Here is a 57,671-nt window from a genome sequence, read left to right as displayed (position 1 = left end):
CCTGAAACTGTTGCAACTGCAATCCGTATTGGTAATCCACAGAGCTGGAACCATGCAAAAGCTGTAGTACGTGACTCTAAAGGCTGGTTTGATGAACTTCAAGACAGCGAAATTTTAGAAGCTCAACGCTTACTTTCTATGTATGAAGGTGTATTTGTTGAGCCAGCGTCTGCTGCTTCTATCGGCGGTGCGATTCGTGATATTAAAGCGGGTAAAATTGCTGAAGGTTCTGTAATTGTATGTACAGTAACTGGTAATGGCTTGAAAGATCCTGACACTGCAATCAAACAATGTGCTGATGCAGTTATGTTGTCAATTGATGCAACAATGGACCAAGTAAAAGATTCGATTTTATCTAATATGTAAGATCTGATTTTTCAAAAACGGCTGTTTAACACAGCCGTTTTTTATGTCTTTTTTATAGCCATAAAAAAACGCTTCTTGATAGAAGCGTTTTTTAGAATATTGAAATTAAATACGTTTTGGTAAATTACTTAACCAACCCAATAAGTTAGTTGCATCATTATTACGTGCCTGTGTACTTGGTTCACCCAGTAATACAATGACTGCTGGACGTGAGTTTACAGTCGTGTGCATTACAACACAGCGACCTGCTTCATTAATATATCCAGTTTTAGACAAGTTAATATTCCAACCACCGTTACGAACTAGAGCATTTGTGTTGTTAGATTTCAACACGCGATAACCCAAATTAAAGTCATAAGTCGGTGTAGTTGAGAATTGACGAATCAAACCATATTGAGATGCGGTACTTACTAAAATACCTAAGTCACGCGCAGAAGATACATTACGTGGATCTAGACCAGTTGATTCATAGTAATGAGTCGAATTCATACCCAAAGCACGAGCTTTAGCATTCATTGCAGCTACGAATGCAGGGCGACCACCTGGATAAGTACGTGCTAAGGCAGCCGCTGCAGGGTTCTCAGATTTCATTAAAGCAAACAAAAGAACTTCTGCACGGTTCATCTTGTCGCCAACACGTAAGGTAGAGCTAGAATTTTTCCCACCAGCACCAGCAAAGTCAATTTGCTCGAGTGTAATTTCTTCAGACATGTTTAAACGGGCATCCGCCGTTACAACCGCTGTCATCACTTTTGTAATAGATGCAATTGGTACAGAAGCGTTGGTATTTTTACTGTAGAGCACTTCACCAGTTTGCGCGTCCATCACAAGTGCAGCTCGAGCACTTACACTCGGCTGGGCATTGTAACCAGACGTATCACGGATTGGAGCAACTCTAGGTGTAGAGCTAATAACTTTTGGCGCATTACTGCCACGCAAAGTTGTGGTTACCGATGTTGAACCTTGCGGAGTTGGTTCATCATCTTCATCATTTAAAAGTTGACTAGCATCCGCTGCTGACCAATTTAAGCTTGCAGTACCACTATTCCCTGAGGACGGGTTATTGACGAGTTCTGCAAAGCTTGTTGAACTCAAACTAAGCAAAATAGACATGCTTAGCACATGCATTAAAGACTTTTTAGAATTTTTCACGGCACAATACTCGACTCAGGGTGATACACATTTGCGCTTACTATAATTATGCCTTACATTTGAGGGATAAGGTATAACGCTTTTACCGACACAATTGTGCACAACTATTCGCTCACTATATAAGAATAGGATTGCTAATTTTGTCATTCCATTGCAAGCTAATTTTGCTTTATGTAACAAAAAACTTGTTTTTTGAAAGAAAGGAGGTCTTCTTGATTACAGTTTTAGTTGTGGATGACCATGAACTTGTACGTACAGGTATCTGCCGTATGTTAGAAGATCATGCCGATGTAGAGGTCATTGGACAAGCCGAATCGGGTGAAGAAGCAATTGCTATTGTTCGTCAGAAACATCCTCAAGTTGTTCTACTTGATGTCAACATGCCTGGCATCGGTGGCGTAGAAACAACCCGCCGTTTACTACAAACCGCACCAGATACAAAAGTGATTGCAGTCAGTGGCTTAGCAGAAGAACCTTACCCATCTCTGTTGCTTAAAGCAGGAGCTAAAGGTTACATTACTAAAGGTGCTCCAATTACAGAAATGGTTCGCGCAATTAATAAAGTGATGCAAGGTGGCAAATACTTCAGCGCCGATATTGCCGAGCAATTAGCGAGTTCATATTTATCCGATACACAACAATCGCCTTTTGACTCACTATCTGAACGAGAAATGCAAGTTGCAATGATGGTTGTAAATTGTATTAGCGCTCAAGAAATTGCAGACAAACTTTTTGTAAGTGTCAAAACAGTGAATACTTACCGCTACCGTATTTTTGAAAAGCTAGCCATTGATAGTGATGTTAAACTGACTCATCTCGCGATTCGCTACGGTCTGATCAAACCTTAATCAGACTTATATGCAATTCCCCTTAAACTCATCCTTGTCCAATACGATATTTCGTTTGGGCACGTGGTATGGTTTATATCGCCTTATTATTGCGGTTAGTCTGAATATTATTTTGGTTTTAACCGATGCTCAAATCGACAATAGTCTACAACAACCCGCTTTATATTCTTATACACTACTCGGCTATTCGCTCTTAAGCCTTCTTCAACTTTTATGCTTTAAGTTTATTGCCACTCAGGCAACAAGGCAGCTCATTTTATTTTTTGTAGTTGATATTATCTGTCTGAGTTTACTTACATTTTCTGTAGGTGAACCAAATCTTCAACTCAGCTTGCTCTATGTGATTGCCATATTTACTTCGGCAATTTTACTTAGCGCAAGAATGTCGTTGCTCATTACATTACTTGCAGTCATTGCGGTTATTTACCAACGCTTCGTTGGCAGTTTATTTGACTACAATAATTTAAATACGATTAGTAATAGTGCCTTATTAGCCTTTTTATTTTTTGTAGTACACGGAATCGGACAAATTGCGGTCCAGCGCTTTAAATTACTTGAAGCACTAACTTTCCACCAATCAATAGAACTCTATCAACTACAAAATATTAACCGCTATATCTTGGAACAAATTGAAGAAGGCTATTTAGTTCTAGATGAAAACTACAACATTGTTTTAAGTAATCCAGCTGCCTGCTCTCTTTTAGGAATTCCACCTCAATTTGCCAGTGAAAAATACCCCTTAGCAAAATGGCATGCTGACTTATTTGAAATTCTTAAGTTTGATCATTTAAAAGAAGGTGATCGATTTATTTTTGAATCTCGACTGTCAGCTTATTCTATTAATATTAAAGTGCAACACCTTTTGGTGCCACAGCAAGCATTGACGCTACTCATTTTACAAGATGCACAGCAGATTAATCAGCAAGCTCAACAACTCAAACTTGCCGCTTTAGGCCAACTATCAGCAAGTATTGCACATGAGATCCGTAACCCTCTTGCAGCCATTGTTCAAGCGAATGAATTACTCAAAGACAGTGATTCAGAACAGCAAAACACTTTGCGCAATATGATTGGCAAGCAAACGAAACGCATTGATAGTATTGTTCAAGACACGTTAGGACTTGCCCGCAGTGAAAGAACGTATCCAATCCAGATTGAATTAAACGGCTTCATAAAAACGTTATTAGATGAGGATTTATCTGATGTTAAACATGCGATCCAGCTTAAAATTTCTGATTTATCCTTAAAGCTATTGTTTGATGAAAAGCAGCTCAGACAAGTCCTAATTAACCTTGTTAGAAATGCTCTACGCCACAATGCACCCGATTCACCCTATGTTCTGATCAATATCCATTCACAAACAAATAAAATTTATATTGATGTGATCGATTACGGTGAAGGTGTTTCAAAACGTGATATATCTCAATTATTTAAACCATTTTTTAGTACCGAAATTAATGGAACTGGTTTAGGATTATATTTGTCTCATAGTTTTTGTGAGGCAAACCATGCAAAGCTCACTTATGTAGAGCAAAAACAAGGAGCATGCTTCAGAATAGAATGCTCAATAATATATTGATTTTTTTATTAGGTTTTTGGGGAAATGGCAGAACAGCAACCACTCGTTTTGCTTGTAGACGATGAAGAAGATTTGTGCCTGTTAATGCAAATGACTCTTGCACGAATGGGGATTAAGACACATCTTGCTTATCGGGTTGAACAGGCCAAACAACTCTTTACTCAGTTTCATTACGATGCATGCTTGACCGATTTAAATCTACCTGACGGTAGTGGTTTAGAATTGGTCCAACATGTTTCTCAAACTTACCCTCACACACCCATTGCTGTTTTAACCGCATACGGCAATATGGATATTGCAATTGCAGCATTAAAAGCTGGAGCTTTTGATTTTGTCAGTAAACCTATTAATCAAATTCATTTAGATCAGCTATTAAAAAAAGCGCTTAACCAGCCAAAACCAGAACATGAGTTCGGTGAAACAACTCTAGAGAATGACTTATTAATTGGGCGCTCACCACCTATACAAAACTTACGGACAGCTATTAAAAAAATAGCCCGCTCCCAAGCACCTGTGTTTGTTACTGGTGAGTCTGGTACTGGTAAAGAAGTTGTTGCTAATCTTATGCACCGCTTAAGTAACCGCAGTGAAGGGCCATTTATTGCAATTAACTGCGGAGCAATCCCAACTGAGCTCATGGAAAGTGAACTTTTCGGGCATAAAAAAGGCAGTTTTACTGGAGCAACCCAAGACAAACAAGGTCTTATTTTATCGGCACACGGCGGCAGTTTATTTTTAGATGAAATTGCCGAATTGCCTTTAAGTATGCAGGTTAAATTGCTTCGGGCAGTACAAGAGAAAAAGATTCGCCCTGTAGGTTCAGATCAGGAAATTGATGTAGATTTTCGGGTGATTAGCGCCAGCCACCAAGATTTAGATTTGTTAGTCCAACAAGGTAAATTCCGTCAGGACTTATTCTTCCGTATCCATGTTATGGATATCATGTTGCCACCACTGCGTGAACGTGGTGGAGATATTTTGCTCTTAGCCAATCATTTTATTCAAAAGGTTTGTACGGAATGGGGAATTTCAAGCAAACAATTAACAGCGAGCGCTGAAACTTACTTATTGCAGCAAGATTTTCCAGGTAATGTTCGTGAATTAAGAAATATGATTGAACGAGCTATTACTTTAAGTGATGATGAATATATTGATTTGAAACACTTGGCACCTCCTGTTAGATGCAATAGTGTTAGTCCGCAAATCGCAACTAAACAGGTAAATCAAACGCTAACTGCTCAAACTCATCCAAAATTTCCAATAGAAGGTTTAGAACGCTACTTAGAAAATATCGAAAAAGACATTTTACTAAATGCACTAAACATGACGCATTGGAATCGAACTTTGGCAGCTAAAAAGCTAGGAATGACATTTCGTTCTTTGCGCTATCGACTTAAAAAATTTGGTTTAGATACCGAAATGGGAGAGGAAGTATAAAAGTTACTTCCTCTTTAGGAGTAAATCTGCAACGCGGTCTAAATATACGTCTTCTTTCATTTCTGCTGGCAATGGATAAGCCTGATTAGGTTGAATACCCTGCCCTTCAATCATATTGCCATTTGGCGTGTAGTAATGTGAGACCGTCATCTGTAGAGCCGCACCACTTGGCAAAGGAAATAGCTTTTGCACTACGCCTTTCCCATAGCTTTTTTCACCCATAACCCAAGCACGCTGGTGTTCTTTCATGGCCGCAGTAAAAACTTCTGCCGCAGAAGCAGAACGGTGATTAATTAATATACCTAATTTTATATTCTGGAATTCATTACCAGGCAGTGCCTGAAACTGCTGGTTACCTTCCGAACGGCTTTTGGTTGAAACAATAATTCCGTTATTTAAAAACAAATCTGCTGACTCTACCGCTGCCGATAACAATCCACCCGGATTGTTTCGCAAATCGATTAAAACAGCCTTTAAACGTGGGGAACTATTTTCTTCAATTAATCTTTTAATTTCATTAGCAGTGTCTTGTTGGAACACTCTAATTTTGAGTACAAGCACCTGATTATGCAGCATTACAGGTTCTATATCGGTTTCTATTTTTTTATTACGGACTAAGTTAATGTTTCCGTTTAGCTCTTCCGCTTGTACTTGAAGTGTACTTCCGATAGAACCGTAAAGTAGCCCGAGTACCTGATCTTGGTTTAAATTTTTTAAATCTTGATTATCAATCTTTAGAATCGTCTGACCATTTCTCAAACCTAATTTATAGGAGTCTGAACCCGTTTTAAGATCACGAATCATCCACTTATGGGTATGTGCTTCAGTGCTTAATCCGAAATCAACTGACGCAAGGTCACCTTCAGTATATTGAATCAGTTGGCGATATTCTTCTGCCGATAAATAACGTGAATAACGATCTAGCCCACTCACCAACCCTTTTATAGCTTGTTGAAACAACGCATCGTCAGACTTCACATCGACATAGTTATCTCGAACAATTCCATAGATTTGCACAAACTGTTGAATAGACTCAATCGGCACCTCTGCATAGCTATGTTCTGGTTCTTCCGAATCAGAATGCAAAGGTGACAATTTTTCTTTTACAACTGGCGCTGCAAAAGCAAATTGGCTGCAACACAGCAACATACTTACAATAAGTTTTTTATATTTAATGTGTTGCAGCATCCAATCACCTTTAACTTATGCAGATAGTGTAATCAGATTACGCCCTTGCATTTCGGCAGGAACAGGAATCTGCATTAAATTGAGAATTGTCGGTGCTACATCTGCAAGCACACCACCTTCTGCAATTGTTGCTTGTGTTGGGCCAACATAGATAAACGGTACAAGCTCGGTTGTATGTTGAGTATGCACTTGCCCACTTTCGTAGTCTTGCATTTGTTCAACGTTACCATGGTCAGCAGTAATGAGCATATGGCCTTTTTTTGCCATAACTGCTTCATAGACGCGACCTAAACAAGTATCAACCGCTTCAACTGCTTTAACCGCAGCATCAAACACACCCGTATGACCAACCATATCACCATTTGCGTAGTTCACAACCAATAAGTCGTATTCACCTGAATTAATTGCTTTAACCAACTCATCAGTGACTTCATAAGCACTCATTTCTGGCTTAAGGTCATATGTCGCAACGTTTGGAGATGGAATTAAAATACGCTTTTCACCCGGATATTCATCTTCACGGCCACCACTAAAGAAGAATGTTACATGCGCATACTTTTCAGTTTCAGCAATACGTAACTGGGTTTTACCTAAAGAAGATAAATACTCACCCAATGAGTTTTTGAGGGCTTCTGGCATGTATGCAACTGGTGCATCAATGCTTGCCTGATAACGCGTTAACATCACAAACTTAGAAAGATTCGGTACAACTTTACGTTCAAAACCAGCAAAGTCTTTCTCTACAAATGCGCGAGTAATTTCACGAGCTCGGTCAGCACGGAAATTCATAAATACAACGCTATCACCATCTTGAACTTTAGCGATATCACCAATACGAGTCGCTTTTACAAACTCATCATTTTCATTGGCTGCATAAGCTAACTCCAACCCTTCAACTGCTGTTTGCGCAGTACGAAGTGCCTCGCCTTCAGTTAACAAGCGATAAGCTTGCTCAACGCGATCCCAACGGTTGTCACGGTCCATTGCAAAGTAGCGACCAATCATAGTTGCGATACGGCCTTGGCCCGGATATTGAGCAAATAATGCATCTAATTTTTCTAAAGATGGTTGAGCACTGCGTGGAGGTGTATCACGACCATCAAGGAAAGCGTGTAAATAAACTTTTGCACCCCGTTTTAATGCAAGCTCACACATCGCCACAATATGATCTTCATGTGAATGAACGCCACCTTCTGAAAGTAGCCCCATAATATGGACAGCACCGCCAGCAGCTTTGGCTTTTTCAACAGCGTCGATCAACACTTCGTGTTTGAAAAAGTCACCAGTACGGATATCTTTAGTAATACGGGTAAAGTCTTGATATAGCACACGGCCAGCGCCAAGATTCATATGGCCGACTTCAGAGTTCCCCATTTGTCCATCAGGCAATCCAACATCTTCACCTGAACCAGAAATTAGACTATTTGGATGCTTGGCTTTCATTGCCGCCAAATTTGGTGTTTTTGCTGCAAGAAAAGCATTATCTTCAATCGCTTCACGGTGTCCAACACCATCCATAATGACCAGAACGTGAGGGATCTTGCCAGCAGTTGCATCCGTCATAATCAATTTCTCTTTTGTCTACAATTTCGTCACAATATCTTACCGAATTTTCGGTCAAGACTCTATTTATTCCTATGGCTTTCACCAATATCCGCGATTGATGAAAACCATAAATATCAATTATTACTAGCGAGCGCGGTAAAGCAAATAACTTCCAGCGCCAAACATTAGCAAGATAGGCACGAGTACAAACCATGCTGGAGATGGGGAATAAACCAAGCTCGCATAGCCCAAGAAATCTTGCAAATAATAGAAACTTAAACCAATGAACAATGCGATCACCAAACGGAAACCCATCGATTGTTGGCGTAATGGTCCAAAAATAAAAGAACACGCCACGAGAACTAATGCAATGAGTGAAAATGGCGAAGCAACTTTTTGCCAGAAAGCCAATTGATACGTCTTTGGTACCTGACTATATTCATCCATATAACGCATAAAGCTAATCAGTTGGCTTGGTGATAAATCTTCAGGATCTAAAGTCACCATGTGCACATATTTAGGCTGTAATGCTAAAGCAAGCGATTGTTCTTCATGGTCAGTTTTGATGGCATTTCCTGCCGCCAAAATGTCCATTTGTTCAGCTTTTTTCAAAGCCCATTGACCATTTTTAATAAACTGTCCTTGCTGAGCATTAATTAATGATTGCAAGTAATAGTTCTGGTCAAAGTCAACCACTTGAATGTCTCTTAAATTGCCTTGAGAGTTAGCGTAGTCGATATAGATAAATCGCTGCCCTTCACGTGACCAATAGCCTTTAACTTCACCTAAAGCAGCTACTGAACGATGGCTTTTAACACTTTGTGCTTTTTCATTGGTATAAGGAATAACCCATTCACTTAAAGCAAACGACAAAATAATAAGCAGTAAAGCTGAGCGCATAACCCAACCAACAATACGCCATAAGCTAACACCGACTGAACGCATAACAATGAGTTCACTACTCGTTGCCAATGAGCCCAGTCCAATCACAGCACCAATCAAGGCAGAGATAGGTAAAATTTCATAGAGATAGCGAGGAGCTCCCCACAAAACATAGACGAGAGCTTGCCATGCGTTATAGTCTGGTTTGAGCTCACCCAACTCGCCAAGATATGTAAATAAGACCTGAAGAATGGACAAAACAACTGTGGTGCCAAACATCGCAAGCGCAGTGGTTTTCGTCACATATTTGGCGACTATTCGACGTGCTAACATTATAATTTCACTCGCTTGATCTGTTTCTTGATTTTTGGCCCCAACTTCTGCTTACGTGAGAATAAGGCGGCAGCAACACCATACACAACTAACACGGCAGGATAAGCCCAAATATCGAGTTCTTCTTTACTAATACGAGTCTTGATTGCAATCATTAATACGATCAGACTGGAAAAAATAAAAATCGCCGGAATAAGACGGTAATAACGGCCTTGTCGTGGGCTCACCTCAGACAATGCCACTGATAGCATTAACGCAATAACAATGGTGAATGGCCCAAATAAACGCCATCCCAACTCACTTCTAATAACTGGATCATTTGTTTTTGAAAAGAGTTTTGTTGTTGATAGCGCTTCTACATCGCCACTCTCAAACTTAACATCTTTGTCATTTTCTAAACGTAGACGATAAGACTGGAACTCTGCTTGTGTATATTTTGGTTGTCCCGGGAATATTTCATAGCGACGACCTTGTACCAGATCAACGACATTGGCGGTGTCATTTGCAACTTCTACACGAGTCGCTTCTTTTGCCAAAATCATAACATCTGGCTTATCTTCTTTAGCAGCGCGCTGATAAAAGAAAATATCCTTCAAATTCTTTCGGTCTTCTGACAATGACCCCGCATAGATCGTATATGGCCCAGAAGAAATAAACTCTCTTGGTCGAACCAAATCGAAACCTGTCCTTACGGCTTGTGTGGTTGTCAGTTTTTCAAACTCACGTAGTCCCCACGGCGTCATCCACAGCATAAGTACCGACTGAAACACCATATAAACCAGCGTCATTGGAATGAGTAATCGTGCTAATTGATGACGGCTTACACCACTACCATTCAATACAGCCATTTCATGGTCAACATATAAACGACCAAACACCAACATTAAACCAATGAAAAAACCCAATGGTAAAATGAGTGTTAGAAATTCAGGTAAACGATATCCAATGATGCTAAACAAGATACTGGCATCTAAACGCCCCTGCGCCGCCACACCAAAGTATTTGATCAGACGACCACCCATCATGATTAGGGTCAGTAAAGAAATGACCACCAATGAGGTAGAGACAACTTGCTTGACGAGATAACGCCGAATAATCAAAGTAATACTTCCAAAAGGCTAATCGGGACGTGTGCTAGTTTACCCGAATGTTAAAAATATAAAACCGCACATTGCAACGCTATGCTTGAAAGTGTTTCAATGTTTTAATCCATCATAACTTTCTATAGGCAATCACGGCAGCCATGAAATTTACAACTTATACAACTTTTCCCGAACAGACATCTAATGAATCTTTGTGGGTTTTAGTTGATTCAGAACAGCTACAAAGCAACATCAACACATATCAAATCAATAACCTAGAAAGCGTTCTTACTGCCACCCAATTCAAAGGCAACTTCAATGAAACTCTGCCTTTATTCGGTCAGGTTTCAAATCAACCTCATAGCCAATTACTTGGCTTAGGAAAAACAGCCGAACTTCAGGCGGTTAAGCTCGCTAAACTTGCCCAAACCATTATCAAATCGACACAAAATAAATTTAAGCATATCGCAATTGATATTGCTGCGTTACCTGTCGAATACCATTATTTATTCGCTTTAAGCTTAACTCAAGCAGCTTATGGTTATGATGAGTTTAAATCGAAAAAAAATGAATTTGTGTTACAACAGGTTGATTTAATTAGTTCAACTACGAGCCTTGATGAAAAACAACTGGCTTTAGTGCATGCCGTACAGTCTGGTCAGTCGTATGCACGTGACCTTGGAAATCGTCCGGGTAACATTTGCTTCCCTGAATATTTGGCAGAACAAGCATTAGCTTTAGCCGCAGAATTCCCTGATTTACTCAAAGTGACTGTCTTAAATGAACAGCAAATGGCTGATTTAGGCATGTATGCTTTTCTTGCAGTCAGCAAAGGATCTGAACGTCCGGGTCGTATCGTAACACTCGAATACCAAGCTGGAATTGACCAAGCGCCTGTTGTACTTGTAGGTAAAGGCGTTACTTTTGATACAGGCGGTATTTCTTTAAAACCAGGCCTAGGCATGGATGAAATGAAGTTCGATATGTGCGGTGCAGCCTCTGTACTAGGTACCATTCGTGCGCTATGTGAAGCGAAACTCCCTATTCATGTCGTTGGAGCAATTGCAGCTGCAGAAAACATGCCTTCAGGTAAAGCAACTCGCCCAGGTGATATTGTGACAACCATGAGCGGTCAAACTGTTGAAATTTTAAACACGGATGCGGAAGGTCGTTTGGTACTGTGCGACACATTGACCTATATCAAACGCTTCAATCCAGCAGTCGTGGTTGATATCGCAACATTAACAGGTGCATGTGTAGTCGCTTTAGGTAAAGTACTGAGTGGTTTGTTCTCACCAGATGATGCTTTAGCAGCTGAACTTCAACAAGCGGGTGAGCAATCATTTGACCGTGTATGGCGTATGCCAGTCATTGAGGATTATCAAGAATTACTTGATTCACCATTTGCTGACATTGCGAACATCGGCGGTCCATACGGCGGTGCAATTACGGCAGCTTGTTTCCTTGAGCGCTTTACACGTGAGTATCGTTGGGCTCATTTAGATGTAGCAGGAACAGCGTGGTTATCTGGTCCAGCTAAAGGTGCAACAGGTCGTCCAGTGCCATTACTCATGCAATTTTTAGCGAATCGTGTAAATACGAATGGCTAAAGTTAGTTTTTATCTGTTTGAAACTAGTGAAGAACGGCAAGTCGATAGTGCTTGCCGTTTATGTCGAAAGATTTTACAGAAGCATCCTAAAATCTGGTGGTATTGCCCAGATGTGCAGCTACAACAAACTCTTGATGAAAGATTATGGGATTTCGACCCTGTCAGTTTCATTGCACATGGAGTTGATCAAGCTGAGGCTGCTGTATGTATTTCGGCTAAACAACCGCTTGAACAAGGCCTGTTAGTATTTAATTTTAACAATCATGCACTTGAACAAGTTGATCATTTTAGCCACATTATAGAAATTGTTGAAAATAATGAAACAGCCAAGCAAATTGGTCGAGAAAAATTTAAAATGTATCGCCGTTTGGGTATAGAGCCGCGAACCTTTAAATTATAACGCGCTAAAATGTAAAACTGTTGAACAAAGGAGAAGCATGGTGGCATTAAATGTCGGGCAAGATTTTAAAAAAAGATGGTTAAATGCGCCTGAAGCTGTCCGTCATGCCTATCAACAGGATCTGGCACGTATTTGTGACTTATTAGAACCTCAAACCCCTATTCAGCTTTGGGTTTTAAATGACGAAAAAGCGCAGTTAGAATCACAGCAAAAAATTGAACAAGCTTACGCGGACCTTAAAGCAGAGCTTATTGAGCAAGCACGTATCCGTCGTCAACTCGCTTTAGAAAAAGCGCTTGCTGACAAACGTGCATCAGAAGCTGCTTATGCTGCGGCATTGCAAGCAGACGAAATTCGAAAGTTTAATGAACAGACTGAAACATTACAGGCATTACGTAGCCATTTAGAACAAGAAGTTGCAGAACAAACTGCACGTTATCAGAAAAATCCAGAAACACCAGCAGTCAATTATTCTGCTGGCGTAAAACTTAGTATTACCGATGATCAAATCTTATCTGAGCTTGAAAGTTTACGCATTCGTTTAGAACTTGAAGCTGAGAACTTAATTGAAGAGTCTGTAACGGCTTTCCGAGCCAAACTACATGCGGCAGCTCAAGAAGAAATTGAATACATTTTAAAGAATTCTAAGTTTTCTGATGAAAAAATAGAAAAGTAAAGTTTTAAAAACTTATTCTGTCATAAAATTGACACCTATATGTCACAAAATAGACATAAATATTATTCTTGTAGATCAATTGATTATGAGAATAGAAAGTAGTGATTTAAGATAATTAATGAGGGTAAGAAATGGACATTCCGCATCAGATTTCAAAGCAACTTGAGCAGCTTAATCAGGGTGAGCAATGGACATTTTCAGCACAAGAACTTTATATGAGTCATAACGACTTTAATTCGCTTTCAATCTTGCTGACACGAGCGTCGGAAAAAGGTGAGTTTTCAATTACAAGCACTCAGCATACTAAACCATGGGTTGGCACACATTCGGTTACACTCACCAAGCATTAATTTTTAAAAATAAAAAAACCGGAACATATGTCCGGTTTTTTTATTTTGATGATCTGGCTTTTATTTTAAAAAACCATTTTCAGCTAAAAAAGCCATACTAATATTTGACTCAGTTTTTTGTTCAGCTGCTTTATCACCTAGCAATAAACGTTCGATATAACGCGCCAACACGTCGACTTCAAGGTTGACCTTACTGCCTACTTGCCATGTTCCAATATTGGTACGTTCTGCGGTATGCGGAATCAAATTCAAGCTTAAAATATTTCCACGTAAGTGGTTAATCGTTAAGCTAATTCCGTCAACGGTTACAGAACCTTTTTCCGCCAAATATTTAGCAAGTTCTGTCGGTGCTGTAACTTCATAATAGATTGAACGAGCATCTTCACGCACTACGGTAATTTCACCTACGCCATCAACGTGACCACTTACAATGTGCCCGCCAAAGCGCGTTGTCGGTAACATTGCCTTTTCAACATTGACACGTTGCCCAACTTTCCAGTTACCCAATGTTGTTCGATTTAAACTTTCACGAGAAACATCTGCCGCGTACCAGTTATCGCCCCATTCAATCACTGTAAGACAAATACCATTGGTTGCAATCGAATCACCCAAATGTACATCAGACATATCCAGATCTGTCTGAATACGTAGACGTACATCACCACCTACACTTTGCAGGCTTTCAACTTTACCTAAACTTTCAATGATGCCTGTAAACATGGCTCAATCTCCAAATCTTTTTACACTGCTTAAATTGCAGCGCTTACCAAAGTGCGAGCTGTGTACTATTGCCTGAGGTATCTACACCACCTAGCTCGGCGAAGTGGTAAAGCTGGCCTAATAACTGACGTAATGGTGGTCCTGACTTAGCATGAGTATCAGTAATCACAATAAACTCAAGCACCCGTGCACGTTCAGACTGTCGTTGTTTACTCACTCGATAACGCGGAACATCTTGTGTTAACAAGGTCACTTTGCCTCGTTCCAGATTGGCCATAAGTAAATCTTTCGGCTCGATATTACCATCAGTTGAATAGCTGGTCAGAATATAGCGTGCATTGATCGTTGAAAGTAATTTCTCATACGCATCTTTTGCATGTTTAGAAGAGTTATATGGACTTGGGCGTTCTTTACGCCATGCTCTATCAATACCACTCTTATAACCTTTGGTATCCGGTGAAGGTAAATCCACCTGATCCCATAAAGTTAATGCATTTAAAACATGGTAATTACTACTATATGCGTGCTGGTTATATGGTGGATCGAGATAGGCAACATCAACCTCAAAACCACTCATTTGATTTGCTAGATGTTGTGAATCTACACACCACATTTCAGCAGCCGGACGTTTGCGATCACCAATCTCACAAAAACGGCTCGGTGTTAACCAAAGTAATGATTCAATTCGTTCTAACGCAGTTTGAGTACGTCCGCCCCACCCTTGGTGGAAGCTTTTAAATACACCACTCGTGTTACTGACAAAACTAGCTGAATAGAGCAATGGCGCAAGCAAAGCACTCATCTCTACATCATTAATTGCACCTTGTGCCTGCCATGTTGCAATCTGCTGACGAATTGCATCGATACGCATACCGTTACGGCGTTTAAAGAATAAACGGTCACGGGTTGGATCGTATACATCATCGTTACGTGGGCAAAGGTTATGCGTTACCCAACCTTTAACTTCAGGTAAGCGATTTAAATAATCGATTGCCTTTTGATAGCCACCTAATTCTTTAAAAGCAGGTGCATCTACACAGGCTAAAATCGCATGATTTAAAGCATGACTATAAGGTTCCCAGTCGTTTGCAATGACTCGGTAACCATTTTGACGTGCTAAACGAGATACAACGCCACTGCCGGCAAAGAAATCGGCAAAAATCGGTGGATTCTTTTTCTTGCTATTCAGTGTCCCTGTAATTTCAAGGGCTTCTAAAATTAGATGGAGCAATCGGCGCTTGTTACCCAAGTACGGCACAAGCTGATGGAAAAGATATTCGTCTGTCGTACGGGCTGCATGACGACGTTTGTGATAAACCGAAGGCTCTGAATTCATACTTTCTCTTGCGTAGGGATTAACCTTAAGCGTATATCTTGATCAATTTGTGTCACATCAAGAAGTGTAAAACGAAGTTGCTCTGCCATATATTCAAATTCTGCATTGAACATGGCCCTTGCACTTTTCCCCAATAAGGTCGAGGCAATATAACTGATCAATTCGTCCACCAAACCTTCTTGCAAAAAGGCAGTAGACAATGTTGCGCCAGCTTCAACCAACACATCATAAATTTGATGTTGCTTAGATAGGGTCTGTAACAGCATTTTTAAAGGCTGAATTTCTAATTGTATCACGCCTAAATCAGCAAGTTCTTGACGATACGGCCCCATTACCATCACAGTTTCAGGATTTTCTAAGATCTTAGCGTTAAGTGGTAAACGTCCTTGGCGATCTAAAACGACACGTTTTGGCTGAGCAACTGTCTCGATATCAAAATTATTGAGTGAACGCACGTTAAGCTGACAATCATCTGCAATCACAGTTTCAATACCTGTAATCACTGCTCCAGAAATGGCACGCCAATGTTGTACATCTTGGCGTGCAGCCGAACCGGTAATCCACTTCGACTCACCTGATGCCATTGCAGTACGTCCATCTAAACTTGAGGCTACCTTTAAACGTACATAAGGCATGCCTGTAGACATTGCCTTTAAAAAACCTTGATTAAGTTTTGATGCTAAATCTTCACAAATGCCAACTTCTACTTCAATTCCGGCATTTTCCAAAATCTGAACACCCTTACCCGCCACCAATGGATTTGGATCAGGACAAGCAACCACTACTTTTTTAACTTGGGCTATTACCAATGCTTCGGCACAAGGAGGGGTTCTGCCATAATGTGCACATGGTTCAAGCGTAACGTAAGCTGTTGCACCTTGTGCATGTTCACCCGCTTCGCGTAAGGCAAAAACCTCTGCGTGTGGCTGACCCGCTTTAGGATGAAAACCTTGGCCAATTAACTGATCATCTTTGACAATCACACAACCAACATTTGGATTAGGCTTGGTCGAATATAGTCCTCGTTTGGCAAGTTCAATGGCTTGCTGCATCCAGTATTGATCTTGTTTTAACTCAGACATAAAAATCTCAAATGATTAGTGCTCACGTTGTTGCATTTGCTCAATTTGGCGGCGAAACGCTTCAACATCCTGAAAGTCTTGATAAACCGAAGCAAAACGAACATAGGCAACGTGGTCAAGTGCAAATAAAGATTGCATGACAATCTCACCAATCGTTCTGGATTTCACATCACGCTCACCTAAACGGCGAATCTGCAACTGGATATCACTTAAAACTGTTTCGATCTGCTCTTGTGTGACCGGACGTTTTTGCAAAGCATGCATTAACGAACGACGTAATTTGGCCTCATCGAAAGGTTCATTTTTTCCATTCGATTTGATCACACGGGGCATTACCACTTCATAGCTTTCAAAAGTGGTAAAACGTTCACCGCAACTTACACACTCACGACGTCGACGAATCTGACAGCCTTCGGCGGCTAAACGTGAATCGATGACTTTACTATCTGCGGCGTTGCAAAATGGACAATGCATAGCGGATTTATAGGGTCGATTACTTTGACCTAGTGTAGCAAAATTTCTACACTTACAGAACCAGCATTCTATAAGACAAAAAAACAGTCCGAAGACTGTTTTTTTGATTGGAATATATTACGAATTATTCGATACGTTCGCCATGTTGGCTTAAATCCAGACCCATGCGTTCATCATCAGCATTAACACGAATACCAATCACAAGATCAATCACTTTAAGAATAACGAAAGTCGCGATACCGCTGTAAACCATGGTTGCCAATACGCCTTCAACTTGTACCCATAATTGGCCAGCGAATGTTGGAGCTAATGCAACGTTGGCTGCTTTAATAATTTCGTCACTGTAGAATACGCCAGTTAAAATCGCACCGACAATACCACCTACCGCATGCAAACCAAACGCATCCAAAGCATCATCGGCTTTAAGTAAGCGTTTAAGTGCTGTAATACCCCAGAAGCACACTACGCCACCAATAAGGCCCATCACTAAAGCACCGCCTACCCCAACAAAACCTGCTGCTGGTGTAATCACAACTAAGCCAGCTACCGCACCAGAAGCACCGCCTAATACAGATGCTTTACCACGGATCATACGTTCAACAACTAACCAAGAGAATGCAGCAGCGGCAGCGGCAACTTGAGTCACTAAAATTGCCATACTTGCACGAGCACCAGCGCCTAGAGCACTACCACCGTTAAAGCCGAACCAACCCACCCAAAGTAAGCTTGCGCCCACTACAGTTAAAGTCAGGTTATGCGGAGCCATAGATTCGCGGCCAAGGCCAATACGTTTTCCAAGCATGTAAGCAGCAACTAGACCTGCAACACCTGAGTTGATATGTACAACTGTACCACCAGCAAAATCTAATGCGCCTGCTTTAAATAACCAGCCATCTGCAGCCCACACCCAGTGGGTAATTGGTGCGTAAACAACGAGCACCCAAACTGCAATAAACACCATGAAAGCTGAATATTTCATACGGTCTGCAATAGAACCGCTAAGGATCGCCACTGTAATAATGGCAAAAGTCATTTGGAAAATAACAAAGAGACTTTCAGGAATTGTCCCACTTAATGCATCAAACGCTACCCCGTTTAGCATTGCTTTAGACAAATCACCAAAAAATGCACCTGTGCCAGAGAACGCGATTGAGTAACCAGCAATCACCCACAGCAAACTTACCAAGATTGCAGCTGAAAGGCTGAACATCATCGTACTGAGTACATTTTTTTTACGTACCATACCGCCGTAGAATAATGCCAATCCCGGAATGGTCATTAATAGAACCAATGCGGTTGAAACTAAAATCCAAGAGGTATCACCTGTATCAAGCGTAGGTGCCGGTGCTGGAGCTGCTGGAGTTTCAGCAACTGGTGCTTCTGCAGTAGTTGCAGTAGCTGGAGATGTTGATGCAGCCGCAACTTCCGATGTTGGCGTTGTTACAGCTTCTTCTGCCCAAACGGCAGTACCACCCAAAAGAGCGCCTGATAGACTGAGCGCCATAAGCATTTTTTTCATTCGTGTCCCCCAACCTCATTTGCGAGTTATTTTCTACTCAGCAAGCTTTGTGCCAATTTAGACAGCATCCGGTCCAGTTTCACCCGTACGAATACGGATTACTTGTTCCAGGTTAGTCACAAAAATCTTACCATCGCCGATTTTTCCAGTGCTTGCGACACGTGTAATTGATTCAATTACTGCGTCGACCATTTCATCACTAATCGCAATCTCGATTTTTACTTTAGGTAAGAAATCAACCACATACTCCGCGCCCCGGTAGAGTTCAGTATGCCCTTTTTGACGACCAAAACCTTTAACTTCAGTTACGGTAATCCCTTGTACACCAATGTCAGAGAGTGCTTCACGCACGTCATCCAATTTAAACGGTTTTACAATTGCAGTTACAAGCTTCATGTTTGTTTCCTTCGGCTTCTTTTCACCAGTAAGGTTTTATGTTCAATTTTCATGCCAATATTTCAAAGGTTGAGGGAAATGAATCTTTTGCATGAACTTTCTTTATAACCTATTTAGTGAGCAAGATGTAGATGAGCTATCAAAAATAAAATGAATTTTCAGTAGTGTTATATGCTGATTTAATGATCTATTTGCACTAAAAAAATTGAAACCTATATCCAGCGCTTAAGCAGTGTTAAACTGTAAAGCATAAGGTAATACAACACTTTGGATATTTCATGCTAGAAACTTTGCTACAGGCCATTCTGGAACAAATTGATGAGCCTAAAAAAGATTTGGAAAAAAATTTACGTGCATTATTAAATGAAGCGGTTGAAAAGTTGGATCTTGTTTCCAAACAAGAGATCGACCGTCAAAAGACTGCACTTCAATCAGCCAATCAACGTTTAGAAGAGCTACAAAAACAAGTAAGTTTGTTAGAAGAAACTTTAAAGAATAAAAAATAAGCACCAACGTAGCGCATTTATACTTTACAACGATTAAAAATGAAGCACCATAATGGAACAATAAGATGTCTTTTTCTAAAATTTATACACGGGGACTTTTAGGTTTACATGCGCCTCTGATTGAAGTTGAGGTACATGTGAGTCAAGGTTTACCTTCTCTTACTATTGTCGGCCTAGCAGAGGCGGCGGTAAGAGAAAGTAAAGACCGGGTTCGCTCAGCCATTATTAATAGTGGATTTCAATTTCCAACTAAAAGATTGACCATTAATCTTGCACCAGCAGATTTGCCCAAAGATGGTTCACGTCTAGATTTACCTATTGCTGTAGGTATTTTAATTGCTTCTGGCCAGCTCCCAGAAAACTGCGCCGAAGATTTTGAATTAATTGGTGAATTAGCTTTAGATGGCCATGTAAGGCTAGTGTCAGGCACTTTAACTTTGGCAATGGCATGTCAACAGGCCAAGCATAAAATGCTTTTACCTCTCGATAACAGTCAGGATATTAGCCATTTACCGAATCTTGAATGTTATCCAGTGAGCCATTTAAAAGAAGTTTGTGATCATTTCTTGGGCATGAAATCACTATCTTCGATTGAACCTGCAACGACCTCAAACCAAATGCCTTATAAATTTGATCTGGCAGATGTAAAAGGTCAGCTACGTCCACGTCGCGCACTAGAAATTGCCGCCGCAGGCGGGCACTCGCTGCTCTTTAAAGGACCACCAGGTACAGGTAAGACTTTACTCGCTTCACGTCTTCCTTCAATTTTGCCACCGCTTTCTAATCAGGAAACGCTTGAAGTCGCGAGTATTTATTCTATTTCAAATACACCGCATACCTTTGGTCAGCGTCCATTTCGCGCGCCCCACCATACAGCATCAGCCATTGCACTAGTTGGGGGCGGCTCGCATCCTAAACCGGGTGAAATTACCTTATCTCATTTAGGCGTTTTGTTTTTAGATGAACTCCCTGAGTTTGATAGAAAAGTTCTAGAGGTCTTACGTCAGCCGCTTGAGTCAAAAGAAATCATTATTTCACGTGCAGCTCGGCAAATTACTTATCCTGCAAACTTTCAGCTCATTGCAGCAATGAACCCTTGTCCATGTGGTTATGCGTTTAATCAAGACAGCCGTTGCCAATGTTCGCCAGAGAGTATCAAGCGCTATCAAAACCGTATATCGGGACCATTACTTGACCGTATCGATTTACATATTGATGTACCGCCTTTAAAAGCTCAGGAACTGCAAGATCCAACACCTGCTGAAGACTCTACGGCTGTAAGACAGCGTGTGATTTATGCTTATGAACAACAAATGCAAAGACAAGATTGTTTAAATCAAGCACTTTCACCGAAACAACTTGAGCAATATGCTGTACTTGATAGTACTTCTCAACGAATGATTGAAATGGCTCAACAACGTTTGAATCTGTCGGCTCGTGCTTATCATCGTGTTTTACGGGTTGCTCGTACCATTGCCGATTTGGCGCAAAGTGAGATGATCCAAAGTCCTCATCTTACAGAAGCGCTCTCTTATCGAGGCAATCATTCTTAAAATAAAAACAGCGGATTATGAGTCCGCTTTTTTAATATTTATAGAAGTTATTAATAAGAGAATTTATTACTCCCTATGTATTAATAGAAGTAAAGAGGATGCTATGAAAATTTTGGCTATCTCAGGTAGTGCAAGAAAAGAATCTACAAATACTGCTCTATTAATAGCAATGAAGGATATAGCACCGTCCGACATTGAATTGACAGTTTTTGATCATATTAATAATCTGCCTGTCTTTTCTCCAGATAATGAAGGAGAAAAAACGTCTACTGTAGTGGAAGATTTCATCAAATCTGTTTCTGATGCAGATGGCATTATCATCTCAAGTCCAGAATATATCCGTTGTATTCCAGGTGGTCTCAAGAATGCAATTGATTGGATGGTTTCCCGTACCGAAATTATAGATATACCTATTGTTCTGGTTCATGCATCTAGCCGCGGCGACGACATGCTAGTTTCTTTAAGAAGAGTATTGTCGACTGTTAGTAGCAATTTCTTTGAAGATTTATTTTTAAGGATTTCTCTCATCGGCAAATCTCCTGAACAAATTAGCGAGATGCTACAAACCGAAAAATATAAGTCACAAATTACTCCCTTTCTGCTTACCTTTGTCTCAGAGATTCAAAAATGTAGAAATGAATTAGAGTGAACTTTCTTAAAATAAAACAGCGGATTATGAGTCCGCTGTTCTTTTATTAAAAGCTCCATTTAAAGTCTCAATTAAGCAAGTAATTTCTTTCTCTGATAAAGCCGCAAAGCCAAAACGGATACAATGATTAGTACATTCTTCCTGTTTAAACTTATGCTCTGTATCAATGTTAAGTTCTTTTAATTTTATAAGCTGATCTTGAGTAAATGCTTTCTGGAATTTCGCCCATAAGGCCATTCCACCTGCAGGTGGTTGTATCTGAACAGTCTCAGCAAAAACTCGATGGAACTCAGCTAAGGCATGGTCACGGCGTAGTTGATATATTTTTTTCATTTTACGGATATGCCGCTTGATTTCCCCTCGCTGCATTAAATCTGCTAAAGCAAGTTCCGTAATGTTATTGCCTTGCCGATCAATCAATAGAATATCTTCTGTAATCGATTGAATGATTATTGACGATGCCACGACGTATCCCAAGCGAATACCGGGTGCGAAGACCTTTGATAATGAGCCCACATGAATGACCAATTCAGAATGAGGCAAACTTGCTAAGGGTGGCATAGGCCGGCTGTCATAATGAAATTCGTGGTCATAGTCGTCTTCAATAATATAAAACCCCCATTTTTTTGAAAGCTCTAAGAGTTGAAAACGGCGAGACATGGCCATGGTGACAGTTGTAGGATATTGGTGATGCGGAGTTGTATAAATGGCAGCAACTGAGTGCTCTTGTAAAATCCGTTCTAGGTCGTCAATGACAATACCTTGTTCATCTAATTTAACAGAAACCACTTGAAAGCCATTTGACTGAAATGCTTTAAAAGCAGATGGATAATATAATTCTTCAACAACGATAACTCCCTGCCGATTGGGTAATGCTCGAGAGGCAAGAAAAATTCCCATTTGACTACCACGTACAATACAAATCTCATCTTCAGCAACATTCATAAAACATTCCATTGACAACATTTGTTGTAAAGCCTGTCTTAGCTCAACCATCCCTCGTGGGTCACCATATCCCATGTACTGGTTTTGCGTAATTTTAATCAGTGCATGCCGGTATGCCCGCGAAAATAGTTCGTAGGGAATAAGCCTCGGATCTGGCACACCATCGTTATGTGGGCGTTGAATCACTTCTTGAGTGATTGGTTTATCATTAACTTTTCGCTCAGATACTGGCTCTATTTGAAGCTGTTTTTCTGGCAAAACATCCGCCACAAATGTGCCTTTCCGGGGAAGGGTCACAAGCCATCCTTGTGCTTCTAATTCTTCATAGACTGCTTGTACGGTTTTTCGATTAATTCCTAGTTCTTTTGACAGGCTACGAGACCCTGGCAGCATAGTCCCCTGCACTAAACGGCCACTTAAAATTTCCTGACTAATCAAGTTAGTCAGTTTTAGAAAAACCGTTTTTTCTTCTCTTTCATCGATACGAAAATGTACTTGCCAAGGTCTTAGCATATCCACCCCATCTGGACCATACAACTTATAAAAACTGGATGTATTGATTCATCCAGCTATTTTCTATTCTGCCTTCACCTACTTAATTTGGTCAACTGGACTGGAGAAGAGATGAAGACTGCTGCTGTAAACAAACAAGACCTGATGCAACACGCACAGCAAGATATGCAAAAGTGGATTAGTGACTCAGATTTAACTGATCGTCAAAAGCTTGCACTCACTTGCCGTATTTTATTTGACCATGGCCATGATGCTGGTTTAGCAGGCCAAATTACCTGCCGTAGTGAAAATAAAGAGTCCTTTATTACCCAACGTTTTGGTTTAGGTTTTGATGAAATTACTGCCTCAAATTTACTTGAGGTAAATCAAGATTTAGAACCCATCAATCAAGAAGGAATGGCAAACCCAGCTAATCGTTTTCATACATGGATTTATAAAGAACATCCAGAAGTGAACTGCATTATCCATACGCATCCGACTCATGTAGCGGCTCTATCGATGCTACAGGTTCCACTTATGATTTCCCAAATGGACGTCTGCGCACTTTACGAAGACTGCTCATTTGTAGGTCATTGGCCAGGTGTTCCTGTGGGCAATGAAGAAGGTATTTTGATTTCTTCTGCGCTGGGTAAAAACCGTGCTGTTTTATTGTCTCACCATGGCCAACTGGTTACAGGAAAAACCATTGAAGAAGCCTGCAACTTGGCTCTTTTAATTGAACGAGCAGCTCAACTGCAACTGCTAGCGATGTCTGCCGGACAAATCCAGCCGATCCCACATGATTTAGCAACAGAAGCTCATGACTGGGTTTCTATCGATAAACGTAACAAAGTGAACTTTGCCTACTACGCACGTAAAGCTTTGAAAAAACATTCTGACTGTATTTAAAAAGAGATTTCGACCATGAAACTAAACGGCATTATTGGCTACCCTGTTACCCCATTTTCTGATGACAACACCATTAATCTTCCTGTTTTGAAACAAATGCTGGATTTGCTGATTGCAAATGGCTGCGATGCAATTGCGCCTTTAGGCAGTACAGGCGAAAGCGCTTATCTTGAATGGGATGAATGGTGCTTAGTCGCAAAAACTTCAATTGAAAGTATTAATAAACGCGTGCCTGTCATTATTGGAATTTCAGAACTCACGACTGATCAAGCCATTAAAAAAGCCCAAATCGCGCAAAGCTACGGTGCAGATGCACTCATGGTGATTCCTATATCTTATTGGAAGCTAACAGACCAAGATATTTTTGAATATTATCAAGCAATTGCCCAAGAGACCACACTACCAATTATGATTTATAACAACCCTGCGACTAGCGGTGTTGATATGTCTCCAGAATTAATCGTGCATATGTTTAATAGCATTGCAAATATTACGATGGTGAAAGAAAGTAGCGGTGATATTCAGCGCATGCATAAGATTTATGAGCTATCAAAAGGAGAACTCCCATTTTATAACGGGTGTAACCCTCTAGCTTTAGAAGCTTTATGTGCGGGAGCAAGCGGCTGGTGTACAGCAGCACCAAACCTATTAGGTCAACGACCTCAACAGCTTATTGAACATGTAAAAAATGGTGAGTTAGAACAAGCCCAAAATTCATTTTATCAGCAACTTCCTTTACTACGCTTTATTGTAAATGGTGGTTTACCTAAAACGATTAAAACTGGTTTACAACTAAAAGGTGTCTCTGCGGGCTTACCACGCAAGCCATTATCTAAAGCTACGGATATTGAGCTTAACCAGTTAAAACAGCTACTTTCTGAAATAGAAAACTAATAAAAAAAGCGGGTTACTCACCCGCTTTTTTAAAACTCAAACTTAGAATGTTTTAGTTAAACTAAACACCAAGCCCGTGTCATAAGGTTTCTTACCAGCATCAGTCATACCAGAAGTACTAATGTCTGTACCAACAACATCTAGCTCAGCAATAATACCCAAGATGTTATAATTCACACCAACTTTATAATCGATATAGCTATCGTCTTCACCTGGCCCACCCGCAACTACAAGTAAAGAGTCTTTGTTTTTGAGTTTGTTATAACCAACTGAAGCAAGTCCAGTAAATCCTGTGTCTGCAATTGGTGCTGAATAACCGACGTTGAAATACCAGAACTCATCAGAGTGGCCCCAGTAATCATCTGAATAGCTTACGCCCACACTAAGTGCATCACCTTTAAATAAAGAGTCTGCAAACGTTAATTTTCCGTAAAATTCGGTGAAGTCGAAGCCAGTATCACCATTGTATGGGTTAGTAAATTTTGAGTCAGAACCAATATAGCCATAATGAATTACACCCACATCATACGTTGGTGCAAGCGTATCAGACAATTTTAATGTATTTGTATAACCTAAAGAGATATCGGTTTCAGTTGAAACGCCAGGTGTATTAAAGTCTACGCTTGACCCCCAAAGCGCAACATAAGCACCTGACTTATGAGAAAAGGTGAACCCACCTTGAATAGCTGGGTTATTTGACGATTGGGTAACACCACGGAAACGGTAGTCTGTGGTCGCTGCCACACTACCTGTTGCCGTGATTCCATAAAAAGATGGAGCATCTTCAGCCATAGCCATAGTTGACCCTGCTGCAAAGATACCAAGAGTTACTGCCTTAAGTGCAAATTTCATCATTTTGATCTCCCCCACAATGAACGCACGATTTATAGGAATTAAACAAATTGTGTTACTTGAGCTTTAGCAATTGCTGTGCCAAGTACGAATTTGCTATCAGTTCTCTTCATTAATTTTGAGATCAAACTCACTTTATTATAAAATTTCTGGGTAATTTTTATAAAAATATATCCATAAAAAACATAGCGATAAAATAAAATTCTTATGCGATAAAAAATACTAAACATACGAAAATCCCTTATCGGAAATTAATGAGCGAGGCGTGAAGTATTCATTTGTTGCACATAAATTTTCTATTTAATCTTAGAGGCGAGATATAAAAAGTATGTAAATTTCTGGAAGACAATGCTTGTAATGATCTGTGATTGCGCATTTCTACTCATTGGATTTGTTTATTTATTACTTGTTTAAAGTAGATGTACTATTTTGGGTCTTTTTTAAGCAATAATATGGATAAAAAGAGTAGTGCACAAAATACAAGCAATTTATTGCACTAAATTTGATCAATCTAAACATATTTTGTTATCCGCCTGTAGTGATCTATTTTTGTACATTCCATTTTTAAAATAACGTTATATAGTAACAATTTAAAGGGTATAAAAATAAAAGTGATGAAAAAAGAAACTTAAAATAAGATTAAAAAGTAAACATATCCAACAAAAAAGAGTAAAAAATGAACACAAGAATCAACTATTTTTTGAACTTTAAATACAAAATAAATGGTAAAAATCCACTAAAAATTAAATTACTTTTTTTATTTTAAACAATAGATTAAGTATAAAAGACGAATTATAAATTTATTAAACAACCCCTACCACATTAATCAAATCCTGCATAGCATATATAAAATAAAATGAACAAAAATATATCTTTTTTACAGATTACTTATACAATTGATGGAAATCCTAGGCCCTGAACAATAACAAGGCACAGGATTTATCGTTTTTATGAGGTTCTTTAAATATGCTAAAAGCACAAAAACTTACATTAGCAGTTCTCATTTCTGCGGCAATAATTTCCTCAGCTCAGGCAAGCGAGCAAAGTGAGGCAAAAGGATTTGTTGAAGATGCGAACGGTTCTATTCTCTTCCGTACAGGTTACATCAACCGTGATAAAAAACAGGGCGCAAAAGATACTAGCTCATTTGCTCAATCAGCAATTGTAAGTATTGATTCTGGCTTTACCCCTGGTATTATTGGTTTCGGTGTTGGCGCTGTGGGTGATGGTTCATTTAAGATCGGTGAAAATAAAAATGCCGGTAACCAAATGATCCCATTACATAATGATGGCTCCGCTTATGATCACTGGGCTCGTGGTGGTGGTAGCGTTAAAGCACGTTTCTCGAATACAACAGTACGTTACGGTACTCAAGTACTCGACCTACCTGTTCTTGCAAGTAATACTGGACGTATGGTTCCTGAATATTTTACAGGTACTTTATTAACTAGCCATGAAATCAAGAATCTTGAAGTTGTTGCTGGTAAATTTACTAAAAACCAAATGTCTGATCAAATCAATACCGATGCTGACGTAAATGGTAAGGGTCTTGATCGTGCAATTGTGTGGGGTGCTAAATACAAGTTTGATGATAATTTAAATGCATCTTACTATGGTTTAGACAGCAAGAATAAGCTTGATCGCCATTATGTAAATGTGAACTTTAAACAGCCATTGGCGAATGACAGTTCATTAACATATGATTTCAGCGGTTATCATACTAAGTTTGATGAAGGTGCTTTTACTTATTCTCAAACTACTGATGATCTATCTAATCGTCAAAATAACATTTGGGCTATCTCTACGGCTTATAATACGGGCCCACATAACATCATGGTTGCTTACCAACAAAACAGCGGTAATGTTGGTTATGACTATGGTCAAAATGCTGACGGCTTCCAAAGTATCTATTTGCCAAACTCTTACATGTCTGACTTCATCGGTAATGATGAAAAATCTGCACAAATCCAGTACAGTCTCGATTTTGGTAAATTAGGTGTATTACCTGGTCTAAACTGGACAACTGCATTTGTATATGGTTGGGACATCAAAGTTAAAAATGTAACTGATGATGCTCAAGAACGTGAGTTCTTTAACCAAGTGAAATACACAGTTCAAAGTGGTTTCGCTAAAGATGCAAGCCTCCGTATCCGTAACTCGTATTATCGTGCAAGCGACTCATACCAAGGTGCGTACATTGGTGATACCAATGAATGGCGTTTATTCCTTGATATTCCTGTGAAATTATTCTAATTCACAAATCTATCAAGCATAAAAAAACCTACGTCTGGTAACAGATGTAGGTTTTTTATTAAGCTCAAAATATCAATTGAGACATTCTGAGCTTATAAATTAAAGCTTATTTAGCAGCTTCAATTGCTTTTAATACTTCGGCTTTAGCAACATCAGCACCTTCCCAACCACTGATTTTTACCCACTTACCTGGTTCTAAATCTTTATAGTGACTGAAGAAATGCTCAACTTGGCTAATCAATAACGGAGGAAGATCTGTATATTCCTTCACGTCTTTATAAAGTGGAGATAATTTTTCGTGTGGAACAGCGATTAATTTCGCATCAATACCACCGTCATCTTCCATATTTAATTTGCCCACTGGACGGCAACGAATGACTGAACCAGCAGCAACAGGATGAGGAGTTACAACAAGTACGTCTAATGGGTCGCCATCTTCAGACAAAGTATTTGGAACATAACCATAGTTCGCTGGATAGAACATTGCTGTACCCATGAAACGGTCTACGAACAATGCATCAGAATCTTTATCGATTTCATATTTAATTGGTGCTGCATTTGCAGGAATTTCAATAATGACATAGATGTCATTTGGCGCATCTTTACCTGCTGGGATATTGCTGTAACTCATATCAATACTCTTTCGTTATGAAGTCAGATGTAAAATCCTCTCGATTATAGCGTGGATATCATCAAAATGATGCCGATTATACAATGGGCACACGCGAAAGTTGATATGAATGATGACAGAATGACACTCAAGTCAGTTTAATCGTGACCACAAGTAATAAGATTGGACACAATATAGATAAGAACCAAACAATCGAGCGCAAAGTTGCCCAATTACTTAAATAGCAAATACCATAAATAACTCTTAAAATAATATATGCCCAACCTAATCTCAGAATAAAATATTCCGGAACAACCATATATTCAGCCATTAAAATAGCAGTTAAGAATAAAGGTAGGCTTTCAAAGCTATTTTGTTGTACGGCATTAGCGCGAGCAGCAAGGCCTGTTGTTTTAGCCAAAAAAGCTCTTGGGTTTTGATTATCGACGGGCTGAAAACCACCTGTAAATTTTGCAATTACGGTAAATGCGTATGGCAGCAAACATGCCACTAAAATAATATAGATAATGCCGCTGATGCCCTGCATAGTGCCATCCATCACTGAAAATACTGTTGATCATGCTATCATAACATTGCGTTTTTACCTGAAATTTTATGCAATCACTTGTCATCACTGATTAATAGGGCCATGTATGCAACAACCTGATCAAAAAGAATTGTTTGACGTCTTAGACAAGCAAAAACAAAATCAGCTTCAGGTAGACCGTATATTAAAAATCGTATTTCCTATTGTCGCTTTTTTATTGAGTGTGATTTGTGCAAATCTAAATTGGCAATCGACATTGGGCACCTTTGTTATTTTAACAATTACTTTTATTGCAGTCGGTATTAAACGGCTTCCTTTATGGCATTGGTTAATTGTGATTACCCTATATTGCCTAGTAGATAATTATTTAAGTTATGGTCAGCTCGATTTAACTCATTTGCGTTTGCAATTGGGCACAATGCTAGTTTTTGTTGGGATGGTAGGAATTGGTCGTCCTTACATAGACCGCTGGTTTATGAAAAGCCACAACAAAATGTAAAAACAAAAAAAGCGCCCTAAGGCGCTTTTTTATTAACTTTTTAGGCTGGCTTACGTAAGTCCTTACGTAAGATTTTGCCTACGTTTGATTTAGGTAATTCATCCATAAACTCAACATAACGAGGGCGTTTATAACCTGTTAAGTTTTCTTTAGCAAAGTTCAAAATTTCTTCAGTCGTTAAGCTTTGATCTTTTTTCACGATAAAGAGTTTTGGCACTTCACCTGATTTTTCATCAGGAACACCAATTGCTGCAACTTCCAATACTTTTGGATGTTTAGCAATAACTTCTTCGATTTCGCTTGGATAAACGTTAAAGCCAGAAACCAAAATCATATCTTTTTTACGGTCTACAATTTTAGTATATCCACGGCTATCCATAACGCCGATATCACCAGTACGGAAGAAACCGTCTGCAGTCATGACTTTCGCAGTCTCATCAGGACGCTTCCAATAGCCTTTCATGACTTGAGGACCACGAATAGAGATTTCACCTTGCTCACCTAAGGCAACTTCTTTACCGTCATCATCTAAAATAGCAACTTCAGTTAAAGGTAACGGAATACCAATAGTGCCGCTAAATTCAGTAGATGCAGGAGGGTTTGCAGTCGCTACCGGAGAAGTCTCAGACAAACCATAACCTTCAATAATGGTTGTACCAGTAATCTTCTTCCACGCTTCTGCTGTAGAAGGTAGAACTGCCATACCACCGCCCATCGCCATTTTTAAATTGCTATGGTCAAGTTGTTTAAATTCTTCATTGTTTACTAAAGCATTAAATAATGTATTTACTGCTGGGAAGAATGATGGCTGATATTTACGTAATTCATTAATTACCGCTGGTAAATCACGTGGGTTCGGAATCAAGATATTTGCCTGACCTTTATACATACCGTACATCGCGCAAACCATGAACGCAAAAATATGATAAAGCGGTAATGCGCAAACAATACGGTCGCCTTTAGCACCATCATTTGCACCAAATTTACTTTGGAAGATACCATCACACTGTAAAAGGTTGGCAACCAAATTAAGATGTGTTAATTCCGCACCTTTTGAAACACCTGTAGTACCACCCGTATATTGAAGCACGGCAGTATCACTTAAAGTTAAATTTGGACGCTTATAATTACTCGGACTTACTTTATTTAATGCTGTATTAAATTTAACGTACCCTGGAATATTCCAAGCAGGAATTTGCTTACGTACTTTACGTAATACAAAATTTACTAATGTACCTTTAAGCGTACCAAGCATATCTCCTACTGTCGCAACTACAACATGCTTCACAGGAGTTTTACCTAAAATGCTTTGGTAAACACTGGCAAAGTTTTCGATAATCACGAGTACTTCTGAACCCGAGTCATTTAATTGATGCTCAAGCTCACGCGCAGTATAAAGTGGGTTTACATTCACTAATACTAAGCCTGCACGTAACACAGCTAATGCAACTACAGGATATTGCAATACGTTTGGCATCATCACTGCCACACGAGTTCCCTTTGCTAACCCCAAATTTTGCAAATAGGTCGCGAACTTACGGCTTGCAAGTTCCAACTCGTTAAATGACATCGCTTTATCCATAAAGATAAAGGCATCACGAGAACCAAATTTTTGGAAATTACTCTCAAAAATATCAACAAGAGAGGTATTTTCCGCAGGCAATGCTACTGTTTCTGGAATCCCTGTTTTTTGGTATTCTGCAAACCAAATCTTTTCCATAATGCCATTATCTCCGATTCGTAATCCTTAGTAATAACTGTTATTCAATGCCCCAGCTATTCTTTAGCTTCTTGGTGCCAGAACATATTTAAAACTTATTGGCACATTCATGACACTTTCGAACAAGATTATGAGACAGAAGTTTTGACAATTTGACCCTGCCAAATTTTTTGCATGGAGTACAAATTGCGTACTCCAAATTGCTGTCCTTTTAATCGTTATCCAATACCAATAAGTTCAGTTCATTGCTTGAACTTATTGCCATATATAGCGTATTTATGTTGCCCGACGCTAGCTTTATCTCTGAATCAACAGTTTATTTGCTTTTTGATATCCACGTGGTAAGAGGTGACCTTTTGAAGCTCGTTTACCCATGTATTTCTGTAGATCATCACCTTTTAGTTTTAGATGTTGTTGACCTGCAACCACCTGAATTATTTCATCTAAGTTCAGGGTTGTCATGGATAAAATCTGCTCTTTCGCTTCAAGTTGTATCAACTTATTACCTTTACCCTTATTTAAATTTGGCAGTTCTGACAAATCAATAATCAAGAGTCGACCTGCTGAGCTGAGTACAGCCAAATGTGTCATGTTTTGGGCAGATATTAACGGTAGTGCTTTTGACTTTTCAGGTACCGACAAGAAGCTTTTCCCTGCCTTGGCATTGGTATCTAACTGTTTGACTTGAGTTTTAAAACCATAACCTGATGAGCTAGCAGCAATAAGTTCTGACTCTTCATCATCTAAATAGACCTGAATAAACGCAACTCCACTTGCAGGAGCAAGTTTTGAACTTAATGGCTCGCCTAAACCTCTTGCTGATGGCAGACTGCTAATAGGCAAGGCATAACTACGCCCTGTCTCATCGAGGAAATAAATTCGTTGATTGGTTTTACCCACCGCATGACTTAAATATTGGTCACCAGCACGATAGTTTAAATTCTCTGCATCAACATCTGCACCTTTTGCAGCACGAATCCATCCCGCTTCAGATAAAACCACTGTTACTGCTTCAGCCGGCATTAAATCTTGTTCTCTAATTTGAACAGCTTCAGCACGTGCAACAATTGGAGAACGGCGTTCGTCACCAAACTTTTTCGCGTCTTCTTTTAATTCGCCAATAATCAGGTTTTTTAAAGATTCTGGGTTTTCTAATTGCTCACGAATAATCGCTGCTTTTGCTGAGAGCTCATCCTGTTCTTGACGGATTTCCATCTCTTCAAGTTTTGCTAAATGGCGTAACTTGAGTTCTAAAATTGCTTCTGCTTGTATCTCATCAATTTTGAAATGGTCCATCAATACAGGTTTAGGCTGATCTTCTTCACGAATAATACGAATAACTGTATCAATATCGAGATAAGCAATTAAAAGGCCTGCCAAAATATGCAGGCGTTTTTCAATTCGGTTTAAATGATATTCCAAACGGCGAGTAACCGTTTTTTTACGGATCTCAATCCACTCAAGCAAGATACGTCGAATCGACTTAACCTGAGGACGACCATCCTCACCAATCATGTTTAAATTAACGCGGTAGCTTGATTCTAAATCGGTAGTAGCAAATAAGTGGCTCATCACCGCTTCAGCATCAATACGGTTAGAACGAAGTACAATCACGAGTCGTGTTGGGTTTTCATGATCCGACTCGTCACGCACATCCACCACTAATGGTAGCTTTTTGGCCTGCATTTGGTCGGCAATTTGAGTGATCACCTTAGAACCCGATACTTGATACGGCAATTCGGTAATCACGATTTCATTTTTTTCGATGGTATAAACCGCTCGCATGCGGTAACTACCACGTCCAGTCGTCTGGATTTTGAGTAATTCTTCAGGCGGAGTAATAATTTCAGCTTTGGTTGGTAAATCTGGCGCTGGAATATATTCAGCCAATTTCTCGTCTGATGTTTGCGGATTACGAATTAAGGCAATTGTTCCTTTAATCACTTCACGCAAATTATGTGGCGGAATATCAGTCGCCATACCAACCGCAATACCAGTTGTACCATTCAGCAGAATATTAGGAACTCGTGCTGGCAAGGTAATCGGTTCTTTTAATGAACCGTCAAAGTTATCTTGCCATTCACTCGTGCCTTGTCCTAACTCACTTAGTAATAACTCACTGTAGGCAGAAAGTTTTGCCTCGGTATAACGCATCGCAGCAAACGATTTAGGATCATCTGGTGAACCCCAGTTCCCTTGACCTTCAATCAAAGGATAGCGATAACTAAACGGCTGAGCCATCAACACCATGGCTTCATAACATGCCGAATCACCATGCGGATGATATTTACCTAGTACGTCACCTACAGTACGGGCCGATTTTTTTGGCTTACCACTGCTTTTTAAGCCCAACTCGCTCATGGCGTAGACAATACGGCGCTGTACAGGTTTTAAGCCATCACTGATATGTGGCAATGCACGGTCCATAATGACGTACATGGCATAATTCAGGTAAGCCTGTTCAGTAAATTCGGCTACAGAGCGGTTTTCTGTCGCTTGATGCGCAAGGCTGGTCATAGTCAGCTTATCTTCCAAATCAGTCGTTATTTTAAGTGAGTCTTATGCTAAGTGGGCTATGTTACAGACACAAGAGGGACTCTGTCACCTGAGCGTCAAATTATGTCTCATCTCTCTATATTTTTAGTTACTTGCTATAAAGTTAGGCAAAACTAGAGGCCTATCGACTCTAGTCTTTTACCTTGGGTTTCTTCACCTAATATTAAAATTACAGCTGCAACCAAAAGTAAAACAATAGTAAACATCATAAAAACATGGCTAAACCCATTTTTGGAAACCATCATATGAGTGACGACTATCGGCGCCAAAATTCCACCTAAACGGCCCATTGCCGATGCCCAGCCCGAACCAAAAGCCCGAATGTTGGCTGGATATTGCTCTGGTGTATAGGTATATAACACTCCCCATGCACCCAAATTAAAGAAGGACATGAGACAACCCCAAAACATAATGCTGTTTACACTGTCGGCTTGTCCAAAGAAATATGCAGACAAGGCACAAAAACCGATAAATGCAGCGAGTGTAATTTTTCTACCCAATCTCTCTACAAACCATGCCGCTGCCAAGTAGCCTGGTAGCTGCGCCAAAATCATAAGCAAAACATATTCAAAAGATTTAACGATGTCATAGCCCTGTTTCACTAATAAACTTGGCAGCCACGTAAAGATCCCGTAGTAGGAATACACAATTCCAAACCAGATGAGCCAAAGCATTAAGCTTCTGCGAGCAAATTGACCACTCCAAAGTTGTTTAAAAGAGACTTTTTGTCGCATGGCTACAGGCACGACTTCAATATGGTGAACAATTTGAACGCCTGCTTGAGCTTCTAATTTTTGAACCAATGCATGTGCTTCTTCAACACGTCCACGGTTAATCAGGTAAGGTATGGATTCAGGGAGTTTTTTCCAAATTACTAAAATATAAATCAGTGGGAGGCCACCCATAAGAAATGCAATGTGCCAACCAAATTTAGGAATAATAAAATAAGAAATGAGTGCAGCAACTAACCAGCCTAAACCCCAAAAACTTTCGAGGAGGACAATAAAACGACCACGTACATGTGCAGGTATATATTCACTCACCAATGTCACTGCAACGGGTAACTGTCCACCAAGTCCAAGACCAACAATAAAACGAAAAATTAATAACCACTTTAAGTCTGGAGCAAAGGCACATAAGGCAGTCGCAATGCTATAGATCGCCATGGTTATAGCAAATATTGTCTTGCGGCCAAAGCGGTCTGCTAAAGCTCCTGAGCAAACAGCTCCAATAGCCATCCCTACAAAACCAATACTTACAATCCAACCGCTTTCTGCTGGCGTTAATGCCCAGTCTTTAACAAGCGTTGTCATGATAAAAGCAATGATACCGGTGTCCATCGCATCAAACATCCAACCTAAACCAACCACCCACAGTAATGTGTAGTGAAATTTGCCAATTGGAAGATTTTGTATACGTGAAACCAGATCCATAGGAAAAACTCTACTGGAAAAAATAAGTGAGCAAGACAATATATTTAATTGTTATATCATGCTCACATCGAATTCTGCATGATTAATGTTCGTCAGTTGAAGAAGCCGATTCTGCATCATCATCTTTATAAATAAATTTAGGCATTTCTAAGCCAAAATAGATCGCAATCAGACGCAAGGTAAAGCCAAAAATTAAAGTTGAAATGACTGTTAACTCTAGGCTTAATCCTAAATCCTGACAAACCCAGTAACAGATGACTGCCACAAAAGAGATACTCGCATAGAGTTCTCGGCGGAAAACGAACGGGACATCGTTACATAAAATATCACGTAAAATACCGCCAGATACTCCAGTCAACACCCCTGCTACTGCCGACACGACAAAACCATGTCCCATTTGTAGGGCAATCTGACAACCAATGATCGTAAAACCAATCAAGCCTAATGCATCGAGCACCAAAAAGATGTTATGTAAATGACGCATCCATTTGGCAATAATAATCGTGACAAATGCAGCACAACAGGTCAGAACTAAGTATTCCGGATGTTTTACCCAAGTTAAAGGATAGTGGCCAAGCAATACATCTCGCACCGAACCACCACCTAAAGCAGTCACACAGGCAATCAGTACGACACCGAACCAGTCCATACTCCGTCGACCAGCAGACAATGCACCTGTCATGGCTTCCGCAGTAATCGCAATAATATAAATAACGGTGAGTAACATCGCCCTTTCCCTCAGGCCAAACAGTGGGCGTATTTTAAGATAAACTTACAGAAATTGTGCACAGCATTGCTTAAATTTTTTTCCTGAACCACATATACAAGGTTGTTTCATTGTGACGTGCATATCGACCGTTGGGTCGAGGAAAAACCATTTTTGCTGGTGATAAACAAAATGTGAAACCTCATGATGAATTTGGGCTTTTTGTCCATCATGATAGTGAGCCTTAAACTCAACCTGTGCGTGGGTTTTATCTAATTTTTCGTTGGCATTAACCACCTCTAAACCCAACCATTGATTTTGTTTGCTCCACTCTGCGATGGCATCTTTATCTAGTGCTGTTTGCTGACCTAAAGCAGTCGTTTGCACAATATAATCGATTTGCTGTAATGCAAAAGCGCTATAACGTGAACGCATAAGCTGCTCTGCCGTTAGTGCTTTGGCTGTGCCTAAATGTAAAGGCTCACAACATTGTGTATAGCTGCCTTTTCCACATGGACAAGTTTGTTGGATCATTTGGTGTTTCTCAAATAAAAAATAGCTCAGAGTTGAGCTATTTTATGATGTTTCTAGACTTAAAACGTCATTTAATCTTTTGATTCATCTTGCTCGATAGAAACAATATGAACTTTCTCAATTTTATGACCTTCCATCGTAATCACTTCAAAGCGATAACCGTCTGCCTCAACAGCTTCACCATTTTCCGGTAAACGGCCTAAATGGAATAACAGGTAGCCCGATAAAGTTGAATACTGTTCACTTTCGTCAACGAGATCACGACCTAATAAAAGTGATACATGGCGAATATCAGTTGAACCTTCAAGCATTAATGAACCGTCTGCCAAGCTTTCAGCAGCAGCGTCTAACTCATCTTCATCAGGGAATTCACCAGCAATCGCTTCTAAGATATCAATTGGTGTTGCGATACCTTCGATGGAACCATATTCATTTAATACGATCGCCATTTGTAAAGGTGCTTGACGCAATTGCTCCATCACCATAAGCACTTGAGCATTTTCATGCACAATCACAGGTTCACGTAGATGCTTTTGGAAATCAATTACACCTGTTTCAATAAAGTTGTTTAAAACTTTATGCGTAAGTGCAATACCCTCAATATTATCAAGTTCACCGCGTGCAACGATCAAACGAGAATGTGTCATCGACATTAAACGTTCTTTTAAAACTTCAGGTTCATCGTCTAAGTCAATCCACTCAAGTTCAGGGCGTGGAGTCATAACAGATTTTACAGGACGCTCTGATAAACCAAGCACACCTTGTACAAGCACACTGTGATAAGCACCATTTTCTTCGTCAAAAACTTCATCAGCAAAAGCTTGCGTCGCTAATACATCTTCTTTATCAGAAGATTGAGTATCTGAAGAACTACTATTTTTACTGCCTAACATACGTAAAACCGCAGAGGCAGTGCGATAACGTAAATCTGTAGTGGTAACTAGCTTTTCCTGATTGCGACGCATGCTCTGATTGATAACTTCTACCAAAACCGAGAAGCCAATTGCAGCATATAAATAGCCCTTCGGAATATGGAAACCAAAGCCTTCCACCACCAAAGAGAAACCGATCATCATCAAGAAGCCAAGACACAGAATGACAACTGTTGGATGTTTATTGACGAAGTCCATGAGTGGTTTTGATGCCCACAACATGATTCCGACAGCAATAACAACCGCAACCATCATCACTGACAGCTCTTTCACCATACCTACAGCTGTAATCACACTGTCTAACGAGAATACAGCATCAAGCACAACAATCTGGACAATAACCATCCAGAATGCAGCATGAACAGGATTATCTTCTTTATGAAGTTGTTTTCCTTCCATCCGTTCATGCAATTCCATGGTGCCTTTAAATAATAAGAACACACCACCGAATAACAAAATCAGATCACGACCAGAGAAAGGATGGTCAAAAATATGGAAAAGTGGTTCAGTTAGTGTCACAACCCAAGCAATCGAGGCTAAGAGTATAAGACGCATTCCCAAGGCGAGCACCAAACCGACTATACGTGCTTTAGCTCGTTGCTCGGGCGGCAATTTCTCAGCCAAGATTGCGATAAAAACGAGGTTATCGATCCCCAATACAATTTCAAGAACGATTAAAGTTGCTAAACCCACCCAAGCAGAGGGATCAGACATCCATTCAAAGATCATTGATCCTGCTCCTGTGTTGTTTGAATTTTATCTTTATTTGGCAACACAACAGGCGCGCCTATACAAAGGAGGGAAAATGTTTTTTTAAGACAAGAAATTAAAACGGAGCGACTACAACCACTACCCATATTTGTTCATATGTTGTTAAACGATTTTTTAGTATAGGCAAGATTTAACATAAATTCATCATTTTTATTTGTACATAACCAGCATTCACCAAACCCATACAAAACATGAATCTTTCTTATAAATCTGCTTATAAAGTTGTCATATCTTTTGCTTAGTGTAGACAAGAAATATGAACGTGATAAGGTGAAAATAAAGCAATGAATAGCGTATTAACAATGGCAGTAAATGATTCACCAATAACAGCTGTAAAAACAAAACAACCTCTTATTGCATTATATTGTGGTTCACGTGCAGGAAATAACCCAATCTACCGAGAAAAAGCAATTGAACTTGCTCACGGAATTGCTGAACAAGGCTTCGGTTTAGTCTATGGCGGTGCAAGTATCGGTTTAATGGGACAAGTCGCAGATAGCGTTCTCGCAAATGGTGGAGAGGCTGTCGGGGTGATCCCTGAATTTATGCTTGATTATGAAGTCGCACATGCAGGACTAACTGAATTACATGTCGTAGAAACCATGCACGAACGCAAAGCCATGATGGCAGAGCGCGCAAGTGCATTTATTGCGTTACCGGGTGGTCTAGGAACATTTGAAGAAATATTGGAAATAGCCACTTGGGGCCAACTCAACCAACATCAAAAGCCGATGATTTTATATAACGTAAATGGCTTTTATAATGCATTGATCGCCCAATTAGACCATGCAGTTCAAGAAGGTTTCCTTCCCCTTCAGCACCGAGCTAAATTAATTGTATGCGAAGAGGTCGATCAAATTTATAACGTCATTAAAAACTTAAAAATGCCAAAAAGATTTGTTGTCTAGTTGTCCCCCTACTCTATTTAAAAAAGCGGTTCTGCCGCTTTTTTTGTTTTAACTATTTTCACCGTTGCCTTCATAAGCACTTAGATTTTGTAAAGAGGTATTCAACATTGACTTACTTCTTTTAAATTCAATTTGTTTTACACTAGATCAAAACGTTAATTTTTAAATGTTATGAATGCCACGCCGACTCACCAAGCCTTGCAACCCGAATATCGCTTACTCGTTCTTTTGGTTTCTATTGGCTTTTTTATGCAGGCCTTGGACACAACGATTGTAAATACCGCTATTCCTGCAATGGCTCATCATCTCAATGAAGATCCTTTACGCATGCACAGCGTAGTGGTGGCCTATGTATTATCGGTTGCCGCTTGTATTCCTTTAAGTGGCTGGTTAGCAGACCGCTTTGGTGTCAGAAGTATTTTCTTGTCGGCAATCGTCATTTTTACTCTGGCTTCTTTAGGATGTGGACTTTCACAAAGTCTCAATGAACTCTTATTTTTCCGCGTTATCCAAGGTGTGGGCGGCGCCTTACTACTTCCTGTAGGTCGACTATCACTTTTAAAAATTATTCCTCGAACTCAATTTTTAGCTGCAATGAGTCTAATGAGCCTTGCAGGTTTACTCGGACCGTTGGCGGGCCCAACTTTAGGTGGCTGGTTAGTTGAAGTTGCAACTTGGCATTGGATTTTCCTGATTAATATTCCTATGGGCATACTTGGCATATTAATGACACTAAAAGTCATGCCAAATGTAAAAGAACCCTCAGTCAAAACATTCGATTTGGGTGGCTTTATCTTATTAGTCGTGGCCATGATTGGATGGTCTTTAGGGATAGAACACCTAGCCTCACCTGAATATTCAAAATGGTTTAGCATTTCATTATTAGTCGTCGGAATAATCGCAACACTTTGGTATGCCTATCATTCACATACTCATCAAAATGCATTATTCCGCAGCCGACTCTTTAGAAACAAAATTTATGCGATTGGTATTTTAGGTAATTTCTTTGCTCGCTTTGGTGGTAATGCTTTGCCTTTTGTTTTACCACTCATGCTACAAGTTGCTTTTGGTTTTGAACCCTTTATTGCAGGTTTAATGATGATTCCCTTGGTCTTGGGTTCATTATTTTCAAAGCCAATTGTCAGACCTATTATTCAGAAAATTGGCTATCGACGTTTTTTACTCATCAACACAACACTTGTTGGATTATGTATTGCCTCTTTTGCAATCATGACCGTCGATACTCCAACTTGGTTTAGAGCCTTACACTTTTTCTTATTTGGCACATTAAATTCACTGCAATTTGTTGGCATGAACACATTGACCTTGAAAGATTTGCCTCAACAAGATGCAAGTAGCGGTAATAGTTTTCTATCAATGATCATGATGCTATCAATGAGTATTGGCGTGGCACTGGCAGGTACACTCATTAACGTATTTACCAATTATTATGGCCCAGCTTATGTAACTACTGCATTCCATGTCACTTTAATTTGCCTCGGTTGTATCAATGTCATTACTGCATTTATTTTCTGGCAAATTCCAAAGGATACGCCTGTATAAGCAGTTGCATTTTTAGCATGGTTTCTCGCTCGCGAATCACGCTATGATGTCGACTTCAAATTTTAACGAGTTTTGAATGAGCAAACTGGCTAAAACTTTTTTCACATCACGGCACAATACCCTAATCGGAATTGGCTTAGCTTGTGTTATGGGAGTCTTAGCTTATTTTGGTCTGTTCTATCAACAAAAAGCAGTTGCGCAGGACTATCCGGTGCAAGGGTTCGATGTTTCTCATCATCAAGGTGATATTAACTGGAAAAAAATATCACCGGAAAAATTCCAATTCGTCTATTTAAAAGCGACCGAAGGCGGCGATTACAAAGATTCAAAATTTCAGGAAAACTGGCTCAAGGCACGTGAACATGGGTTTCATGTAGGTGCTTATCATTTTTATCGTCTATGCCGTGATGGAAAAACACAAGCGGATAACTTTATTGCGACTGTACCCAACAAAGCCGATGCCCTTCCTCCTGTTATCGATCTAGAATATGACGGTAACTGTATTAATGCGCACACCAAAGAACAATTACTTAAAGAAATAGGCATCATGCATGATCGCTTAAAACAGCATTATGGCAAACAGCCCATCTTTTATATTTCCAAAACTTTTTACCACATTGTATTAATAGGAAGTTTCCCTAATACACCACTTTGGGTCAGAGATTACGAAGGAAAACCTGAGCTGAAAGACAAAAGAAAATGGCTCTTTTGGCAGCATAGTAATCAAGGTAAAATTGAAGGCATGACAAAACCAGTAGACTTAAATGTTTATGAGGGTTCAGTCAAAGAATGGCATCATTTTTTACAGCAGCAAGGCATCGTGAAAGCACAATAATATGCGCAAAATCATTCATATCGATATGGATGCCTTTTATGCATCGGTCGAATTGCGAGAGCGTCCTGATCTAAAGCATCTTCCCGTCGTTATTTCTTCGCATCATCCGCGAGCTGTGATTGCTGCTGCCTCCTACCCTGCCCGTGAATTTGGTTTGCGTTCTGCTATGTCGATGAGTCAGGCAAGAAAACTATGTCCTCAAGTTGTCATTATTGAACCAAATTTTGAAAAATACCGTACGGTTTCCGCTCAAATTCACTCAATCTTTCAGCAATATACGCTACTTATTGAACCTTTATCTTTAGATGAAGCCTATTTGGATGTCACTGAAAATCTAAAACAAATTGCGAGTGCAACTGAAGTTGCCATGCAAATTCGGGAAGATATTTTTCGATTAACTGGGCTTACTGCATCGGCTGGTGTAGCACCAAATAAATTTTTGGCAAAAATTGCTTCGGATTGGAACAAACCTAATGGCTTATGTGTAATCAAACCTTCGCAAGTTGCTACTTTTATTCAAGACCTTCCGCTTAAAAAGATTCCAGGCGTGGGTAAAGTCACTCAGGAAAAATTACAACAGCTTCAGCTACATACTTTAGGTGACTTACAAAAAATTGAAGAAGCTGTTTTGGTTCACCACTTTGGTAAATATGGACAACAACTCTATCTATATGCTCAGGGCATTGACCATGGACCTGTTCAAGCTGAAAGAGCTCGCCAACAAATTTCGAAAGAGACCACTTTTGACAGTGATTTTACTTTGGCTCAATGTCAGCCCTATTGGCAGGGATTAGCTGAAAAAGTCTGGCAAACCCTAGAGAAAAAGCAACTCAATGCACGTGGTGTGAATATCAAACTTAAACTCAAGAATTTTCAGACTCTACAACATAGTAAAAGCTTTAAAAGACCGATCCAGTCGCTACAGGACCTAATCCAAGTTTTATTTTTATTGTTAAATGAAATGCAGATACCCGAACATTTCCAGTTTCGCCTGATTGGTATAGGCGTTTATCAATTACAAACGCAAGCCGATGACTTCCAACTTAACCTCTGGTGACTGATTAATTTTTACCCGAAAGAGCAACTTTTGAACAAAATAGGCTCCCTTTTACTCAAACTTTAGAGTAACCTAATCAACGCATATTCATTACCCATGTATTTGCAACATGCCAAAGCAACCTTTACTTTCGGCATATCGTCCTGTGATTGGCGTGACGACCAAATCCGAATATTGCAGGGCTCTTCTGATACATGGCTTAGATATCCCTTCCTCACAATAATCTACTGAAATTCTTTTCTACTTGCTTGCACCGACCTAGCAACTCTTCATAAAATCAAAACTATTAAATAAAGCCACTTTAGAGCATTTTTATGACGGTAAAGCGTTTACACGTTACTTCACGCTACTGCGAAGTTGCGATTTCAGGTAATTTGGTACACCTAGCTGGGCAACTCGCCGATGATACAAGCGCAGATGTCACAGGGCAGACTCAACAAACTTTAGATAATATTGACCGTCTATTGGCAGAAGCTGGAACTGATAAAACCCATATTCTTTCTGTCATGATTTTTTTAAAAGATATTGAAAAAGATTATGCAGCAATGAATGCGGTTTGGGATGGATGGATTAGCGAAGGGAACCCACCAGCACGTACATGTGTAGAATCAAAACTCTATGCACCCGATGTACTTGTAGAAATGACGGTTGTTGCGGTACTTCCATAATTTTTATAATTATAAATCCATGTAAAATTGAGCAATATCTTAGGTGATATTGCTCAATTTTTTAGTAATTTTAAAATTTTGAATTTCAGCATCTTATTAAGATATTCTTAAATGAGCTCTCAGATTAGTTGCGCTAATGTCGAATTTTTAAGGCTTCACAAAAGCATTTGACATTCTTTCTAGCTGGGGTGTCGCATGCAAAGTTGCTAATTCTGATTCAGGACTCAATAAGTCTCTTCTTAAGTCATGATAATCAGGCACACTACTATAATGAAGCACACGATAGCCAGCCAATTGTAATAGGCGACGCTCATATTGTTGATGCGCTCGGCGTAAACCGTTTTCCCCTAGAACAACGACTACAATTACCTGATAATTTTGATCAAGCACAACAAAATCAGCTGACATATTTTGATATTTACGACGTGTATGCGCGTATTTTGTAGTTAGAAGTGCATCAAAAGATACATGCGCTAATACGGTAAATTTGGGCAAAACAGTTTGTAGTCTGGTTAAGGTCATTTGCTCATGGCTAGTTAACACTGCACGGCGCTTTAAAGCACTATCATGTTGATGCCTTCGTGACAGACTTTTCACTGCCATAACAACAACCAGAAATAATAATAAGATCGTGATTAAATAATACATGGGCCTAATCCTTTAAGTTTTTTATAATGATTTTGCTAGATCACACTTTGTTTTAATTGATAACGACACAGCCGTTTTTTAAAAGGTTCACTTAGTAATTTCACTTGTAGTTATCAAGCTTGGCTTAAATTTAGCCACCCTCACATTATTTATAATCATAGAATCAATAACAATCAAGTGCAGCTCGTCAGATTTTGGTTATTTATCATTATTCGTTACGTTTTTTGTACTTTAAATCCTCGAAAATCTCATTATACGATTTAAATAGAGTCATAAAAAACAAAACAGGCTCTATTTAAGAGCCTGTTTTATCATTATCCACGAACTTTAGATTTAGGTTTACTTTTCCCACCAAACGGTCTTTTCTCACCTGTTTCACGAGGAGGTAAACCAGTATGTTGCGTTAGAACCTGTCCTTTTTGTGGACGCTTTTGATTCGAATGATTATTCGTTTGCTGATTATTTCGTTTAACCGAATCACCTGCTGCAGACGAATTTTTCTTACGAGCAGACTTATATTCCCCTTCTGTGCCTTTTGGCTGATAAGTCGGAATTAAATGCTGCTTCGAATTACCAATTAAATCTGCGCGCCCCATCTCTTTTAGGGCCTCACGAAGTAATGGCCAGTTGTTTGGATCATGATAACGCAAGAATGCTTTATGCAGACGACGGCGTTTCTCGCCTTTTACAATATCAACTTTTTCAGTATAGCGAGCGACTTTAGCAAGCGGGTTTTTGCCCGAATAATACATGGTTGTTGCAGTTGCCATTGGCGATGGATAGAACGTCTGTACTTGATCGGCACGGAAACCATTCTTTTTCAACCAAATTGCAAGGTGCATCATGTCATAATCTGAAGTACCCGGATGCGCAGCAATAAAGTAAGGAATTAAATATTGCTCTTTCCCTGCTTCTTTACTGAAACGGTCAAACATTTGTTTGAAACGATCATACGTACCAATACCCGGTTTCATCATCTTAGATAACGGACCTTGTTCGGTATGTTCAGGAGCAATTTTTAAATAACCACCAACATGGTGTTGTACTAATTCTTTTACATATTCAGGGTTGAGTACCGCAAGGTCATAGCGCAGACCAGAACCAATCAGAATTTTCTTCACACCTTTAATTGCGCGCGCTTTACGGTAAAGCTGTACTAAAGGTGCATGATCCGTATGCAAGTTTTGACAAACACCCGGATATACACAAGAAGGTTTACGACAGTTTTTCTCAATTTCAGGATCTTTACAGTGCAAACGGTACATGTTTGCTGTTGGGCCACCTAAATCTGAAATAATACCGGTGAAGTTTGGTGCCGTATCACGGATTTTTTCAATCTCACGTAAGATCGAATCTTCCGAACGGTTTTGGATAATACGACCTTCATGTTCTGTAATCGAACAGAATGTACAGCCGCCAAAACAGCCACGCATAATGTTGACCGAGAATTTGATCATATCAAATGCAGGGAAACGCGCATCACCATAAGTAGGATGTGGCAAACGTGCATAAGGTAAATCAAACACATAATCCATTTCCTCCGTAGTTAGAGGAATTGGAGGCGGGTTAATCCACACATCTCGTTCACCATGGCGTTGAACGAGTGCACGAGCATTACCAGGGTTGGTTTCAAGGTGCAAAATACGGTTTGCATGCGCATAAAGCACTTGATCATTTGCCACTTCTTCAAAAGAAGGTAAGCGAATAACCGCCAACTCTCGTGGTGGTAATTTGTGTTTAATTGCTTTTGACGGTGCTGGCTTTAATTGAACGATTTGAGTGTCGTCATCAAGTTTGTCGCCTTCACGCACAATGGGATTTGCAACAATCTCTTTTTGGAAATTTTGATACTGAGCTAAAGAGTTACCCTTTTCTTTTTCAACCTCACAGCCATCAATATCTTCTGTCATGACATATGGGTTAATAATTGGATCAACACGCCCAACCGTATCTACATCATTACTCGCAACTTCAACAAACTTTGCTTTCGATGCTTTGTTATGTTTATTAATAATAAATGCCGTACCACGAACATCTGTAATCTCGTGGATTTTCTCACCTTTAGCCAAACGATGCATTACATCAATAATGGCACGCTCACCATTACCATACATCAGCAAATCAGCTTTTGAGTCCATCAAAATCGAACGACGGACTTTATCTGACCAATAATCGTAGTGTGCGATACGGCGTAAACTGCCTTCAATACCACCTAATAACACAGGTACATCAGGGAATGCTTCTCGACAACGTTGGCAATAAACTGTTGCTGCGCGGTCTGGACGTTTATTTGGTTCATTATTTGGAGAATATGCATCATCCGAACGGATTTTACGATCTGCCGTATAACGGTTAATCATCGAATCCATATTACCTGCGGTTACACCCCAAGCAATTGTTGGCTTACCTAAAACTCGGAAGCTTTCAACATTGGTCCAGTCTGGCTGCGCAATAATTCCGACACGGAAACCTTGTGCCTCAAGCACACGTCCAATCACACCTGATACAAATGATGGATGGTCAATATAAGCATCACCACAGACTAAAATAAAGTCACACGCATCCCAGCCGAGTTGGTCCATTTCTTCTCGTGACATCGGCAAAAATGGCGCTGGTTCAAAACACGACGCCCAATATTTGTCGTAATCAAACAGCGCTTTTGGCGCAGTTTGCATGGTATAAGCGGTAGACATGGCTTGCGAATCTCGGCTAGCAGATGAAGGAGAGACATCTAAAGATGAAAGCCGATCATTTTAACATGAATTTCATTCATTTTCCCTGTTTATAAAACATGCGAAAACAACGATATAGAAATTAATTTGATTAAACTTTACTCAATATTTTATTCTTGTAATAAATACGGCGGACCAAAATCCGCCGCAGTTTTAATTTTTATTTATAGAGCTTAGAACAAAGCTTTTGGCAAACGAATTTGAATAATCTCGTTATCGTCAGCCAGTTTTGCGTTACGTCCTGTCGAACCAGGGAAATTATTATCATTGAAAACCGTCAGCGTTGTGCCATTTTCAATAATTACATCTTCAATGGTTTCAAATGGAAAAGCAAAAACCTCCCCCGTACCAATATCCCCTGCTCTAGCTGTGCCATACAACAAATTCGGGTTAGCAATTTTAATTAAATCGACTAAATCTTCACGGCTTACTAGCTGACCTGACTCATTCAATTTAATACGGATTAATTTTTTATATCCACCTAAATTGTTCTGAGTCGCATCACGTTCAATAATAATTCCTTCTTTATCATTAAAGAGTTGGAAGTCACCAATATTGGTTGCCTTGCTGTCTAACTGGAACCAATAATATTTTCCTGTATACACTTTTTTCTTCACATCAAATTGCGAAATCAGCAACTGTCTTTCCGTTTCTCGAATTGATTTAATTGGCTTTTCTATAAGAGGGTAAAGATACTGCCCATCTGGCGAAATCGCCATTCCTTCAAAACCACCACTTTGTTGAACTAGAGGTTCTACAAAATTAATTTGTGCTTTATTAAACTGATTTTGTGGTGAACGTAATTCTTGAGTCGGATGTAACGGATTTGGCAGAGCAATCGGTGCATCTAATAACACACCATTTGCTGAAAAATGAAGTAAATAAGGCCCAAACTCATCTCCAATCCAGTAGGTCCCGTCACTAGTACGCTGCATCGACTCTGGGTCAAAATCAGCGCCCGTTAATAAACGCTCAGGTGTATTACCATTGATGATATTAAATGGAATTAATTTATTCGGATCACGCAGTTGGATAAAGCTTTGTACAGTAACTTGGCTCGTGCCTTTAGCTTTAGTTTTGAAATCAGGCTTTATTTTATAAATACGAAGTAAAAAGTCTGCTGAATTATCTTGAGTTCCAAAACCGTTATCGGCCATTGCCATATAACTGCCATCTTCATTTTTTAATGCAGCAGAAAAGCCTTGTACAGGTTGACCTTTAAATGGAGGATAAATTCCATTTGCACCTTTCACATATGCACCAGAGTCTGGACCAGCAGCATAAGTTTCTACAGGTAATTTAGCAAAAGAAATTAAGGTTGGTTCGGTAACGTTTTCAGTAGGTGAAGTTTGTTCTTGGTCGTTATCATCATTACATGCCGCCAATCCTAAACTGGCACAGCATAATAATACCGCTAATGTTTTTTTGCTCATGGTTTTATACAGTTGATAAAAAATTAAGCAAATTTAATCAAGCTTATATGAAGTTTTTACTTCAAAAAGATGAAATCTTTATGGCGAAAATATGACAAGACCAACTATTTAATACAACTTCAAAAATTAGACCTCTTCGCTAAAAACTGCTTAAAGTTTTGTTGGCTGATATTCTCCAGCAATTGCTGCTTTTAAAAATTTTTGGAAAGTTGGACATTCCATATGATTTTCAGCAGGACATACAGCAGCGTGTTCTAATCCCTGGCTGATAAAATGCAATCGCTTTGCCATTTGCTCTAATTGTTCAGCTTTATCTTTTAGTTTTTGACGGTCAAGATCAGGCTTACCATCTTGCCCAAACATTGTGGCAATTTCATTTAAAGAAAATCCTGCAGCACGACCTAAAGCAATTAATGCCAGTTGATCAATTACTTGTTTGCCATATTGTCGACGTAAGCCTTGCCGCCCTATCGATTTAATTAATCCTTTCTCTTCATAAAAGCGTAGGGTAGCCGTTGTTACTTTTGCCTTCTTAGCGACTTCACCAATATCCATAATACCCTCTTGACTTCAAGTGAACTTTAATTTGCACAATAAATTTATCACGTTTCATACGTATAAAAGCAAGGTGTAAAAATGAATACATCCACTCTGTTCTTTCAAGCTTTATGTCTTGGTATTGGTGCAACCATCGTTATGGATATATGGCTGTTAATACTAAAAATATTTAAGGCCCCGACTTTAAACTTTGCCTTTCTTGGACGTTGGGTGGGCTGGATATTTCAAGGAAAACTCGTCCATCAATCTATTGCTAAAAGTACCCCAATAAAGGGGGAATATTTATTAGGCTGGATTGCTCACTATAGTGTCGGGATTATCTTCGCATTGAGCTTTCTCTTCATTGTAGGTTCGACTTGGCTCGACCACCCTCAGTTTTACTCAGCACTACTGTTTGGTTTGATCACCGTTCTCATTCCTTTTTTTATTATGCAACCAGCTATGGGTAGTGGTTTTGCCTCATCAAAAACACCTCATCCTTTTTTGAACTGTCTGAAAAGTTTGCTGAACCATAGTGTTTTTGGCTGTGGTTTATATCTCACTGCAAAACTATTTCAAATTTAAATAAAGGGAAATTTCCATGAAAACTGTTGCCATTATTTACCATAGTCGCCAAGGTCACACCCAATTTATTGCTCAGCAAATTCAAACTGGTATTTTGAGCCATAAAAATATGAGAGCAGATTTACTCAATGCCGAAGATATTATCAACAGCCCAGAAATTCTTATCCAATATGACGGCTTAATTTGGGGCTCCCCCACTTATTTAGGTGGTGTATCTTCCAAATTAAAACAACTCATGGATGCAACTGGTCCATTATGGAAAAAACAAAGTTTTAAAGGAAAATTAGCGGCTGGATTTACCGTTTCCTCCCTTCCTGCTGGTGATAAACAATCGACGTTAATTTCGATTTTCACCTTTTGTATGCAACACGGCATGTTATGGGTCGGTAATCCAATCATGCCTGAACAGCACAAAGGCATTCCTTATACGCAAGCAGCCAACCGTCTCGGTTCATGGTCAGGCTTAATGGCTCAAGCTGAACATGGCAGTAATGCAGATGGTTTTGATGAAGGAGATATTAAAACTGCTCAACAATTTGGAGAAAATTTTGCATTGACCTTAAATGCTTATCAAGGAATATAAGGCCATGAAAGCACAGAAACTTTTATTCCTCTTAATTTTATCAGGAATGATGTCTTTTATAGTTTCAGGTATTTCAACTTTCAAGGCTGTAGGGCTAAATCATCACTTCGTTTCATTATGGTTATCGGCTTGGATCATTGCATGGATATTAGCTTTCCCAAGTGTATTGATTTGTGCTCCTATAGCCCAAAAATTAGTCGACATCATATCTAAGAAAGTTGAAAAAAAACGACTGTAAGTTAAAACGTACAAAACTTGCGGTGATTTGCGGATATTCAGCTTTAGTATTTTTTCATAGTATATAAATCATAGAGAGACAGGATGTCTCATTGAAGAAGAATAAGAACGCAGGAAGCGGTAGTTGACAGGAGTTAACTACATAAAGCTGAATACGAAGAAACCTCGACAGGATGTCGGGGTTTTTTCATTTTAATTATACAAAATTCTTACTTTCTAGATGTGCTGAGCAACAGAACTTATATTGATCCGATAAGTACAGCTGAATACCATCATTTCATTTGAAATTTGATTATTGGTTTTGTATTTTGCTTACCTCATCTTTAGCTCAAGATCATTTTGAACCATCAGAATTACACCGCCTTAGCCTCAAATTTTTTATTATTGCATTGATGACAATAATGACAGGGTGTACAAGCTTAGGACCGAATAGTGGCTCATTTTCTTGGCGCTCCAATAAACTCTCGTCTGGCTTACAAAAAGCTTATTCTGTTCCAGCGAGTACAGCCAATCGGCTATCTCCAATGATTATTCAAAGTGCTGACCAATATAATGTCCCCCCTCTTTTACTCGCAGCAGTCATCAGGCAAGAGTCTAGTTACAATAGTAATGCTCGCTCTCCTACTGGCGCCGTCGGTTTAACTCAAATTATTCCAAGTTATTGGCAACAAACTTGTGCGGGGAATTTATATGATGAAACCACTAATATTCAATGTGGTGCTTATATCTTAAATCACTATTATCAGTCAGCTGATAGTTGGTTCAAGGCAACAGCTTATTATAATGTGGGACCAACTGGATATGAGCGAAGCTTCTGGACACGACACAAAGCAAAAAAATATGCTCGATCTGTGAAACGTCATCAGAAAACTTTAAAAAGTGCATTATAAATTCAGATCAAATAAAAAAAGCCCATCTATTAATGGGCTTTTTTACATAGTTAATTTTATTCGTCAAATAAACCTTCAAATAAAACAGAAGATAAATAACGTTCTCCGCTATCAGGAAGAATAACAACTATTGTTTTACCAGCATTTTCAGGACGCTCTGCAATTTTAGCTGCAGCAGCCAAGGCAGCTCCACTTGAGATACCTACCAAAATACCTTCTTGAGTTGCACAGTTTCTCGCCCATTGAATTGCTTCTTCACTATTCACTGGTAAGACTTCATCAACCAAATCTAAATCAAGATTTTTTGGAATAAAGTTTGCACCAATCCCCTGAATTTTATGGGGTGCAGGCGTAATACTTTCACCATTTTTAGTTTGAGTAATAATTGGAGACTCAGCAGGTTCAACTGCTACTGAGTACAATGGCTTATTTTGGACCTGTTCAAAATAACGAGAAATACCAGTTATCGTACCTCCAGTACCTACGCCAGCAACTAAAATATCAACCTGCCCACCTGTTGCTTGCCAAATTTCTGGGCCAGTTGTGTCCACATGAATTTGTGGATTGGCTGGGTTTTCAAATTGTTGTGGCAAAAAATAAACATCTGGCTGCTCAGTTGCTAATCGTACCGCTTCATCAACCGCACCTTTCATCCCTTTCGCCGGTTCAGTTAGAACTAAATTAGCACCTAAAGCTTTTAATACTTTTCTGCGTTCAAGACTCATGCTAGCTGGCATAGTCAAAGTAATTGGATAACCCTTCGCCGCCGCAACAAAAGCCAATGCAATCCCTGTATTACCACTAGTTGGTTCAACTATATGCATGCCTTCTTTCAACACACCTCTTTTTTCTGCATCTGCAATAAGTGCAGCCCCAATACGGCATTTCACAGAAAAGGCAGGATTACGACTTTCCACTTTCGCTAATACAGTTGCACCAGTTTTAATTAAACGGTTGATACGAACTAAAGGAGTATTACCAATAGCTTCTGCATTATTTGAATAAACTGCGATACCTAAATTATTGGGTGTTGGGAATTGTTGATCGGTAGACATGTTATATCCTTATTAGACTTGATATGAATTTCTTCCATTATAATCATATAAAGAATTATAGGTATAAATTCCGGGCAATAAAAGAAACACCCCCATTCGTTAGAACGGGGGTGTTTAGAATAATGAGCTGGCGATGACTTACTCTCACATGGGTAACCCCACACTACCATCAGCGCTAAGAGGTTTCACTTCTGAGTTCGGGAAGGGATCAGGTGGTTCACTCTTGCTATGGTCGCCAGCACAACTGGTATGGATACTTGCTTCGTTTTATTCACTGTGTGATACGTTGCGTTTTCCAAATCTTTACAGATGGGCTGATTGGTCTGATTTTTCGTTGTTCATTTTAGCTAGTAGTATAACTAAATCAAGTTGCTTTGCATGTTTATGAATCGATTGATGCTTCATATACAACTGCTTGGGTGTTGTATAGTCAAGCCTCACGAGCAATTAGTATTGGTCAGCTTCACATATCACTATGCTTCCACATCCAACCTATCAACGTCCTAGTCTCGAACGGCTCTTTAGAGGAATAAATTCCTAGGGAAATCTTATCTTGAGGTAGGCTTCCCGCTTAGATGCTTTCAGCGGTTATCCCTTCCGAACATAGCTACCCGGCGATGCGACTGGCGTCACAACCGGTACACCAGAGGTTCGTCCACTCTGGTCCTCTCGTACTAGGAGCAGATCCTCTCAAATTTCCAGCGCCCACGGTAGATAGGGACCGAACTGTCTCACGACGTTCTAAACCCAGCTCGCGTACCTCTTTAAATGGCGAACAGCCATACCCTTGGGACCTGCTTCAGCCCCAGGATGAGATGAGCCGACATCGAGGTGCCAAACACCGCCGTCGATATGAACTCTTGGGCGGTATCAGCCTGTTATCCCCAGAGTACCTTTTATCCGTTGAGCGATGGCCCTTCCATACAGAACCACCGGATCACTAAGACCTACTTTCGTACCTGCTCGACTTGTGGGTCTCGCAGTTAAGCGCGCTTTTGCCTTTATACTCTACGCGTGATTTCCGACCACGCTGAGCGCACCTTCGTACTCCTCCGTTACTCTTTAGGAGGAGACCGCCCCAGTCAAACTACCCACCAGACACGGTCCTCGTCCCGGATAACGGGACAGAGTTAGAACCTCAACATTACCAGGGTGGTATTTCAAGGACGGCTCCATTGGAACTAGCGTTCCAACTTCAAAGCCTCCCACCTATCCTACACAAGTAAGGTCAAAGTTCAGTGTCAAGCTGCAGTAAAGGTTCACGGGGTCTTTCCGTCTAGCCGCGGGTACACTGCATCTTCACAGCGATTTCGATTTCACTGAGCCTCTGCTGGAGACAGCGCCGCCATCATTATGCCATTCGTGCAGGTCGGAACTTACCCGACAAGGAATTTCGCTACCTTAGGACCGTTATAGTTACGGCCGCCGTTTACTGGGGCTTCGATCAAGAGCTTCGCTTACGCTAACCCCATCAATTAACCTTCCAGCACCGGGCAGGCATCACACCCTATACGTCCACTTTCGTGTTTGCAGAGTGCTATGTTTTTAATAAACAGTTGCAGCGGCCTGGTTTCTGCGGCTGTCGTCAGCTCAGGAAGCAAGTTCCATCACCAACAACAGCGTACCTTCTCCCGAAGTTACGGTACCATTTTGCCTAGTTCCTTCAGCAGAGTTCTCTCAAGCGCCTTGGTCTACTCGACCTGACCACCTGTGTCGGTTTCGGGTACGATTCCTGTGTAACTGAAGCTTAGAGACTTTTCCTGGAAGCATGGTATCAGCCACTTCACTGTACAAGTACAGCTTGCTATCGGATCTCAGTATAGAGTACCCCGGATTTGCCTAAGATACATACCTACATCCTTCCACCTGGACAACCAACGCCAGGCTGACTTAACCTTCTCCGTCCTCTCATCGCATTACACAGAAGTATTGGAATATTAACCAATTTCCCATCGACTACGCCTTTCGGCCTCGCCTTAGGGGTCGACTCACCCAGCCCCGATTAACGTTGGACTGGAACCCTTGGTCTTTCGGCGAACGGGTTTTTCACCCGTTTTGTCGTTACTCACGTCAGCATTCGCACTTCTGATACCTCCAGCATACTTCTCAATACACCTTCATCGGCTTACAGAACGCTCCCCTACCACTTGACTAATGTCAAATCCGCAGCTTCGGCACATAGTTTTAGCCCCGTTACATCTTCCGCGCAGGCCGACTCGACTAGTGAGCTATTACGCTTTCTTTAAAGGGTGGCTGCTTCTAAGCCAACCTCCTAGCTGTCTATGCCTTCCCACATCGTTTCCCACTTAACTATGATTTTGGGGCCTTAGCTGGCGGTCTGGATTGTTTTCCTCTTGACTACGGACGTTAGCACCCGCAGTCTGTCTCCCGGATAGTACTCATAGGTATTCGGAGTTTGCATCGGTTTGGTAAGTCGGGATGACCCCCTAGCCGAAACAGTGCTCTACCCCCTATGGTATTCGTCCGAGGCGCTACCTAAATAGCTTTCGGGGAGAACCAGCTATCACCAGGCTTGATTAGCCTTTCACCCCTATCCACAAGTCATCCCCTGGCTTTTCAACGACAGTGGGTTCGGTCCTCCAGTTAGTGTTACCCAACCTTCAACCTGCTCATGGATAGATCGCCTGGTTTCGGGTCTATACCCAGCAACTAAACGCCCTATTAAGACTCGATTTCTCTACGGCTCCCCTATACGGTTAACCTCGCTACTGAATATAAGTCGCTGACCCATTATACAAAAGGTACGCAGTCACACCACGAAGGTGCTCCCACTGCTTGTATGCATGCGGTTTCAGGATCTATTTCACTCCCCTCACAGGGGTTCTTTTCGCCTTTCCCTCACGGTACTGGTTCACTATCGGTCAGTCAGGAGTATTTAGCCTTGGAGGATGGTCCCCCCATATTCAGACAAGGTTTCACGTGCCTCGCCCTACTCGTCATCATTATGTGTGCCCTTTCGTGTACGGGAATATCACCCTCTACGTTCGCACTTCCCAGAGCGTTCCACTAAAACACACATAACTTAATGGGCTGATCCCCGTTCGCTCGCCGCTACTGAGGGAATCTCAATTGATTTCTTTTCCTAAGGGTACTGAGATGTTTCACTTCCCCTCGTTCGCCTTGCAACACTATGTATTCATGTTGCAATACCTACCTTAAAGTAGGTGGGTTCCCCCATTCAGAAATCTCCGGATCAAAGGATATTTGCCGCCTCCCCGGAGCTTTTCGCAGGCTATCACGTCTTTCATCGCCTCTGACTGCCAAGGCATCCACCACATGCACTTAATTACTTGACTATACAACCCCAAACAGTCGTCAACACCTACAAGTGAGTGTTGTCCGTGCGATTCTTCATCGCTACTATCTGTTGTCTGTGTACTTAAACACTGTACAGCTTCAATCTAAATTCATATACCAAAACGCTTGATTCAGTTAATTTGCTAGTTCTCAATTCATCTAGATTAATTGCTTAATCTAAACTCTTGAGTGAACAATTTATTTCAGACTCAATTTTGCCAATCTGTTAATGAATAAACACGCCTTCGTCAGGTCATGCTTAATACCGTGATACTTAAATCACAGAAGTTAATAAACCAAGACCGAAATCTCTATTTACTAATTTCTGTAATCCGAACTTCTCTTAAGTTCTGGTGGAGACTAGGAGAGTCGAACTCCTGACCTCCTGCGTGCAAAGCAGGCGCTCTACCAACTAAGCTAAGTCCCCAGCTTACATCATCAGTCATGTATCTTTTATCTATAACTTCAACCAGTCAAAGTCATGGTGGGTCTGACAAGACTTGAACTTGTGACCCCACGCTTATCAAGCGTGTGCTCTAACCAACTGAGCTACAGACCCTCAGATACATCTATGAAGAACAACTTGTTGTGGATTCTTACCAATCGTCAATCTTTCGTTAAGGAGGTGATCCAGCCGCAGGTTCCCCTACGGCTACCTTGTTACGACTTCACCCCAGTCATCGGCCACACCGTGGTAACCGCCCTCTTTGCAGTTAGGCTAGCTACTTCTGGTGCAACAAACTCCCATGGTGTGACGGGCGGTGTGTACAAGGCCCGGGAACGTATTCACCGCGGCATTCTGATCCGCGATTACTAGCGATTCCGACTTCATGGAGTCGAGTTGCAGACTCCAATCCGGACTACGATCGGCTTTTTGAGATTAGCATCCTATCGCTAGGTAGCAACCCTTTGTACCGACCATTGTAGCACGTGTGTAGCCCTGGCCGTAAGGGCCATGATGACTTGACGTCGTCCCCGCCTTCCTCCAGTTTGTCACTGGCAGTATCCTTAAAGTTCCCGACATTACTCGCTGGCAAATAAGGAAAAGGGTTGCGCTCGTTGCGGGACTTAACCCAACATCTCACGACACGAGCTGACGACAGCCATGCAGCACCTGTATGTAAGTTCCCGAAGGCACCAATCCATCTCTGGAAAGTTCTTACTATGTCAAGGCCAGGTAAGGTTCTTCGCGTTGCATCGAATTAAACCACATGCTCCACCGCTTGTGCGGGCCCCCGTCAATTCATTTGAGTTTTAGTCTTGCGACCGTACTCCCCAGGCGGTCTACTTATCGCGTTAGCTGCGCCACTAAAGCCTCAAAGGCCCCAACGGCTAGTAGACATCGTTTACGGCATGGACTACCAGGGTATCTAATCCTGTTTGCTCCCCATGCTTTCGCACCTCAGCGTCAGTGTTAGGCCAGATGGCTGCCTTCGCCATCGGTATTCCTCCAGATCTCTACGCATTTCACCGCTACACCTGGAATTCTACCATCCTCTCCCACACTCTAGCTAACCAGTATCGAATGCAATTCCCAAGTTAAGCTCGGGGATTTCACATTTGACTTAATTAGCCGCCTACGCGCGCTTTACGCCCAGTAAATCCGATTAACGCTTGCACCCTCTGTATTACCGCGGCTGCTGGCACAGAGTTAGCCGGTGCTTATTCTGCGAGTAACGTCCACTATCTCTAGGTATTAACTAAAGTAGCCTCCTCCTCGCTTAAAGTGCTTTACAACCATAAGGCCTTCTTCACACACGCGGCATGGCTGGATCAGGCTTGCGCCCATTGTCCAATATTCCCCACTGCTGCCTCCCGTAGGAGTCTGGGCCGTGTCTCAGTCCCAGTGTGGCGGATCATCCTCTCAGACCCGCTACAGATCGTCGCCTTGGTAGGCCTTTACCCCACCAACTAGCTAATCCGACTTAGGCTCATCTATTAGCGCAAGGTCCGAAGATCCCCTGCTTTCTCCCGTAGGACGTATGCGGTATTAGCATTCCTTTCGAAATGTTGTCCCCCACTAATAGGCAGATTCCTAAGCATTACTCACCCGTCCGCCGCTAAGATCAGTAGCAAGCTACCTCTCTCCGCTCGACTTGCATGTGTTAAGCCTGCCGCCAGCGTTCAATCTGAGCCATGATCAAACTCTTCAGTTAAAATCATTTTGTACCTTATTTAAAGACAAGGTACCAATTCTGGCTCATCAATTACTGACTTAAATTTCGCTCAAATAAACTTCGAGTAATTTAAACCAATCAATCAATGAAAATTATTTCGATTAATCAA

51 protein-coding genes, 2 tRNA genes, 3 rRNA genes and 1 pseudogene (1 of these 57 running past the window's edge) are annotated in these 57,671 nt (G+C 40.4%); 24 read left to right on the top strand and 33 right to left on the bottom strand.

Annotated features, from left to right (window positions below):
* A protein-coding gene (gene thrC / locus MKL51_RS18600) for a threonine synthase (RefSeq protein ID WP_002048893.1) crosses the window boundary here: on the top strand, window positions 1-366 show its end. The gene continues 774 nt to the left of window position 1, outside the view; 366 of the gene's 1,140 nt are visible here — the last part of the coding sequence; its start codon lies off the left edge, out of view; the stop codon is at window positions 364-366.
* Window positions 367-471: 105 nt separating this feature from the next.
* On the opposite strand, the gene pbpG is transcribed toward thrC, so the two are convergent.
* Complete coding sequence (gene pbpG / locus MKL51_RS18595; protein ID WP_005804058.1) at window positions 472-1,518, bottom strand: D-alanyl-D-alanine endopeptidase PBP7/8; 1,047 nt, start codon at window positions 1,516-1,518, stop codon at window positions 472-474.
* 212 nt (window positions 1,519-1,730) lie between these two features.
* Here pbpG and gacA point away from each other — a divergent pair, with 212 nt between their 5' ends.
* From gacA to MKL51_RS18580, 3 genes are read left to right on the top strand one after another with little or no spacing between them, the layout of a single operon-like run.
* Window positions 1,731-2,366 carry a response regulator transcription factor GacA gene (gacA, locus tag MKL51_RS18590; RefSeq protein WP_002121174.1) on the top strand — a complete coding sequence of 212 codons (636 nt, stop codon included), beginning with the start codon at window positions 1,731-1,733 and terminating at the stop codon, window positions 2,364-2,366.
* Window positions 2,367-2,376: 10 nt separating this feature from the next.
* Window positions 2,377-3,945 (top strand): sensor histidine kinase, encoded by a 1,569-nt coding sequence (locus MKL51_RS18585; RefSeq protein ID WP_032006848.1) that lies wholly within the window; start codon window positions 2,377-2,379, stop codon window positions 3,943-3,945.
* Between the two features lie 24 nt (window positions 3,946-3,969).
* Window positions 3,970-5,382: a sigma-54-dependent transcriptional regulator gene (locus MKL51_RS18580; RefSeq protein ID WP_057089980.1), complete on the top strand. Its 1,413-nt coding sequence runs from the start codon at window positions 3,970-3,972 to the stop codon at window positions 5,380-5,382.
* A gap of 3 nt (window positions 5,383-5,385) precedes the next feature.
* Here MKL51_RS18580 and MKL51_RS18575 read toward each other — a convergent pair whose 3' ends face one another.
* From MKL51_RS18575 to lptF, 4 genes are all read right to left on the bottom strand, one after another.
* On the bottom strand, window positions 5,386-6,570 hold the full coding sequence (locus MKL51_RS18575; protein ID WP_032006850.1) for a S41 family peptidase: 1,185 nt from the start codon (window positions 6,568-6,570) through the stop codon (window positions 5,386-5,388).
* Window positions 6,571-6,585: 15 nt separating this feature from the next.
* A complete protein-coding gene (gene gpmI / locus MKL51_RS18570) occupies window positions 6,586-8,133 on the bottom strand; it encodes a 2,3-bisphosphoglycerate-independent phosphoglycerate mutase (RefSeq protein WP_017400161.1) in 1,548 nt (515 codons plus the stop codon).
* A gap of 126 nt (window positions 8,134-8,259) precedes the next feature.
* Window positions 8,260-9,330: an LPS export ABC transporter permease LptG gene (lptG, locus tag MKL51_RS18565; RefSeq protein ID WP_002121203.1), complete on the bottom strand. Its 1,071-nt coding sequence runs from the start codon at window positions 9,328-9,330 to the stop codon at window positions 8,260-8,262.
* On the bottom strand, window positions 9,330-10,430 hold the full coding sequence (lptF, locus tag MKL51_RS18560; protein WP_002121169.1) for an LPS export ABC transporter permease LptF: 1,101 nt from the start codon (window positions 10,428-10,430) through the stop codon (window positions 9,330-9,332). Before lptF ends, lptG begins: the two co-directional genes overlap by 1 nt.
* A 143-nt stretch (window positions 10,431-10,573) precedes the next feature.
* Between lptF and MKL51_RS18555 the strand changes: the two genes are divergently transcribed.
* From MKL51_RS18555 to MKL51_RS18540, 4 genes are all read left to right on the top strand, one after another.
* Window positions 10,574-12,022: a leucyl aminopeptidase gene (locus tag MKL51_RS18555; protein ID WP_002121215.1), complete on the top strand. Its 1,449-nt coding sequence runs from the start codon at window positions 10,574-10,576 to the stop codon at window positions 12,020-12,022.
* Complete coding sequence (locus tag MKL51_RS18550; protein WP_032006852.1) at window positions 12,015-12,422, top strand: DNA polymerase III subunit chi; 408 nt, start codon at window positions 12,015-12,017, stop codon at window positions 12,420-12,422. The genes MKL51_RS18555 and MKL51_RS18550 overlap by 8 nt, the downstream gene beginning before the upstream one ends.
* Before the next feature lie 37 nt (window positions 12,423-12,459).
* Entirely contained in the window at window positions 12,460-13,098 is a 639-nt protein-coding gene (gene blhA / locus MKL51_RS18545; RefSeq protein ID WP_081032096.1) for a cell division protein BlhA, read from the top strand.
* A gap of 131 nt (window positions 13,099-13,229) precedes the next feature.
* Window positions 13,230-13,448 (top strand): hypothetical protein, encoded by a 219-nt coding sequence (locus tag MKL51_RS18540; RefSeq protein ID WP_005804040.1) that lies wholly within the window; start codon window positions 13,230-13,232, stop codon window positions 13,446-13,448.
* A 60-nt stretch (window positions 13,449-13,508) separates the two neighbouring features.
* On the opposite strand, the gene MKL51_RS18535 is transcribed toward MKL51_RS18540, so the two are convergent.
* From MKL51_RS18535 to glnK, 6 genes are all read right to left on the bottom strand, one after another.
* Complete coding sequence (locus MKL51_RS18535) at window positions 13,509-14,168, bottom strand: riboflavin synthase (RefSeq protein WP_002121149.1); 660 nt, start codon at window positions 14,166-14,168, stop codon at window positions 13,509-13,511.
* Window positions 14,169-14,211: 43 nt separating this feature from the next.
* The gene (locus MKL51_RS18530; RefSeq protein ID WP_002121221.1) at window positions 14,212-15,504 is read right to left on the bottom strand and encodes a DNA adenine methylase; all 1,293 of its coding nucleotides are present in this window, start codon (window positions 15,502-15,504) and stop codon (window positions 14,212-14,214) included.
* The gene (gene ribD / locus MKL51_RS18525; RefSeq protein ID WP_057089979.1) at window positions 15,501-16,586 is read right to left on the bottom strand and encodes a bifunctional diaminohydroxyphosphoribosylaminopyrimidine deaminase/5-amino-6-(5-phosphoribosylamino)uracil reductase RibD; all 1,086 of its coding nucleotides are present in this window, start codon (window positions 16,584-16,586) and stop codon (window positions 15,501-15,503) included. Before ribD ends, MKL51_RS18530 begins: the two co-directional genes overlap by 4 nt.
* Window positions 16,587-16,601: 15 nt before the next feature.
* Complete coding sequence (gene nrdR, locus MKL51_RS18520; protein ID WP_000543541.1) at window positions 16,602-17,060, bottom strand: transcriptional regulator NrdR; 459 nt, start codon at window positions 17,058-17,060, stop codon at window positions 16,602-16,604.
* A gap of 124 nt (window positions 17,061-17,184) precedes the next feature.
* Window positions 17,185-18,579, bottom strand: a complete 1,395-nt coding sequence (locus tag MKL51_RS18515) for an ammonium transporter (protein ID WP_005804034.1) — start codon at window positions 18,577-18,579, stop codon at window positions 17,185-17,187.
* A 57-nt stretch (window positions 18,580-18,636) separates the two neighbouring features.
* Window positions 18,637-18,975: a P-II family nitrogen regulator gene (gene glnK, locus MKL51_RS18510; RefSeq protein ID WP_000780326.1), complete on the bottom strand. Its 339-nt coding sequence runs from the start codon at window positions 18,973-18,975 to the stop codon at window positions 18,637-18,639.
* A gap of 278 nt (window positions 18,976-19,253) precedes the next feature.
* Here glnK and MKL51_RS18505 point away from each other — a divergent pair, with 278 nt between their 5' ends.
* From MKL51_RS18505 to MKL51_RS18495, 3 genes are all read left to right on the top strand, one after another.
* The gene (locus MKL51_RS18505; protein ID WP_002121136.1) at window positions 19,254-19,481 is read left to right on the top strand and encodes an accessory factor UbiK family protein; all 228 of its coding nucleotides are present in this window, start codon (window positions 19,254-19,256) and stop codon (window positions 19,479-19,481) included.
* Between the two features lie 65 nt (window positions 19,482-19,546).
* Window positions 19,547-21,034 (top strand): YifB family Mg chelatase-like AAA ATPase, encoded by a 1,488-nt coding sequence (locus tag MKL51_RS18500; protein ID WP_005804030.1) that lies wholly within the window; start codon window positions 19,547-19,549, stop codon window positions 21,032-21,034.
* 103 nt (window positions 21,035-21,137) lie between these two features.
* Complete coding sequence (locus tag MKL51_RS18495) at window positions 21,138-21,683, top strand: NADPH-dependent FMN reductase (RefSeq protein WP_270904385.1); 546 nt, start codon at window positions 21,138-21,140, stop codon at window positions 21,681-21,683.
* A gap of 24 nt (window positions 21,684-21,707) precedes the next feature.
* Here the strand turns inward: MKL51_RS18495 and pdxR are convergent, their stop codons facing one another.
* The gene (gene pdxR, locus MKL51_RS18490) at window positions 21,708-23,141 is read right to left on the bottom strand and encodes a MocR-like pyridoxine biosynthesis transcription factor PdxR (protein WP_270904384.1); all 1,434 of its coding nucleotides are present in this window, start codon (window positions 23,139-23,141) and stop codon (window positions 21,708-21,710) included.
* A 111-nt stretch (window positions 23,142-23,252) separates the two neighbouring features.
* Here pdxR and MKL51_RS18485 point away from each other — a divergent pair, with 111 nt between their 5' ends.
* Complete coding sequence (locus MKL51_RS18485; RefSeq protein WP_005804025.1) at window positions 23,253-24,029, top strand: aldolase; 777 nt, start codon at window positions 23,253-23,255, stop codon at window positions 24,027-24,029.
* Between the two features lie 15 nt (window positions 24,030-24,044).
* Window positions 24,045-24,923: a dihydrodipicolinate synthase family protein gene (locus MKL51_RS18480; protein ID WP_017481902.1), complete on the top strand. Its 879-nt coding sequence runs from the start codon at window positions 24,045-24,047 to the stop codon at window positions 24,921-24,923.
* A 42-nt stretch (window positions 24,924-24,965) separates the two neighbouring features.
* Here MKL51_RS18480 and MKL51_RS18475 read toward each other — a convergent pair whose 3' ends face one another.
* Together MKL51_RS18475 and MKL51_RS18470 are read right to left on the bottom strand one after the other, a co-directional pair.
* Entirely contained in the window at window positions 24,966-25,778 is an 813-nt protein-coding gene (locus MKL51_RS18475; RefSeq protein ID WP_017481901.1) for a TorF family putative porin, read from the bottom strand.
* A 38-nt stretch (window positions 25,779-25,816) separates the two neighbouring features.
* Window positions 25,817-26,005: a hypothetical protein gene (locus MKL51_RS18470; protein WP_002121272.1), complete on the bottom strand. Its 189-nt coding sequence runs from the start codon at window positions 26,003-26,005 to the stop codon at window positions 25,817-25,819.
* Window positions 26,006-26,741: 736 nt separating this feature from the next.
* On the opposite strand from MKL51_RS18470, the gene MKL51_RS18465 reads away from it, so the two are divergent.
* Window positions 26,742-28,028: an OprD family outer membrane porin gene (locus MKL51_RS18465; RefSeq protein ID WP_002121245.1), complete on the top strand. Its 1,287-nt coding sequence runs from the start codon at window positions 26,742-26,744 to the stop codon at window positions 28,026-28,028.
* A gap of 106 nt (window positions 28,029-28,134) precedes the next feature.
* Here the strand turns inward: MKL51_RS18465 and ppa are convergent, their stop codons facing one another.
* Window positions 28,135-28,659: an inorganic diphosphatase gene (ppa, locus tag MKL51_RS18460; protein ID WP_002121243.1), complete on the bottom strand. Its 525-nt coding sequence runs from the start codon at window positions 28,657-28,659 to the stop codon at window positions 28,135-28,137.
* A 127-nt stretch (window positions 28,660-28,786) separates the two neighbouring features.
* On the bottom strand, window positions 28,787-29,185 hold the full coding sequence (locus MKL51_RS18455) for an MAPEG family protein (protein ID WP_005065682.1): 399 nt from the start codon (window positions 29,183-29,185) through the stop codon (window positions 28,787-28,789).
* Window positions 29,186-29,291: 106 nt separating this feature from the next.
* On the opposite strand from MKL51_RS18455, the gene MKL51_RS18450 reads away from it, so the two are divergent.
* Entirely contained in the window at window positions 29,292-29,684 is a 393-nt protein-coding gene (locus tag MKL51_RS18450; protein ID WP_005065679.1) for a hypothetical protein, read from the top strand.
* A gap of 40 nt (window positions 29,685-29,724) precedes the next feature.
* On the opposite strand, the gene MKL51_RS18445 is transcribed toward MKL51_RS18450, so the two are convergent.
* The 6 genes from MKL51_RS18445 to MKL51_RS18420 all read right to left on the bottom strand — a co-directional run bounded on the left by MKL51_RS18445 (window position 29,725) and on the right by MKL51_RS18420 (window position 38,294).
* The gene (locus MKL51_RS18445) at window positions 29,725-31,404 is read right to left on the bottom strand and encodes a long-chain-fatty-acid--CoA ligase (protein WP_002121274.1); all 1,680 of its coding nucleotides are present in this window, start codon (window positions 31,402-31,404) and stop codon (window positions 29,725-29,727) included.
* Between the two features lie 297 nt (window positions 31,405-31,701).
* Entirely contained in the window at window positions 31,702-33,921 is a 2,220-nt protein-coding gene (parC, locus tag MKL51_RS18440; RefSeq protein ID WP_005079495.1) for a DNA topoisomerase IV subunit A, read from the bottom strand.
* 152 nt (window positions 33,922-34,073) lie between these two features.
* On the bottom strand, window positions 34,074-35,393 hold the full coding sequence (niaP, locus tag MKL51_RS18435; protein WP_005804015.1) for a niacin transporter NiaP: 1,320 nt from the start codon (window positions 35,391-35,393) through the stop codon (window positions 34,074-34,076).
* An 82-nt stretch (window positions 35,394-35,475) separates the two neighbouring features.
* Entirely contained in the window at window positions 35,476-36,120 is a 645-nt protein-coding gene (locus MKL51_RS18430) for a trimeric intracellular cation channel family protein (RefSeq protein ID WP_002121256.1), read from the bottom strand.
* 45 nt (window positions 36,121-36,165) lie between these two features.
* The gene (locus tag MKL51_RS18425) at window positions 36,166-36,633 is read right to left on the bottom strand and encodes a YchJ family protein (protein WP_005804012.1); all 468 of its coding nucleotides are present in this window, start codon (window positions 36,631-36,633) and stop codon (window positions 36,166-36,168) included.
* Window positions 36,634-36,704: 71 nt separating this feature from the next.
* Window positions 36,705-38,294, bottom strand: coding sequence for a TerC family protein (locus tag MKL51_RS18420; protein WP_005804011.1), 1,590 nt, complete (start codon window positions 38,292-38,294; stop codon window positions 36,705-36,707).
* 326 nt (window positions 38,295-38,620) lie between these two features.
* Here MKL51_RS18420 and MKL51_RS18415 point away from each other — a divergent pair, with 326 nt between their 5' ends.
* From MKL51_RS18415 to dinB, 4 genes are all read left to right on the top strand, one after another.
* Complete coding sequence (locus MKL51_RS18415; RefSeq protein WP_005804010.1) at window positions 38,621-39,244, top strand: TIGR00730 family Rossman fold protein; 624 nt, start codon at window positions 38,621-38,623, stop codon at window positions 39,242-39,244.
* A 171-nt stretch (window positions 39,245-39,415) separates the two neighbouring features.
* A complete protein-coding gene (gene mdtD / locus MKL51_RS18410; protein WP_005804008.1) occupies window positions 39,416-40,807 on the top strand; it encodes a multidrug transporter subunit MdtD in 1,392 nt (463 codons plus the stop codon).
* Window positions 40,808-40,883: 76 nt separating this feature from the next.
* A complete protein-coding gene (locus MKL51_RS18405; RefSeq protein WP_005804007.1) occupies window positions 40,884-41,642 on the top strand; it encodes a glycoside hydrolase family 25 protein in 759 nt (252 codons plus the stop codon).
* 1 nt (window position 41,643) lies between these two features.
* The gene (dinB, locus tag MKL51_RS18400; RefSeq protein WP_270904383.1) at window positions 41,644-42,699 is read left to right on the top strand and encodes a DNA polymerase IV; all 1,056 of its coding nucleotides are present in this window, start codon (window positions 41,644-41,646) and stop codon (window positions 42,697-42,699) included.
* Between the two features lie 58 nt (window positions 42,700-42,757).
* Here the strand turns inward: dinB and MKL51_RS18395 are convergent.
* A pseudogene (locus tag MKL51_RS18395) lies at window positions 42,758-42,820 on the bottom strand (hypothetical protein); the annotation flags it as partial.
* Between the two features lie 193 nt (window positions 42,821-43,013).
* Between MKL51_RS18395 and MKL51_RS18390 the strand changes: the two are divergent.
* Complete coding sequence (locus MKL51_RS18390; protein ID WP_005804002.1) at window positions 43,014-43,367, top strand: RidA family protein; 354 nt, start codon at window positions 43,014-43,016, stop codon at window positions 43,365-43,367.
* Window positions 43,368-43,514: 147 nt separating this feature from the next.
* On the opposite strand, the gene MKL51_RS18385 is transcribed toward MKL51_RS18390, so the two are convergent.
* The 4 genes from MKL51_RS18385 to MKL51_RS18370 all read right to left on the bottom strand — a co-directional run bounded on the left by MKL51_RS18385 (window position 43,515) and on the right by MKL51_RS18370 (window position 48,735).
* Entirely contained in the window at window positions 43,515-44,015 is a 501-nt protein-coding gene (locus MKL51_RS18385; protein WP_002121669.1) for a DUF2726 domain-containing protein, read from the bottom strand.
* Between the two features lie 314 nt (window positions 44,016-44,329).
* The gene (locus MKL51_RS18380; protein ID WP_005804000.1) at window positions 44,330-46,708 is read right to left on the bottom strand and encodes a YgiQ family radical SAM protein; all 2,379 of its coding nucleotides are present in this window, start codon (window positions 46,706-46,708) and stop codon (window positions 44,330-44,332) included.
* A 212-nt stretch (window positions 46,709-46,920) separates the two neighbouring features.
* Window positions 46,921-48,180 (bottom strand): esterase-like activity of phytase family protein, encoded by a 1,260-nt coding sequence (locus MKL51_RS18375; protein ID WP_005803998.1) that lies wholly within the window; start codon window positions 48,178-48,180, stop codon window positions 46,921-46,923.
* A gap of 150 nt (window positions 48,181-48,330) precedes the next feature.
* The gene (locus MKL51_RS18370; RefSeq protein WP_000350995.1) at window positions 48,331-48,735 is read right to left on the bottom strand and encodes a helix-turn-helix domain-containing protein; all 405 of its coding nucleotides are present in this window, start codon (window positions 48,733-48,735) and stop codon (window positions 48,331-48,333) included.
* An 81-nt stretch (window positions 48,736-48,816) separates the two neighbouring features.
* On the opposite strand from MKL51_RS18370, the gene MKL51_RS18365 reads away from it, so the two are divergent.
* The 4 genes from MKL51_RS18365 (at window position 48,817) to MKL51_RS18350 (ending at window position 51,012) form a co-directional block, all read left to right on the top strand.
* Window positions 48,817-49,302, top strand: a complete 486-nt coding sequence (locus MKL51_RS18365; RefSeq protein ID WP_005803994.1) for a DUF2938 domain-containing protein — start codon at window positions 48,817-48,819, stop codon at window positions 49,300-49,302.
* 16 nt (window positions 49,303-49,318) lie between these two features.
* Window positions 49,319-49,885 carry a flavodoxin family protein gene (locus tag MKL51_RS18360; protein WP_005803991.1) on the top strand — a complete coding sequence of 189 codons (567 nt, stop codon included), beginning with the start codon at window positions 49,319-49,321 and terminating at the stop codon, window positions 49,883-49,885.
* 4 nt (window positions 49,886-49,889) lie between these two features.
* Complete coding sequence (locus tag MKL51_RS18355; protein WP_005065652.1) at window positions 49,890-50,123, top strand: DUF2798 domain-containing protein; 234 nt, start codon at window positions 49,890-49,892, stop codon at window positions 50,121-50,123.
* A 280-nt stretch (window positions 50,124-50,403) separates the two neighbouring features.
* The gene (locus MKL51_RS18350) at window positions 50,404-51,012 is read left to right on the top strand and encodes a lytic transglycosylase domain-containing protein (protein ID WP_014208138.1); all 609 of its coding nucleotides are present in this window, start codon (window positions 50,404-50,406) and stop codon (window positions 51,010-51,012) included.
* Window positions 51,013-51,068: 56 nt separating this feature from the next.
* On the opposite strand, the gene cysK is transcribed toward MKL51_RS18350, so the two are convergent.
* The 6 genes from cysK to MKL51_RS18320 form a co-directional block, all read right to left on the bottom strand.
* Complete coding sequence (cysK, locus tag MKL51_RS18345; RefSeq protein ID WP_017481899.1) at window positions 51,069-52,067, bottom strand: cysteine synthase A; 999 nt, start codon at window positions 52,065-52,067, stop codon at window positions 51,069-51,071.
* Window positions 52,068-52,192: 125 nt separating this feature from the next.
* Window positions 52,193-52,307, bottom strand: a 5S ribosomal RNA gene (gene rrf, locus MKL51_RS18340).
* A gap of 186 nt (window positions 52,308-52,493) precedes the next feature.
* Window positions 52,494-55,384 (bottom strand): 23S ribosomal RNA (locus tag MKL51_RS18335).
* A gap of 352 nt (window positions 55,385-55,736) precedes the next feature.
* Window positions 55,737-55,812, bottom strand: a tRNA-Ala gene (locus MKL51_RS18330).
* 55 nt (window positions 55,813-55,867) lie between these two features.
* Window positions 55,868-55,944, bottom strand: a tRNA-Ile gene (locus MKL51_RS18325).
* Window positions 55,945-56,003: 59 nt separating this feature from the next.
* Window positions 56,004-57,541 (bottom strand): 16S ribosomal RNA (locus MKL51_RS18320).
* Together the 16S, 23S and 5S rRNA genes with 2 tRNA genes alongside form the textbook arrangement of a ribosomal RNA operon.
* Window positions 57,542-57,671 lie beyond the last annotated feature (130 nt).

The organism is Acinetobacter sp. AOR18_HL (assembly GCF_027855145.1).
In the GTDB taxonomy this organism is placed as follows: domain Bacteria; phylum Pseudomonadota; class Gammaproteobacteria; order Pseudomonadales; family Moraxellaceae; genus Acinetobacter; species Acinetobacter pittii.
Note: the sequence above shows the minus strand (reverse complement) of the source record. Positions and strands in the feature narration are given on the sequence as shown.

Coding starts and splice junctions, on each gene's coding strand:
- MKL51_RS18535 (WP_002121149.1), bottom strand. CDS start 14,168: ATGTTTACAGGCATCATTGAAAGTTTAGGTAAAGTTGAAAGCCTGCAA.
- MKL51_RS18500 (WP_005804030.1), top strand. CDS start 19,547: ATGTCTTTTTCTAAAATTTATACACGGGGACTTTTAGGTTTACATGCG.
- MKL51_RS18540 (WP_005804040.1), top strand. CDS start 13,230: ATGGACATTCCGCATCAGATTTCAAAGCAACTTGAGCAGCTTAATCAG.
- nrdR (WP_000543541.1), bottom strand. CDS start 17,060: ATGCATTGTCCATTTTGCAACGCCGCAGATAGTAAAGTCATCGATTCA.
- MKL51_RS18425 (WP_005804012.1), bottom strand. CDS start 36,633: ATGATCCAACAAACTTGTCCATGTGGAAAAGGCAGCTATACACAATGT.
- MKL51_RS18455 (WP_005065682.1), bottom strand. CDS start 29,185: ATGCAGGGCATCAGCGGCATTATCTATATTATTTTAGTGGCATGTTTG.
- MKL51_RS18420 (WP_005804011.1), bottom strand. CDS start 38,294: ATGATCTTTGAATGGATGTCTGATCCCTCTGCTTGGGTGGGTTTAGCA.
- cysK (WP_017481899.1), bottom strand. CDS start 52,067: ATGTCTACCGATCAACAATTCCCAACACCCAATAATTTAGGTATCGCA.
- gpmI (WP_017400161.1), bottom strand. CDS start 8,133: ATGACGGATGCAACTGCTGGCAAGATCCCTCACGTTCTGGTCATTATG.
- ribD (WP_057089979.1), bottom strand. CDS start 16,586: ATGTCTGAGTTAAAACAAGATCAATACTGGATGCAGCAAGCCATTGAA.
- MKL51_RS18360 (WP_005803991.1), top strand. CDS start 49,319: ATGAAAACTGTTGCCATTATTTACCATAGTCGCCAAGGTCACACCCAA.
- MKL51_RS18385 (WP_002121669.1), bottom strand. CDS start 44,015: ATGTATTATTTAATCACGATCTTATTATTATTTCTGGTTGTTGTTATG.
- MKL51_RS18475 (WP_017481901.1), bottom strand. CDS start 25,778: ATGATGAAATTTGCACTTAAGGCAGTAACTCTTGGTATCTTTGCAGCA.
- MKL51_RS18380 (WP_005804000.1), bottom strand. CDS start 46,708: ATGTCTACCGCTTATACCATGCAAACTGCGCCAAAAGCGCTGTTTGAT.
- parC (WP_005079495.1), bottom strand. CDS start 33,921: ATGACCAGCCTTGCGCATCAAGCGACAGAAAACCGCTCTGTAGCCGAA.
- MKL51_RS18550 (WP_032006852.1), top strand. CDS start 12,015: ATGGCTAAAGTTAGTTTTTATCTGTTTGAAACTAGTGAAGAACGGCAA.
- mdtD (WP_005804008.1), top strand. CDS start 39,416: ATGAATGCCACGCCGACTCACCAAGCCTTGCAACCCGAATATCGCTTA.
- MKL51_RS18585 (WP_032006848.1), top strand. CDS start 2,377: ATGCAATTCCCCTTAAACTCATCCTTGTCCAATACGATATTTCGTTTG.
- MKL51_RS18415 (WP_005804010.1), top strand. CDS start 38,621: ATGAATAGCGTATTAACAATGGCAGTAAATGATTCACCAATAACAGCT.
- dinB (WP_270904383.1), top strand. CDS start 41,644: ATGCGCAAAATCATTCATATCGATATGGATGCCTTTTATGCATCGGTC.
- pdxR (WP_270904384.1), bottom strand. CDS start 23,141: ATGCTAAGACCTTGGCAAGTACATTTTCGTATCGATGAAAGAGAAGAA.
- ppa (WP_002121243.1), bottom strand. CDS start 28,659: ATGAGTTACAGCAATATCCCAGCAGGTAAAGATGCGCCAAATGACATC.
- MKL51_RS18515 (WP_005804034.1), bottom strand. CDS start 18,579: ATGAAAAAAATGCTTATGGCGCTCAGTCTATCAGGCGCTCTTTTGGGT.
- MKL51_RS18355 (WP_005065652.1), top strand. CDS start 49,890: ATGAAAGCACAGAAACTTTTATTCCTCTTAATTTTATCAGGAATGATG.
- glnK (WP_000780326.1), bottom strand. CDS start 18,975: ATGAAGCTTGTAACTGCAATTGTAAAACCGTTTAAATTGGATGACGTG.
- MKL51_RS18530 (WP_002121221.1), bottom strand. CDS start 15,504: ATGAATTCAGAGCCTTCGGTTTATCACAAACGTCGTCATGCAGCCCGT.
- MKL51_RS18480 (WP_017481902.1), top strand. CDS start 24,045: ATGAAACTAAACGGCATTATTGGCTACCCTGTTACCCCATTTTCTGAT.
- MKL51_RS18405 (WP_005804007.1), top strand. CDS start 40,884: ATGAGCAAACTGGCTAAAACTTTTTTCACATCACGGCACAATACCCTA.
- MKL51_RS18465 (WP_002121245.1), top strand. CDS start 26,742: ATGCTAAAAGCACAAAAACTTACATTAGCAGTTCTCATTTCTGCGGCA.
- MKL51_RS18485 (WP_005804025.1), top strand. CDS start 23,253: ATGAAGACTGCTGCTGTAAACAAACAAGACCTGATGCAACACGCACAG.
- niaP (WP_005804015.1), bottom strand. CDS start 35,393: ATGGATCTGGTTTCACGTATACAAAATCTTCCAATTGGCAAATTTCAC.
- MKL51_RS18495 (WP_270904385.1), top strand. CDS start 21,138: ATGAAAATTTTGGCTATCTCAGGTAGTGCAAGAAAAGAATCTACAAAT.
- MKL51_RS18370 (WP_000350995.1), bottom strand. CDS start 48,735: ATGGATATTGGTGAAGTCGCTAAGAAGGCAAAAGTAACAACGGCTACC.
- MKL51_RS18450 (WP_005065679.1), top strand. CDS start 29,292: ATGCAACAACCTGATCAAAAAGAATTGTTTGACGTCTTAGACAAGCAA.
- lptG (WP_002121203.1), bottom strand. CDS start 9,330: ATGTTAGCACGTCGAATAGTCGCCAAATATGTGACGAAAACCACTGCG.
- MKL51_RS18430 (WP_002121256.1), bottom strand. CDS start 36,120: ATGTTACTCACCGTTATTTATATTATTGCGATTACTGCGGAAGCCATG.
- MKL51_RS18390 (WP_005804002.1), top strand. CDS start 43,014: ATGACGGTAAAGCGTTTACACGTTACTTCACGCTACTGCGAAGTTGCG.
- blhA (WP_081032096.1), top strand. CDS start 12,460: ATGGTGGCATTAAATGTCGGGCAAGATTTTAAAAAAAGATGGTTAAAT.
- MKL51_RS18580 (WP_057089980.1), top strand. CDS start 3,970: ATGGCAGAACAGCAACCACTCGTTTTGCTTGTAGACGATGAAGAAGAT.
- MKL51_RS18470 (WP_002121272.1), bottom strand. CDS start 26,005: ATGTTTAGTATTTTTTATCGCATAAGAATTTTATTTTATCGCTATGTT.
- MKL51_RS18365 (WP_005803994.1), top strand. CDS start 48,817: ATGAATACATCCACTCTGTTCTTTCAAGCTTTATGTCTTGGTATTGGT.
- MKL51_RS18555 (WP_002121215.1), top strand. CDS start 10,574: ATGAAATTTACAACTTATACAACTTTTCCCGAACAGACATCTAATGAA.
- MKL51_RS18445 (WP_002121274.1), bottom strand. CDS start 31,404: ATGGAAAAGATTTGGTTTGCAGAATACCAAAAAACAGGGATTCCAGAA.
- MKL51_RS18575 (WP_032006850.1), bottom strand. CDS start 6,570: ATGCTGCAACACATTAAATATAAAAAACTTATTGTAAGTATGTTGCTG.
- MKL51_RS18505 (WP_002121136.1), top strand. CDS start 19,254: ATGCTAGAAACTTTGCTACAGGCCATTCTGGAACAAATTGATGAGCCT.
- MKL51_RS18375 (WP_005803998.1), bottom strand. CDS start 48,180: ATGAGCAAAAAAACATTAGCGGTATTATTATGCTGTGCCAGTTTAGGA.